Consider the following 57,671-nt stretch of genomic DNA (forward strand, 5'->3'; position numbering starts at 1 on the left):
TGTTTGTATAGACGCGAATTCATTCAGTTGTCACTTATTTAAAAAAAAATGGGATGCTCCCGATCGGGATGGAATCAGTGCGATCGCAACCTTATTAAATTCACTAGCCAGATCAAAGTGAGAGCGATCGCGCGCAGAGTGTTGCTTGCCCAACTATCGCCTGCACGAGTTCCCCCTCCACCAAGACAAATGTGGTGCGTAATGTTTCAGAGCGATCGCACTTTATCTCAAGTTGAGTTCAGTCAGGAGAGTGGAAGGACTCGCTCCACTGATAACCTGATTGAAAGCGCACTTCGCTTACATTATGAATTTAGAAGATCCCTCATCTAGAGCCTTACTAGCCTTCCTTGAATCGGAACTCTCTCAAAATCGCGCTCTCGGCGATTACCAAACGATGCTGAGAGCGCTATGGAATAAACGAGAAACTCCAACCTTATCTCAGATTCCAACCAAACTTCCACAGGGGTATCGAAGTCTTGCTGTACGGGAATACGTGCGCCAGAACTTCGGTGCTTTACTACCTTACTGGGGGCCGACTGCTATCCGGGGCGATCTAACCGAGAAGAAAGCCCATATTAGTACTTTTATTAGCCTTGTTAACGAGTTATCTAACAATGCTGCTGAAATCAATAGAGTATTCGAGCTAGCAGCAAAGATGGTGGCAGATCACATTAACGCCAAATCTCCCATTATCCAATTACCAATAGCTGGTAAACCACAACAGATATTGACCCAGTTGCTGGCTGTAAAAAGCAGAGGTAGAGTTCAACAGGGTCTTGTATATGCGCTCCTGAAAATTCTATACGAGGAAACTCCTAACATCACTGTGCGTACAAAAGCAGTATTCGCTGGCGACGCTCAAAGCGGACAAAGAGGTGATATTGATGTAAGTGAAAATAACGGGAAAATTCGGTCAGTATTCGAGGTTAAAGCTCAACAGCTTAATCTATCTATTTATGAAGATGTTGTCCGCACGCATACGGTTACTGGAGAGCGCAATTACCCAGTTTTTATCGTGGCTGAGAGCTTTCAAGCTCATTTGTTTAATGAGTACCAGGACGTGTTTATTATCAGGCTTAGAGATTTCTGCCTTACTATCCTAGCAGAGATTGTTTCTTCCAAAAATTTGTCCTCTGATGAGTCTATTCGTCGCGTTTTAGACGTTTACAACAGCGATTTCTGCGACCTCATTCAACAAGACCGAACGCTGCGAGTTGACTACTAAATGGCGCTTGATATCCGAACCAATCCAAGCAACAACAGGCACCGCAACCGCGTCCCCAAAAGCATAACGACCAACGCTTTGGTTCTCTGGAATCCAAAAGCTATCTTCAACTCCTTGAAGGCGTCCGTACTCCCGTGCAGTCATATATCGCATCTTAATTTGGTCAGGTGACACAACGATGAGGATTTGCCTACTGCTACCACCCGACCCAGTTCGCAAGCAACCAGAAATTCCATCATCTCGCGTCTCTAGGCAAACTAAACCTTTACGCATCCGACGATAAGCAGTCAAGTATACAGGTTCTCTAGTTGTTCTCGCTAATCGCTTTGCTTTCTCTAAGCGATGTTTGCTATTGTCTCTGATGTAGGACAACTCCCGTACCAAGGCACTATCGTTAAACCACTTCTGGTGGTCATTTGTATCTACTAAATCAGCTAGAACTGTTTTCCTCGTAGATAAGGGTGACAGTTTCAAAAAGTTCCAAAATAAATCTGAATTATTAATAATTAGCTTTTGCACAGCTAACGGACGGCAAGGATGCTGGAAATAAGTATTATTGTCTTTTATCGCCTGAGTTCCTCTTATAGGTTCAGATGTGTTCAAACCGATAATGAAAACACGGGGGCGGCTTTGCGGTATGAAGTAAGCAGCATTAATAACTAGAACATCACATGAATAACCTAACTGATTAAGTGATGATAGAATTTCCCGGATATCCTTGCCGTTACGTGAGTTCAAAAGACCAGTAACGTTCTCAATTAGTACCGCCTGTGGTAATCTTTTCTCAATAGCAAATTCATTGAGTATACGCATAAACTCAAAGAAGATGCCACTATGTTTCCCCCCTAGTCCCTGTCTATTACCAGCTAATGACAAATCTTGGCAAGGAAATGACGCTGTTACTAGCGTTACATCTGGAACGTTGTGGGCATGAAGATTAGCTATATCGTCAATCTGGAGTTGCTCATTACCGAAGTTTTTGGTGTAAATTTCACCTTTGGCTGGATCAATATCATTAGCAAAAACACACTCGAAGTTTACTTCTTCAAGTCCCTTCCGTACCAAACCTATACCTGCGAAAAACTCAGCAAATCGCAGAGAATTTTGATTAGCAACCAATTGCAACGTGTCAGTCACAATAAAATTTATAATTATTTGTATTGCCTATTAATGTATCACAATCTTCTGATAGATAAGCTAATTTTTACTTACCTTGTTAAGAGAAGATAGATTGATACGACGCCTGTCACGAGAACTTAGTAATAAGATTGGGGCTTTACTTTGCTCATTGCTGTTATTAAAGCTTTCAACCAGTTTAAAAAGTTCAACAATCGCGCAACTCCACCACTTGCACCAGTATGATTAAGGCACTATCTCATGATTTCATTTCAAACCACTCGGTTCTGGCGAATGCACTCTGCATACCAATTGAAGCTGGCTTTGGGAATGCGTTGTTGCGTCTTGTAATCGATATAGGTAATCCCAAAGCGGCGGCTATAACCGTAAGTCCACTCAAAGTTATCCATGAAACTCCAAAGGAAGTAACCTTTGAGGGGATATCCTTCACGAATGGCTCGATGAGCCGCCTTCAAATACTGGCGTAAATACATAATGCGGTCTGTATCAATTACCTCGCCTTGAGCGTTTAGTTCGTCATCGGCAGCGCAACCATTCTCGGTAATGAACACGGGCAAATCTTGTCGCCCAAGCGTGTCGCTAATATGGCGAATACCCCAATAGATGCTCTCAGGAACGATATGCAGCCAAGGCATATTCATTCGCGGGTAGCCTTTGGGGAAGTCAAGAAACTCGTAACCGTATTTATTGTCAGCCGCACGAACATAAGTGCCAGTGTAAATATTGATACCGAGTGCGTCGAGGGGCTGGTGAATGATTTCTAAATCGCCCGACTGAATATCTGGGGCATCGGCTCCCAACTTCTCAAACATTGCTGGACTATAGGCACCCGTCAGCGCTGGAAAAATAATCCCACCATTGAGCCAAGAAGTATGGAAAGCTTGCTGAGCCGCTGTTATATCAGCCGCTGATTCGGTGAGGGGAACGGTGACAGAAATATTGTCTACAAGTGCTACGGAACAGGTAACGGGCGAGGCGGCACGGATAGCTTGACAGCCCATTCCATGAGCGAGGAGGGCATGGTGAGAAGTCTGCCACACTTCTTTGCGAGTTTTGACGCGAGTGCCAGGGGCAAAGGGTGGGTCTTTATCCACATCGTAGGCAAAATCAGTGAAGCAGGGGATTTCGTTGATGGTCATCCAGTTGGTGATGCGATCGCCTAACCGACTGACAACGGCAGTAACATAGTCAGCAAAATCTGAAGCCATCTCCCGGCTGCGCCAAGAACCGTACAAATCCTCTAGTGCTTGAGGACTGTCCCAATGAAACAAGGTGGCGTGGGGTGTAATCCCGTGTTTGTGTAAGCAATCAACTAGGCGCTTGTAGAAATCGATTCCCTTCTCATTCACGTTTCCCCGACCATCAGGAATAATTCGGGGCCAAGCGATACTAAAGCGATAATGCTTGATGCCCAGTTTTGCCATCAGTTCTACGTCTGTTTCGTAGCGGTGGTAATGGTCGCACGCAACAGCACCCGTATCGCCATTCTCAACCCGTCCGGGGGTAGCACTGAAGGTATCCCAGACGCTGGGTTTGCGATCGCCTTCTGTTACCGCACCCTCTATCTGATAAGCGGAGGTAGCCGCGCCCCAGATGAAATTTTCTGGAAATTGGTCGTTGGCTTTCATCTGGGTTACGATTGTTGGTTTTCTTTATTGAGAGAAGATAGCTTCATGCGGCGATTTTCACGAGAAATTGGCACTAAGGCTGGGGCTTTGCTTTGAGTAGTGGTCTGCTGAAAACTAGCGATCGCTTTCGATAATTCTGCAATCGTCGGTGCCTCAAATACGCTACGCAAAGGTAACTCCACCCCGAATGCGTCGCGCACTCTTGAAACAAGTTGAGTCGCTAATAATGAATGTCCTCCTAATTCAAAGAAATTATCGTAAATACCTACTCGTTTAACTCCCAAAACCTCAGCAAAAATTTTCACTAACGCTTCCTCAACCGGAGTTTGAGGTGCAACATAACTTCCTGCCAACTCTAGTTTGACTGGTTCGGGTGTAGGTAAAGCACGGCGATCGACTTTGCCATTAGGTGTAAGCGGTAGAGATTCCAGCACCACAAAAGCCGATGGCACCATGTACTCAGGTAGCTTTTGGGTTAGATAAGTCTGCAATTGAGGGATTAACTTACGGGCTGCTTTTGCTTGCAGGGGATTATTCGCATAAGATTGTAGCGATCGCAATTTAGTGCTGAGTGGCGAAGTAGTTTTCTTGTCTATTCCTTTGCTTACAAACACTACATCGTAGCGTCCTTCAGTGCCGGAATCTGACCAGCTAATATCAACGTTGTAAGGGACATCTAGACTATGAAAATCTTCTGGATCTACTCCTAGATTTTGGAGCTTTTGCAAAGCTTCGCGCATCTGTCCCGCCGTTTTAAATTCTGCTGCGCCTGACAGCAATTCTGCTGTTTTAACTGCTGCTGTTACCCGCGCATTAGGCACATTGGTAATGCTTAATATTTCTGGTTGGTTATCAATTAATAGCTGATGTACATCGGAGACGGTTAAGTTATTTTCGTGCCAGTCTAGCGAGGAACCCCTCCCCAGCCCTCCCCGCAACAGGGAGGGAGCCGGAGTATTCTTACTTCCCGCCGCTTCGGGGGGATTGATGTAGGTGCTTTCAGAATCTATTTCAGCGCTAATATGCAGAATCGCGTTATAACGAAACTGCGTTAATTCATTGTGAGAACGACCCCGTATTAGTTGAATTTGTACGTCGCTAATCTGGGGAAATCGCTGCTTTAAAACCGTGAAGAAAGCTGGATCAATTACTAACTCAGTTTCTTGGAACATTTGCATTTCTACTCGTTGCTGCAACTGTTCGCGGGTGAGAGAGGGTTCGGCTTGAGCCAGTTGCACTGAGGCGTGGAAAGCTTGCAGCAGGGGAAGGCTACGCACATCGCCGATGAAGATGAAGCCACCGGGAGCGATCGCATTTATTGCACCCTCCAGTACGCGCACCAGATAATCAATACTGGGAAAATATTGCACAACCGAGTTGAGAATCACCATATCAAAGGCTTCTGACTCCACTCCCTCAAAGTCAGTCGCTAACTTCTGAAGCAATGTTACTTGAGGTAATTGTGCCAATTGCTGCTGGATATAGTTCAGTGAAGCCGAGGAAAAGTCTGTCCCACAATATTTATTGCAGTGAGGCGCAATTCTAAACAACAATAAACCTGTTCCACACCCTATTTCTAACACTCGACTCGGTTGCAAATCCAGAATTTCCGCGACTTGGTTATCTACCCATTCACGCATTTGTTCTGCTGGAATCGGTTGATTAGTATAACTGCTATTCCAACCCACAATATTGAATGTTGGATCGATATCAGCAGCAGATTGATTGTAAGTTTCGTTATAGAGCATTTGCCATTGCAAAATCTGCTCATCTTGCATCAGTGCTGAGTTTGAATCTTCATTCAATTGGAACTCAGTATTCAAAGCCACATAAGCTACCAAACGGTTTTCGCCTGCTGCATCCTCACGAGTCATTACTACCGTTTGCAACACTGCTGGATGCTGACTCAGGATCGCTTCAATTTCTCCTAACTCAATGCGGTAGCCGCGAATTTTTACCTGTTCGTCGAGGCGACCTAAAAATTCGATATTGCCATCTGGTTGATAACGAACTAAATCGCCTGTTTTATAAAGACGTGCTTCTGGCTGATTGCTAAAGGGATTAGAAATGAATTTTTCAGCAGTTAAATCGGGACGGTTTAAATAACCTCGCGCCAGTCCAGCACCGCCAATGTACAATTCACCAGCAACGCCAATCGGTACAGGTTGTAAATGACTATCCAGCACATAAACTTGAGTGTTAGCAATGGGACGACCAATTGCAGGCGCGATCGCATTTCCTAATACTGCTACATCTGTAATCCCTTCTTGCTCCCCTTTTAAAGCCCTATTGAAGGAATTTTCTTGCTCTCTAACAGCAACAATACCGGATGTTGTAACAACAGTATTCTCAGTTGGACCATAATTATTCACTACCTGGAAAGGATATTCAGCCAAAGGATACTGATGTAATTTATCGCCTCCTGTTAATAAGACTCGCAATGCTATATCTTTAGACCAATCTAATAACAAAGCTTTCTCAGCTAAAGGGGTCGGCAAGAAGCTAATAGTTATCGATTTTGATACTAAAAAATCTCGCAGCTTTTCAGGCGATCGCCTAATTTCATCATCGGTCAAATAAATGCTAGCTCCTGCACTCAAATAAGGCAAAATTTCCCATGTGCAAGCATCAAATGCACATCCCGCAACCTGCGTTACCCGGTCAAGCGGTGAAACTGCAAACGCTTGTTGATGCCAAAATACTAGATTTAATAGTCCACCATGTTTAATTTGAACTCCTTTAGGCTTTCCAGTGGTGCCAGAGGTATAAATAACATAAGCAAGGTTTTCTGCGGTAACATTGCTGCTAGGATTGTCTTCACTCTCTTGGGAAATTCTTTCCCAATCCATGTCTAAAGAAATTATTTTTGGATTTTGATTATCAAGGCGTTCGATATACTGTTCGCGTGTTAATAAAACTGGCACTTGAGCATCTTTAAGCATAAAACTTAAACGCTCAGGAGGGTAGCTGGGGTCTAAAGGTAGGTAGGCTCCACCTGCTTTCAGGATGGCTAACATCCCGATTATCATATCAAGCGATCGCTCTACGCAAAGTCCTACTAAAATTTCCGCACCGATACCCAATTTTTGCAAATAACGTGCAAGTTTGTTGCTGCGTATATTTAACTCTTGGTAGGTGAGTTCTTTATCTTCAAATACTAGAGCAATCGCATCTTTATTCTGCTCTACCTGTGCTTCAAATAGCTGATGAACACACAAATCATTGGGATAATCTACTTTGGTATTATTCCATTGCACTAACAGTTGATGTAGTTCAGCTTCACTTAATATCGGTAATTCGGTAACTCGTTGCTCTGGATTCGCAACAATGCCCTCTAGCAATATTTGGAAATGTTCCAGCATTCGGTTAATCGTGGCTGCATCGAATAAATCGGTGCTGTATACGACAAAGCCGCTAATTCCTTCTGAGCTATCTACCCCTAACCCATTATTTTCCTTTTGCTCCCACAAGTGGAACTCTAAATCAAATCGCGTTGTTTCTGTATCAACAAATTGCAACGGGCTTAAGGTTAAACCTGGTAGTTCTAGCGCCGACATTGGCGCATTTTGTAATGCAAACACCACCTGGAATAGGGGATTTTGATTCAAATTGCGCTCTGGATGCAGTTCCTCCACCAACTTTTCAAAAGGCAAATCTTGGTGAGCATACGCTCCCAGAGATACTTCTCGCACTTGAATCAAAAGTGAGCGAAACGTTGGGTTTTCACCGAAGTTGATACGCAACACTAAACTATTAACAAAAAAACCAATCAACCCTTCTATTTCGCTGCGGTTGCGGTTGGCAATTGGCGAACCTACTGCAATATCTTCTTGCTGCGTGTAGCGGTACAGCAAGGTTTGAAATGCTGCAAGTAAAGTCATAAACAAAGTTACGCCTTCTTGCTGGCTTAAGGCTTCTAACGCCTTGCTTAGGCTTTTTGGTAGTTGCAAAAGTTGCGTTGCACCCCGGTAGCTTTGAACTGCTGGTCGAGGTCTGTCAGTAGGCAAATTTAAGATAGAAATACCCTCTAATTGCCGCCGCCAGTAAGCAAGTTGGGTTTCCAATACTTCCCCTTGCAACCACTCACGTTGCCAGTGGGCAAAGTCTGCATACTGAATAGGTAGTTCTGGTAAAGGTGTAGAGACGGAAAATTGATCGTCTTTACAAGAAGCAAAGGTGGTGTAAAGTGCCGCTAACTCGCGAATTAGTACCCCCATAGACCAGCCATCGGAGACAATATGATGCAGAACCAGCAGTAGCACATATTCTGACTCATCCAACCGCAGTAGCGTTACTCGCAGAAAAGGGTCTTTGGACAAATCGAAAGGGCGTTGAGCTTCTTGGGTGGTGATGCGTCGCGCTTCGGTTTCTAATTCTCCTAGCCCTTTCAGGGCGGCTTCGCCAACAGAGACGCATCGCGAACGCAAATCTATTACTGGTAGCGGTACAGTTAACGTGGATGCGATCGCTTGTACGGGTTGCCCTTCCACCGTTACAAAAGTGGTGCGTAAAGCTTCGTGACGGCGCACAATTTCGTTAAAAGTCTTCTCCAGGGCTGCTAAATTTAACGAACCGACCAGACGCACCGCTGCCGGAACATTATAGAAAGCATTGTTAGGGACTAATTGATCCAGAAACCACAGCCGCTGTTGTGCAAAGGATAGCGACAGATTTCTGTCCCGCAAAATGGGTGTAAGGCTTATCGGAGTAGCGTTTTTGGTAACGTTAGCTGTCCTTAGAAATGAGAGAATTTCAGCTTTGCGTTCAGCTATCTCTGCACGTAGTTCTGCGGTGAGGCTTCCTTCTGGGGCGTTACAGCGCAGGCGTTCTCCATCGACAAAAACCTGAATATCTAAGCTACGGAGGTAAGATAAAAACTCAACTGTTTTCAAAATTAAACCTCTTCTAGGACACTACCCGCTAGAGGAGTGTACTTGCTATTGACCCGACTGTGGTCTAACCTCGGTATGACGTTGGAAGACAACGCAGTCAACATCCTACCCTAAAGGTTTCTGCTCATGGTGTTCATGCCCCTCAATTTCCTACTCGTATGGCTGGTTGGATTGCTGTCCATCGGGATACTGGGCGGAGGGATTTACATTCTGTATGAGTGGTATGAAGGGGAACTGGTGGGGACATCCTACTTGATAGGCGGACTGGCGATGGTTTTGTGGTCTCTTGGCGGTCGTTTTATCAGCTTGCCGCTGCTGCGTCGCCAAGGTGCTGACGAACCTAAATTGATGCGTACTGGAACTGTACAGCGCTTGCCACGACCGGATGGTAGCGTCCTGCACGTAGAGTTCTATGGGCCTGAAGATGGTCAACCGATTATCTTTTCACACGGTTGGGGACCAAACAGTGCGGTATGGTACTATGCCAAGCGACAACTGAGCGATCGCTTCCGAGTAATAGTATGGGATTTGCCAGGACTCGGAAAATCCACTAGACCCAAAAATAACGACTACTCCGTAGAAAAATATGCCCGTGACCTCGAAGCCGTTGTTGCGATCGCGGGAGACAAGCCGGTTATCCTGCTCGGACACAGCATGGGTGGCATGATTAACCTAACATTCTGTCGGCTGTTTCCAGAACATCTAGGGCGTCGCGTAGCAGGCTTAATCCTCGCAGATACAACCTACACCAATCCGCTGAAAACTTCTATCTTGAGCAGTGTGTTACCCAAATTGCAGAAACCGCTACTCGAACCACTGCTGTACCTCACCATGCTGCTGTCACCTCTCTTTTGGCTGATGACTTGGCTAAGCTATCTCAACGGTTCGCTACACATCAGCGTAGAGATTTCTGGATTTAAGGGGACTGAAACCCGCGGTCAACTAGATTTCGCCGCTTTTTTATCGGCTTTAGGTTCGCCTGGTGTTCTCGCTCGCGGTACATTGGCAATGTTCAATTTCGAGGAAACAACAACACTCCCAACGATTAACGTTCCGGTGTTGGTTGTTTGCGGTGCAACAGATATCGCAACTAAACCTGTTGCAAGCGATCGCATGAAAGCGGAATTGCCTCAAGCTGAACTCGTCACCATTAAGCCGGGTGGACACATGGTATTGATGGAGAAGAATCAGCTCTTTTCCGAAGTTGTCAGTGCGTTTTGTGCTAAATGCGGGTAACGCTCAGAACATTTTAGATCGCTTGCGCTTGCTGACTCTTGAGTATTTGCAAATGAGATTGTAGAAAGACTTAAAATTCTATTTCTTCTCGCTCATTTTCCGTAGAATTCGTGTTATCCAAACCTTTAGCTGCCCAACACATCGTTTCAATGTGCCTAGCTAAACTAGCTACCGTTGGAGATTCAAACAAGTTGCGTACAGACAACTCTATTTGGAAAGCATCGCGGATGCGGGAAGTTAGCTGAGTTGCGAGTAGAGAATGACCGCCCAATTCAAAGAAATTGTCGTGGACACTTACCTGCTCTTTTCCCAAAACTTTAGCCCAAATTTCGGCTAGCGCTTCCTCAACGCGATCGCGCGGTGCGACATAATTTTCTTTAATCTCAAAACTGAGCGTATCAACCGCAGGTAAGGCACGGCGATCTACTTTTCCATTCGGTGTCAGCGGTAGGAATTCTAGCATGACATAAGCTGAAGGCACCATGTATTCAGGTAACTTTTCTTTTAGGAATTGCCGCAGATTGATGCTTGCTGGTGCCTGTTTTTGGTTAGGAACAATATAAGCAACCAAGTGCTTATCACCAGGGATTTCTTCCCTAACAATTACCGCTGTCTCGCTCACTACTGGATGCTGATTGAGCGCCGCTTCAATTTCGCCTAATTCGATGCGGAAGCCGCGAATTTTTACCTGATTATCAATGCGACCTAAAAACTCAATATTGCCGTCTGGTAGATAGCGGGCTAAGTCACCCGTTTTATAAAGTCGTGCTTCTGTTTTCTTACTAAAAGGATTAGAAATAAAGCGTTCAGCAGTTAATTCAGGGCGATTCAGATATTCTCGCGCCAATCCATCACCGCCAATGTACAATTCGCCGACAACACCAATCGGTACAGGTTGTAAATGAGCATCCAGCAAATAAATCTGCGTATTCGTAATCGGGCGACCAATGGGGATAGAGGCTGCTGATTCTGTTAATTTCTCCACGCAGTAATAAGAAGAAAATGTCGTACTCTCCGTTGGCCCATAGACATGAATGAATTGCTTTGGCGCTCCTTGTTTAAGAACCTTCCTGACCCACCGAATATCAACAGTCTCACCTCCAAATAGCAAATAGCGCAAGTCTGCGAAAGCTTGCGGAACCTCTCTAGCAATCTGTTGAAATAAAGCGGTGGTCAAAAATAAAATGCTGATGTCTTTTTGTTGGAGTTGTAATGCAAACTCGTGGGGCGAAAGGGTGACATCTCTGCTAATTCCCACAAGTTGAGCGCCATTGAGTAACGCGCCCCAAATCTCGAATGTTGCTGCGTCGAAGGAAGTGTTTGAGGCTTGGGCAACTTTATCATTAGGTGACAATTTTACATAATTTGTGTTGCATACCAGCCGATTGACAGCTTTGTGAGTAACCGCAACTCCCTTGGGATTTCCTGTAGAACCAGAAGTGTAGATTACATAAGCTAAGTTATTGCTGGTTACGCTGCTATTCGGGTTTTCTTTACTTTCTTGGGAAATGATTTCCCAATCTTTATCGAGGGCCACAACTGGGTGCGGTAAATCCCCAAAATTCTCAACAAATTTTTCCTGTGTCAGCAATAGTATGGGCGAAGCATTCGTGGCAGTAATTTCTGGCTCGGAGCCAAGTTTTTTCTTGACAAATGCTTCGCCTCTACAAGCATCATCAAGCATGAACTTCAAACGCTCTTGAGGATAACTCGGATCTAAAGGCATATAAGCTCCCCCGGCTTTCAGAATGCCTAGTAATCCCACAATTAGGTCTACAGAACGCTCCATGCAGATGCCGACTAAAACTTCCGAACCTACCCCCATTTTTTGTAAATAATGTGCTAATTGGTTGCTGCGTATGTTCAACTCCCGGTAGGTTAGAGACTCGATAACCCTTGTCTCTAAATTCTCAAACATTACTGCTATAGAATTAGGATTTTGCTTTACCTGATTTTCAAATAACTGATGGATACACTGATTTTCAGGATAATCTGCCCCGGTGTCGTTTATTTGTATTAATAACTGCTGTCGTTCAGCTTCACCCAATAGCGGTAAATTTGCAACTCGTTCTTCGGGATGATTAACAATCCCTTCAAGCAATGTTTTAAAATGTCCCAGCATTCTGGTAATTGTGGCTTCATCGAATAAATCCGTGTTGTAAACCACTACGCCTCTAATCCCCTCCGAATTCTCCCATTTACCGCCCCATAAGCTCCGGAAATCTTCGGAACACTTCCACAAATGCAACTCCAAATCGAATCGGGTTGTTTTAAAGTCAACATCCATAAAGCTAGGCACTAATCCAGGCAGTTCTAACGCTGACATTGGCGCATTCTCAAAGCCAAATACTACTTGGAATAGCGGATGAATATTTAAGTTGCGCTCTGGATGTAGCTCCTCAACAAGTTTCTCAAAAGGCAAATCTTGATGGCTGTATGCGCCTAGTGTTACCTGCCGAACTCTGCTTAAGAGTTCGCGGAAAGTTGGGTTTCCAGATAAGTCGGTGCGTAATACCAAACTGTTGACAAAAAAGCCAATTAATCCTTCAATTTCGCTACGGTTGCGGTTAGCAATAGGCGAACCCACCGCGATGTCTTCTTGATGCGTGTAGCGGTAGAGTAAGGTCTGAAATGCTGCTAGCAAAGTCATAAATAGGGTGACACCTTCTTGCTGCGAAAGCGTCTGGAGCGCATCACTGAGCTTTTTCGGTAACTCTAAAGATTGCGTTGCTCCTCGATAGCTTGCAACCGCTGGTTTCGGTCGGTCAACGGGCAAATTTAGCACGGAAATACCGTTTAATTGTTGCCGCCAGTAAGCTAACTGGGTTTCCAGCACTTCTCCTTGCAGCCACTCGCGCTGCCAATGGGCAAAGTCAGCGTATTGCAGGGGCAGTTCCGGCAGCGTAGAGACGGGATGCATCGCGTCTTTACAAGTAAAGGCTGTGTAGAGGGTTCCCAGTTCCCGAATCAGCACTCCAATCGACCAATCGTCGCAGATAATGTGGTGCATATTCAGCAATAGAATATGTTCTGTTTCGGAAAGCTGTAGCAGCTTCACTCGCAGCAATGGGATAGAAGACAAATCAAAAGGACGCTCGATTTCTCCTGCTACCAATTGTTGTGCTTGGAGTTCGCGATCGCATTCTGGGAATTGCCGCAGGTCTACTACGGACAGAGGGATGGTTAAACTGGAAGCATTAGCGCAGCTTTCCGCAGGAATCACTTGTACAGGTTGTCCCTCTAGCACCTTAAATGTAGTCCGTAAGGCTTCGTGGCGACGCACAATCTCATTAAACGTCTGCTCTAATGCCGCTAAATTGAGCGAACCTGTTAAGCGAATGGCGGTCGGCACGTTATAGATAGTATTGCCAGGTATCAACTGGTCAAGAAACCATAGCCGCTGTTGGGCAAAGGATGCAGGAAAGACAAAAAACTCTTGTTCAGACATATCGATCCTTTCTTGTGCAGCTATCGGGGCGTTGTCGGCAAGATCCGGCGTCATCTATCTTTGCTTTCACCACAAGGGATAATAGCCTGTCAAGGTTGATTTAATGGGAAGGCGCGATCGCGTAAAGTCAATGCGATTTTTGGTGTAGGTATCAAGGGACAAAAGCTAACACGGATACAGGTGTCCCAGAACCACCCCGTAGACGTAAAATCCCAATGACTAATGTGGTGCCAGTGGGCGATAACCGATCGAGATTTGTCAGATTTTCCAATACAATTCCAGCCTTTTTTAGTACCAGGCGGTTGGTGCTAAAGGTTTCATCTTGCCCTGGATCAACGCCATGAGTATCAATTCCCACACCAGCGATCGCGCGTTGTTCGACTAAGAATCGGCTAGTTTCAGCGCCAAACCCCGGAAAGTGAAATTTGCCCTTCTCGTCCTGATTTAAAAAGGCTTTTTTATCGCTCCACTTTTCTTGCCAACCCGTGTATAGAAGTACAACAGTGTTAGGGAAGATAGGATGGTGTTGCTGTTCCCAGTCGAAGACATCGGCTGTTGTTAAAGCATAGTCAAAATTAGCAATAGCTTTGTCGCGGATATCGATAACAATTGCTGGTACAACGAGCGACTGAGCTGGATAACTCTCAATCCCAACCCCATCTTCATAAAAGCTACTAGGTGCGTTGATATGAGTGCCGCTGTGTTCTCCCATCGAGAATCTTCGTAGATAGTAACCATCTTTTTCTAGCTCAGCGACTGGCTCAAATTCAACGAGTGGATCGTTTGGCCAAATAGGTATATTTGGCTCGATGACATGACTCAGGTCTACAATTTGGGTATAGGTAATCGTCTTAGGATTATTTGTGTTAGGGTTCATGGGATCTGTTTAACAAACCTATCCGACGCCTCAAGGAATATCTATAGCAATCCTACTTTAGTGGGGAGCCAGTGGTTTAAATATCCGACTTTTCTAAGTAGTTGGCTATCTCGCCTTCACGAATCATTTGGACTGCTATAGACAAACAAACTTGCCTGTTTAGATAGCGCCTAATTTTATTTCAAGCTACCTTTGTCTATCCCAGCAATTCTTGATAATATTGTTCTGTCTCATCGGGAATAAAAACGGTCGTTCGCATCGCCTTATTTTTGATTTTAAAGGCTTTGGTTATCTGAATGCGACTGAGAAAATCTAGGTCATGAGAAATTACCAAGATAGCACCTTGATACTCCTCTAACGCTTCCACAATTTGAGTAACGGTTTCCAAATCCAAATTGTTCGTTGGTTCATCCAATACCAGCAACTCAATTTCCGATACGCTAATCGTCGCCAGAGCAAGTCTTGCTAGCTCCCCTCCACTTAATATCTCAGCTTTTTTATTTACTTCATCATTGAAGAATAAAAAGTGTCCTAGCTGTTGTCTGATAAGTTGATACTCAAGATTGGGATTCGCTGCTTGCAAATTTTCTAAAATGGTTTTTCCTCTATCTACTAACTCGTAAGTTTGGTCAAGATATACAACTTTTAACTTCGGAGCAACTGAAACTTTTCCCGATTCAAGAATTGCTGGAGAATTTTCTCGATGAATGCCCAAGACTGCCCTAATTAAGCTTGATTTTCCCGATCCATTAGCCCCAGAAATAGCAACTCGCTCACCGGATGCTATGTGCATCTGTATATTCTTGATGAGAAACTGACTTCCAATCTTCAGATTTGCTCCTTGAATGTCAATTAAGCTTCTCCCCTTTTTACTCCTTTCTTCTTCAAGGCGAACAATGGCAACTGGATTTGTCCTAATTTTGGCAGATTCCAAATTTTGTGTAGCTTTAGCGATAGCCACCTCATGTTTTTTTGAGGCGCTTCCAGCACTTGCTGATGCTCGATTCTCGAAGAATCTTCTTGCAGATTTTCCCATACTTCTATCGTGAGCTTGTTTACGTCCTTCTCTGCGGGATTTCCCCGCCCGTTTTTCTTCTTGCAAAGACGCATCAGTTGCCTGCTTAAGCTCTTTTTTGGCTATTTCTCGCGTCCTCAAAGCTACCTGAAATTCAATTTCTTTTTGTTCCTTGTAGCTGGAAAAGTTACCGCCATAAACCTTCACTCCTAATGGTGTTAACTCCCAGATGGTGTTGACGACTTGATCTAGGAAAAAAGGTTTGTGAGAGACAAGGACAAAAGGTTGTTTCAATTCTTGGAGGAAATGCTTTAGATTCTCCAAAGCTAAGAAATCAAGATGATTCGTGGGTTCATCTAGGAGTAGCACGCTTGGGTTTCTGTATAAACCAATTGCCAGAAGCAGTTTAGTAAGCTCACCGCCACTCAAACTGCTAACTGGTAGCGAAATATCTACTGAAGTTTTTAACTTCGCTTCTAACAGGTTACTAATTTTCCACCAATCCTCTGAAAAATAACTTAAAAACTCAAAAACGGTCGCGCCTTGGGTTGACTGGATAACGGTGCTAATTTGTGGAAGGTAATAAACAGTACCCTCACGACTCACAGAACCGGAACTAGGCTGAATTTCACCTGCTAAAATTTTGAGTAAGGTTGATTTTCCGACCCCATTAGTACCGACAAGAGCAATTTTATCTCCCTCATTCACTGTGGCTTGAACATTGGTAAATAAGGTTTGGTCGGAAGCGAGTTCGTAGCTAATTTGTTCGGCGGTTAGAAATGATTTTTTTTGCATATATGCTGAATCCTGGGTAATTAGAGTACAGATGATGATTTTTTGTTAGGTTCTTCATGGCTATTTCCAAAATACTGAGTGTTGATAAAAAACGCTGGCAAGTCAACTCACGGCTACACGAATTCAACTGCCTATGCAGAATTGAGGCCTTGAAACTTCCAAGTTAAACTTGGAAGTTTCGAGACTCCACTTCCCAATCCTTACTGGCTGCTCCTAGAAGTTAACGCTTTTTTGCTGGCTAAGATAATGACTTAGCTGCTTAGCGTTTTGGATTGTTTCTTAGAGCTTTATGGATTTTTTTCCATTTTTCCTTCTCGGCTAAAGACGCTTTTTGATCTTGTTTCCGGTGATTGTATTCAAGCTCTTGTTGAAGTTTTCGGTAGTTCCGGAAACGTTGCTTATCTAGAATGCCATCAAGCAAAGCTTGTTGCACTGCACAACCGGGTTCTGCTTCATGTTGGCAATCGCGAAAGCGACACTCTGTAGCAAGCGTATTGATATCAGTAAAGGTTTCCTGAAAGCCTTCACTTCCATTCCACATCTGAATTTCTCGCATTCCCGGAGTGTCCATCAGCAAACCCCCAGAAGGCAAAATAATTAACTCTCGATGTGTTGTGGTGTGGCGGCCTCGATTATCTCCTTTGCGTACTGATTGAACTGCTTGAATGTCCTTTTTAGCTAATTGATTGGTAATCGTCGATTTCCCGACTCCCGAAGAACCAATTAGTGCTACGGTTTGCCCCGTACCGAGATAGGGACTCAAGGCATCGAGTCCTTGGTTCTCAATTGCACTCAAGCTAATAATGGGTACGCTAGGAGCGATCGCTTCTACTTCCGTTTTTCGTTGCTCAACTTCATCGCACAAGTCGGCTTTATTCAGAATGATGACTGGATTCGCTCCACTTTCCCAAACCAAAATTAGATACCGTTCGATTCTTCTAAGATTGAAGTCTAGATCCAATCCCGAAACCAAAAACACCGTATCAATGTTGGTGGCAATTATTTGCTCATCTGTTTGTGCGCCTACAGCTTTTCGAGAAAATTTGCTTTTTCTGGGCAAAATTTCATGGATTTTTGCTTTTTCTTCATCGTCAATAATGCTAACGACTACCCAATCTCCGACCGCTGGAAAATCTGTTCGGGTGTCGGCTTGGTAACGCATTTTCCCCGTTACTTCTGCCGACAATTCTCCTAACTCGGTGTAGAGAAGGTAGGTATTTTTTTGCTCAAGAGCAACTCGACCAACAGTATACCCTTGTTGAAAATAGCTGTCAAAGTTTTTCTCAAAAAAACGATTCCAGCCCAACAACTCTAAATTCATTGAAGTTTCCTCTATGGGTGCGGTTATAGACCGCCAAACTCACAGAGGAATCGCGTAAATTATTCGCGTACATCAGAATAATTAAATGAAAAGCTCTGTGAGGATGGGGTGTTGCGTCTGAATGGTTGTGGCGGTCTTAACGGCTACACGCTCTAACATCACTCTTCCTCCTGAGATACTTTTCAATAATTTCCCGGTCAAGGGAACTGTAGTATGATACTACAACCAGTTGCAATTGGCTGAAGGTAGTTTACAAAACTTACCAACGCACGCCAAACTGTTGTATTCCATCGCGTTGTTCGCTGAGCTTATCTTATTCGCGCTTGTTGTCCTGGGAAATCACCCGATCGGGTGAGTCGGGAGGATGATGATCCTGTTGAGATTTTAGTTCTGCCCTGAAATAAATTACCCTACCCTACCCTTAGGAAAGGCTAACGCAAACGGGAACGCTTACGGCGAACGGGCTAATCGCTAAAGGCTTAAATTTTCTACATATTTTATACATGATGATGAGAGTAGAAATTCTTGAAACGCTGATTAATACCTTACAGCCAATTGATTTTGTTTTTGCTTTCTGGCAAGGAGGTTCGGCTGCACATGGCTATACAGATGAGTGGTCTGACCTCGACATTCAGGTAACTGTTGAAGATGAGCGCGTTGAAGAAACGTTTTCTATTGTAGAAACTGCTCTAGAAACTATTTCTAAAATTCGATTTAAGTTACGAGTTCCCGAACCGACTTGGCATGGTCACTCACAATGCTTTTACCAATTAGAATCAGCAAGTCCGTTCTTAATGATTGATTTTGTGCTAATGAAGCGGAGTAATCCCAATCATTTCCTAGCGTTGGAGCGGCATGGAAATCTAGTCGTTGCATTTGATAAAGCTAATCTTCTTGTTCAGACGAATTTGAATCAAAGCGAACATTTAGAGGAAATGAAAGCAAGATTAGAGATTCTAAGAAGTAAATTTGATTTTCTGCAAGTTTTTGTAAAGAAAGAGATTAATCGTGAGCGGTTTGTGGAAGCGATCGCTAATTATCACAACTACACAATGCAACCTTTAATGGAAGTTTTGGGAATGGTATATCGACCGAACCGATACGATTTTAAAACAAAATACTTTAGCCGAGACTTTCCGCCAGATGTAATCGCTAACGTGTCATCCCTTTATGGCATAGAAAATCTTGCTGACCTTGCTGAAAAACAACAACTTGCCGAGAAGCTTTTTGCTGAAGCTACGCAGCAGGCTGAAACAAAATTATTCGCTCCGCTTTAACAAATGCAAGCTTAGCTGCTAACCGGATAGATGGGACATTCACAGAATTACTCCGCCTCAACCCCCAAATGATTCGTGAAGGTAAGATCCTTGACTTCTCTACGTCGGGGATCTCAAGCGCTGGTTATAACTCAAATAGGATTGCTATATCAGAGCGATTGCTCTCCTTGTGATGAAATTCGTTCGTGATAGAGAAAGCATCATGGAGAGGCTCCGGAAGCGATCGCCTTTGCCAACGCCTAGAAAAGGCGAAAAAGACTTCACTATTTCCGCAAGGGATCGGCCAATTCTGCAACTGACCCCTTCTCAAGGCGCAGCGGCTACGAGAAAACTAGGTTTACAGCCACCAAGCAGGCGTACTTTTCAAAAACTGGTAAGCGATCGCTCCCCGTAAATCTGGATTCCCATAAAACTAAGGGTAATCGAGAACTTCACCCCCCAGGCATCTACCAATGATGGAAATCCTAGCTTACCTCCACACTGCGCTCGCCTACGAAACTGCAACCCGCAGACCCCTCAACCGCTTGGAACGCTACGAACCACTTCCTTTGCCTTTAGGGACAAGCGCGAGATCCAGTGATGTAGCAGCGAATGAGCAGTACGAAATGCAAGCGATAACGGTGCTTCCTTTTTAGATATAGCCATTAATTTTTCGACTCCTACACATAAGCTTCTTCTTAGCCCTCCTTTTTTAAGGGGGTTGGGGGGATCTGATGTGTAGCTTCACAAAAGCGAAATGGAATTAGCGATCGCGTCTTTATCATCACACGCTTACTCATGCCCTCAATAACATGAACAACTTAAATACAATCGAACACTTCCAACGCGATCGCCAAAAATATTCATCCTTGATTCTGCAATCTCTTCCCATTTCTCTGGTCATTATCCGCCTCTGCCTAAGCCCTTTGCTATTATGGGATGCCCTTGACGGTACAACCAGTTACTGGTTCATTTTTAGTTTTGTACTTGCCTTTCTTTCAGATATTTTTGATGGCGCGATCGCCCGTCGAATCGGTGTCAGTACCGCTGCTTTGCGACAAGCCGATAGTTTAGCTGATGTTTGTCTTTATCTATGTATCGGAATTAGTGCATGGTTAGTGCATCCTGATGTAGTTACTAAATTCTCGATACCATTGAGCCTCATAATCTTGATGCAATTAATCTGGTTGGTAGTAAACTTAGCGAAATATGGAAAACCTGCCAGCTATCACACTTATTCAGCCAAAGCTTGGGGAATAACGCTATTCATCACCACAATTGCCCTATTCGTTTTTAATTATGCTGGAGTTACGCTATTGATGATGATTGCTGTAGGTTGCATTTACACGCTAGAAGAAATTGCCATGACACTAATTCTTCCGGATTGGACACACGATGTCTTGAGTATTGTTCATGCGCGAAAGATAGTTTCTTATAAAAAACAGTGCTTTCAACTTAATAAGATAGGTAGTTGATAAGACTTTTAGAATCCCTGTAGGCGGGTTTCCTGAATATAGCTGCGACTTTAGCCGCCTAGATAATATCAGTGGTTTCAGTTTTTGAAACCACCACTTTAGATGCCCTAATCACAATGTTATAAAAATAGTAGCAAATCTCCCGACAGTATTAAAAGTTGCGGTTATGGCAATCTGATTTTAGTTTTATTTTTATAAAGTGCTTTGAGTGCGTTCAAAATCTAGAAATGCACTCAAAGCCTTGTGCTAACGTGCCTGTAAAACCTAGAAAAAATTTAGTTTGGAACATAGGTTTTTCAGCCACGTCTCAAATGATGGTATGAACTTCAAGCAAACATCAAACTTCTAAACTTTAATTCGAGTGGCTTTGGAGTAGCCTTAATTGTGGAAAGAATGACTCAAACTAAAAATCCTAAAAAATGGCTAGTTGCTACTTTAATTTTGTTAACTAGCAGCTTGTCTTTATCTTTATGTACTGCTTTAACCTTAAAAGAAGCTGCTGTTGCCGATCCCGTCAAACAAGTATCTAAGAAAGAAAAGTTACCGTCTTCCGTTGCCAATGCCATTTTGCGAATAGCATCTCAACGCACGGGATTACAAGCGTCGCAACTACGCATCATTAAGTATGAACAGATTTACACCAACGGTTGTTTAAATCTGCCGCGTCCGGCTGAAGGCTGCACCAAAATTAATATGCCTGCGTGGGAAGTCACTGTAAAAGCTAGGCAACAAAGCTTAGTTTATCGAAGCGATCGCAACGGCTCCCGGATCAGATTAAATGAAGCTGCTAGCAGCATCGTTGATGCCAAATTGCCTAAATCTGTTGTCAGTGCCGTTTTGCAAGATGCCACCCAAAACTGGGGACTCCCGGCGAACACCGGACGCATTGTGAATGCGAAGCAGACAGGGTGGGCGTATGGTTGCGAAGTTTCGACTTTTCCCCATCCCTGCGATCCAGTTGTCGTGGAGGGCTGGCAAGTCACCGTAGAAAGCGGGCAAAAACGCTGGATTTATAATACTGACAAAGTGGGTTCCCAGGTTCAGCTTTATCAAAGGGAGAGCCAGCCAAACGAGGCGAAAAAATTACCTCCTGCGGTTGCTGAGCAAGTTTTAAAGTTAGCATCCGAGCATTTAACCTTACCAATCTCCCAACTTTTGATTACACAAACTCAACAGCAAACTTGGTCTAATGGCTGTTTAGATATTCCAAGTCCTGTAGAGCGGTGCATGAGCGCTCAGACACCAGGTTGGCAGGTAACGGTGGAAGGCAAACCGAAGCAATATCAGGTCTATCGTACTGATAAATCTGCTGAGCAAATTAGGACGGAAGCAATAGGCGATATGCCCCCACGCAAAGACTCTTTACCGAATTCCATTGCCAAGGTGGTATTGCAGGATGCTAGTAAGCAATTAAAAGTACCAACTTCTCAGTTATACATCCTCGAAGGTCGAAGTCAGATGTGGTCAAATACCTGTTTTGATTTGCCTGGTACGGAAAATAGCTGCGCTCAAGCAATGGTCGCAGGTTGGCGAGTCGCTGTGGATGGCAACGGGAAAACCTTAGTTTATCGCCTCGATCGATCGGGTTCTCGGTTCAAAGTCGAGTGATTTTGTCGTTGATTTGGGGATTAGGTGGATGCCTAAACCAGGTAGTTAGCTTGATAGTAGGTGCAGGAGCGGATTGTCCTTCAAGGATGGAGACTTGCTGGACACTGACCATATCATCCCTAAAAACAGAGGGAGTAACGATACCCCTGAGAATCTACAGCTACTTCACCGACATTGCCATGATGTGAAAACAGCCCTTCGACGATTGGGATCTTCGGCTAGTAGTGTGCATGATCAGCCGAAGATCCCGTGAGGAGCCGGAGGAAGCGAAAGTTTAATACTCAACACGTCCTGCTACGCTAACAAGCCTCACTTTCACGCCCTGGCTGCCTGACAAATCATTCCGGGTAGGTTGGGTTGAACAGAGTGAAACCCAACAGCAGCCTGTATTTCGTTTAGTTTTGCTCCCGCCTCAAGCCAACCGATGACTCTTCTAAGGGTTTCAAGAGCTTTGGAGAACCTTGCAGGTTTCACACCATAGTTAGATATTTCAAAAAAAACTAAAGCGTTGTCCCTTCCGCACTAGACTTTTGATCCGTATCAGATTAAATTGAAACTACGGTAACTCTAGCGGGATAGTGGATTTTGCATGGACAACGCTAAAAGACCCAGTAGTGAGCTGACCCTCGCAGGGCAAGTAACTCCTGAGCATTTGCAACCAGCGGCTCAACAAAGTTTCCAGGAAGGTTGGTTCAAAAAGCTCAGAGGCGGATTCCTTCTGGTCATTGGATATATGCTGTCACCACTATGTTGGTGGAATGACCTGTTTTTCAATCTGCCAATTGCTTATTTTTTTGGGTATATCTGTAGTTGGCTTTCCCCAGATTTACTTCTGCCTTGCTCAATCGTCGGGTACTGGCTCTCTAATATTGCGGGAATTCTCTTGATGCAAGTAGGGGCTGTCGATGTTTTTAGTAAGGAACCCGCTGAGCGTAACTGGAAAAAAGAGTTATTGACAGGTGTAGTCTCCTCAACCGCATACACTCTGGTCATTCTGGCATTGATACAGTTTAAGATTCTTGATGCTCCTGTCTTATTCCCCGGTGGCTAATGGGGATTTATAGGCGGCGAATGTTGCTTAATCGCCGCTAGCACTAAGGTCAAAGTTTACCTCTAGTTAGAGATTCAGCATTTTAACCACCTGTGCAAGGACAGCAGTATGGACTATCTATTACTACCGTTCCTCAGTTTTGTCGTGGGTATCATTGTTGGTTTAACGGGAATCGGTGGAGCATCTCTGATCACTCCGATGTTGATTTTTGTGTTCCACGTTCCACCTGCGATCGCAGTCAGTTCCGATGTAGTAGCTGCCACCTTGATGAAGGTGATCGGCGGCTTTAAACACTGGAAACAGCAAACGCTTGACCTGCAAGTTGTCAAATGGTTGGCTTGGGGAAGTGTTCCTGGCTCACTAATCGGAGTAGGTATTTTATACCTGATTAAGCTTGATGCAACCTTAGACCTAGATTACATTCTGCTACGTGCGATCGGGTTCATGATCCTGCTTGTCACTTTGTTGGGACTCGCACAATTGTCGCTGAAAACTTTTTTCCCGAAGTTGCAGTTACCTGAGCCGCCTAAGTTTGATTTAAACACTCAGATGGGTCGAATTTCGACCCTCAGTGTAGGAGCAATTTTAGGCTGTCTGGTAGGATTAACTAGCGTGTCTTCTGGTGCGATGTTTGCAATTGTGTTGATTACCTTTTTCCGCCTCGACGCGCGTAAATTGGTAGGCACAGATATTTCACAGGCAGCGATTTTATTGGTGTTTACTTCCCTTGGACACCTCTGCCTTGGGACAGTGAATTGGAGTTTAGTATTGCCAATTTGGCTGGGAACAGTACCGGGAGTTTTGCTAGGTGCTAAACTCTGCAAGGTTACTCCTCAAGGCGCGCTCCGGCTGGTAATTTATGTGATTTTAGCAGGAGTAAGTTGGAAGTTAGTTTATCAAGCGTGAGCTGAGTTTGATTTAATATCTGATAGTAAAAAGATTTCCCCATCAGGGTGCTACTATCTCAAAAAAAAATAATAAAGAATTTCGGTTTGTACACATTTTCAGCATTTTTTGGTGAATGTTTAGTTCTAATTTTTGGAAGCTGTCTTCATCTTTCCTAAGTTTTCTCGAAAAGCTGCTCGTTGCTTATTGGCGTTCTTTGCTACTCCTATTGATAGGGGTCTGTTTACCAATGCTGGTTTTTGAAGAACTTGCATTAGTAGTATTGCAGAATCAAGGCGGTCTCCCCTGGGATGAAACTCTCCTGCTAGCAGTTCACAAGATAGCACAGCCACAACTAGACGTTTTTGCGGCAACTTTAACCAAGTTCGGAGTATTTTGGGGCGTATTTCCAGTTGCTACTGTAATCTCGTTAGTGTTGCTGCGCCTTAAAAAGTGGCGATCGCTCGCCTATTTACTGACCACGTTACTAGGGAGCATTTTGATTAATCGCACTGCAAAGCTGTTGCTGCATCGAGTGCGTCCCAACCTCTGGGAGTCAATTTCCCCAGAGTTTGATTATGCATTTCCCAGCGGTCACGCGATGTCCAGTATGACCTTGATAGCTGCTTTAGTCATTTTGACCTGGAATAGTAATTGGTGCTGGTTGGTGCTGGCTGTGGGGAGCGTATTCGTATTAGCGATCGGTTGGACGCGAATATATTTAGGGGTTCATTTTCCCAGCGATATTTTAGCAGGATGGATGGTTTCAATTGCTTGGACAATTGGTGTTAGTCTGCTCATCCAACCACATTTAACTAAACCGAGTAATATTCCTGAGGATGAGCTAACTGTGGATGAAGAGGAATCAATAGCCCAAGGTTAACAAGCCCAAGGTTAACACCATCGCAAAGAAATTATGGCATTGCTGATTTGGGTGATATCGTTTTAAGCTGATCTGCTGCGCCATCTTGATTTTTTGTAGAACGGCCTTCTAGATAGCAAATGAAAGACACCAAAGCTGGAAGACACAGATTAATCGTCATTAGCCGAACTAGATGACCTGCGGTTACAATCTCAACATTGTGATGCAAAGCTAGAGAGATTAATATCATTTCTGGAGATCCGCCTGGAGATGTCACCAGCAAACACGTTAGCCAGTCCCAGGGCGTGATCAACGTAGCAATTCCTGCTGAGATGAATCCTGCCAAAAAGGTCATGGCTACAGGAACCGAGGCATACGCTACTGTAAGCTTTCCCAGCTTTGGGTTCATTCCCCAATATTCACCGATTGTAATTCCCAGTAGAATTTGACCAATTAAATTAAATAAAGGGGGTAGATTAAAATCGATATGAGATAAAAATGGCAGTGAATCTAGCAACGAATCAAAAGCAACCCCGACTATTATTGAACACAAGAAACCAGCAACAGGGATTTTCAAATAACTGCCTATTTTAACTGTCAATAATGTTACAGATAGTAACAAAAATAGTAAAAATAAGTAGTTGAAATTTATGACAAATAAATTTTCAGTAACGGAATGAATTATCGCGTTGATGTCATGTGCGTTAGAAACATTAGCAATAAGCGGTATAACAATAATAATTGCCGTAAAGCGTATTAACTGAACGAGAGAAACAAGTGAAATATTTCTACCATAGTCTGCTGCTATACTTGCCATGATTCCTATATTTCCGGGAACCGTAGCAAGCATGGCAGTTAGCAAATCTGTTTTTTCAATGCGTGAATATATATAACCAATAATTCCACCACAAAACAGTAAAAATAATGCTAAAAATAGAAAGATATGTAATTGGGAATAAATAGTTATTAGATTACTTTGCTTAAGAGAAAATCCTACAGTAAGACCAACAATAATTTGTCCAAATTTCCTTGAGTTGCGATTAGGTTTAGCTTGATTGTTATATCGACGATAGAAATAAAAGACCAAGGCACCAGCAGCAATACCCCCAAGTATCCAAGACCCTCCACCTGCCCCAAGTGCAATAAAAGTTAGACCACTTAGTAAACCAATAATTATTTCTATACCAACAATTAAACAAGTGGTTGTCAATTTACTATTACTAAGTGTAGATTTATCCAAACTTATTTTCCTCACAAAATATCCAATCTTTAATCATTACTTTCTTATGCGTTGAAGTGCAAAGATTATCCAAAAATGCTTATAAAAAGCGCATTACTTACACCTTGCAGCCTATCTTAAAAATAACTGACGGTGCAACATATATGCGTAGCCTGTAGCCAGGTCTAACGCATTACTTCTGAGTTTATATGCGTTATAAAAACTCTAAAAATGACTTTTAAAGGTAGGCTCTCTTCAGGGTTACTTAAATAAAATCTCAGTTAATCAAGGATGACACCATTTAATGATTCAACTGGAACTGTGAAGACGTAGTAGATAACCCCAGCTCCCAAGGTGAGTACGGCAAGGCTAAATAAAATCACCCAGCGATCCGCAGGTTCGTATGTATCCTCGTCAATGTCATGACGAACCGCGAAGTAGTGCTGGGTTGACAGCAATACCGTTACCAAACCAACTAAGGAGAACACTAATCCTAACTTCCACCCATTACCAGGAGGTTGAGGCGCAAGGGGTGGACGGAGGAGACGAAGGCGCACGATCAAAACACCAAATCCCATCAGCGCGATCGCACTCCGCATCCATGCTAAGTAGGTGCGTTCGTTTGCCAAATGATCTCGCACTCGCTCAGAAGTCCGTCGTTTCGGCGTCTCTAATTTTTCTGTACTCCCATTTATTGGCTTAAACATAAACAATAGCTGCACAAAATACTACCCTTAATTATCAGTTTAGATGTACAAACAAAACAAGCTTTCTCCCTTCAGAAGCACTTTGATCCGAAACCCGATATTCCGAAAAATTTTATGAAGTCTATTAGCCAGAGTATGATAGCTGTTCAACCGTTTACTTTTGGTAGCTTTTCATACCCTGGCTGTCATCCTGCTACTCTTTAGAGGAAAAACACCTAAAGTGCTTTCGCAGGCGTGAAAAATTTAATCCTCGATTGGTGCGTTAGGAGTTTGCGCTTCCACATCTGCTGACGACAAGTTAGGAACAGACCATGTACCCTCACCTGCTTTGAAAACTTTCGCAGCAGGAACGTTGAATTCAACTGCACCAGTTTCTGGATTGGTTTTAGCGACTAATTGGGTTCCAGCCACTATTTTGAGAGCTACAGGCTCCCCTAAATCTTGCCCTTGGGTGTCACCAGGAGTTAAGCCAGCTACTTTGACACCACTTGGCAAGTAAACGCCATCACAGTTCCAATCATCGTCCGTGACTTTACCATTTCCCAAGTAGTAGAGAGTACTTGCTGCGGAAAAGTTAGATTTATTGGCTTTATGAGCATAGACCGCCAACGTTTTTCCAGTTTCATTACGGCACTGCCCCCAGTCTGCTGCTGTCTCTAAGATATATTTTTGCAGTTGCAACTCACCGAGCTTCTGCTGAATTTCCTCAGGTGTATAATCGGATTGATTTGGTGCGTCTTTTGCTTTTAAGAGGCTGTCAAGAGATTGAGTTACCTCTGTGTAGTCAGGACTCTGGGTAAGTTTCGGTCTGTCTGCCAAAGAAGGTTGAGCGATCGCTAAATTGACCAGAAATACGAATGCTACCAGAGCGATTTTGAACAGTTTCATGAACTTTCTCCTTGCGAGATTCCGAGTTTTTCCAACTCGATGTTTGGGTTTATGGTTGGAAAATTTTTAAGGGTAGACCTTTAGCAAAAAAGGTTTTTATTAAATTGCAGACACTGGTAAATGGTCTGCCAAGCTAAAACTGACACTTATTAGAACGACGGTAAGAGTTGATAGCTACCGCTTTCAACCAGAATAAAAATTCCTAAGCCAATTAACACAAATGGGACGATTCTCTTACCGTAACGAGTGAAAAGGTGAGCAACAACCGAATGGCGGGTTAATTGGTAGGCGACATAACACCAAACTCCAACCAACACAAAAAATACGCTTAAAATTACTCCCAAACTAGCCAGATTGCTACTAGCGAACAACGGTACATATATCCCGATATTGTCACCCCCATTAGCAAATGTAACAGCTGCGACGTGATAAGTCTGAGGAGTAAGAAAACTAGCGAGAGTTGACATCACTGAGGAACTAGCTTTTGAGCTATTAAATTCATCTGATACTGTCTGGACTTCGTTTTCATCTTTTTCCCAATTGACTAATTGATTCACTCCAATAACAATGGGAACCAGACCTAGTAAGCCAATCCAAGCTTTTGGCAGAATTAAGCCACCAAAGAAACCCGGAAGACTGGCGGCAATTAATACAGTGAATCCAAGATACTTACCTACAACAATATGTCTGGTGCGGAAGGTAGAATTTACCTGGGCGAAGAATAGCATCAAGATCACAATGTCATCAATGTTAGTTGCCACAAAGGATGTGACCCCGGCAATTATTGCTTGTGCAAACCAACTCATGACACAGCGATCGCAACCTCCTCAATTTTTCTCTATTTCAGGCGTTGAGCAGATTTCCGCCTCAGATACCTGCTCATTACTTCTGCCGAGAGTCAGCAAACAGAGACAACTGGTTACTAAAGTCAGGACGAGCAAGCCCCGATTTTCCAGCGTGTGACTGTCTACTAAAATTAAAACACCTAACCCAATTAAGACAAAGGGAACGAGTTGATTGCCGTACCGAGTTAGGGTCTGAGCGATCGCAGGTAAACGGGTTAATTGGTAAGCGGTGTAGCACCAAACTCCCACCAGCGAGAAGAATACCCCCAGAATCGCCAGAAGACCCTCCCAGGTACTACTCGCAAACAACGGCACATAGATACCGATGTTGTCACCCCCATTCGCAAATGTAACGGCTGCCACGCTATAAGTTTGTGGAGATAAAAAACTCGTAAACCAAGATTTCTCAGGTGGTTCTACTTTTTCCTCGCCTTCCGATTCATCCGTGTCTTGATTGAGTAAGCGACTGATTCCAATTGCAATCGGGAGAATGCCTAACAAACCAATCCAAGGGCGCGGCAATATTAGGGTACCAAAAAAACTGGGAAGGCTAGCGAGGACTAATGCACCAAAACCCAGATACTGACCAGCCACAATATGGCGACGTCGGAATACCGCATTCACTTGCGAGAAAAACAGCAACAAAATCACGATGTCATCAAGGTTGGTGGCTGTGAAGGCAGTGAATCCAAGGGGGATTGCCGTGATTATTTCGCTCATTTTTGCGTGTCCTTAAGGTTTGTAGATGCGTTGTCCAAACTAGCTTCAAAATTCATCATCTGCGATCGCCTCTGGTATCACCACCGAACTAGGGGTCGCAAACTTGGCATGAATCTCTTCAATCCCCCGCTCCATTGAACTGACAATTTCTGGAGAGCGGAATCTTTGGATGACAAACCATCCGCAAGTAACCATCAGGTACATCAAAAACAGGTAAGGAAACGCATCGTAAGGCGCTTCTGGAACTGGGAAAAGATTGCTACCTGGAATCCCCACGCTTCCAAGAACGGGAATCATCATAAACCCAACTGCCAGAACTGAGAACACTACATGGTGTAGGCGGAGTTTTCTAATCTTGTGCAGGTAAACGGGTGCAGCGATCGAAATCAAGGTATAAACCGTTAAAAACCCGTAGCTACAGATCGCGCCCAAGTAACCCATGCTGTCAAACAGCTTCACATGAAACAGGGACATGGAAGCAGGCACCAGAAATACAATCAGCGAACACAGCGTAACGGCAATGTGCGGTGTCCGGTTCGATGAGTGAGATAAACCCAACGAAGAGGGGAATAAGCCGTGACGAGCCATCGTAAAGAAGACTCTGGCTGCTGGATTAATACTACCAAGGACACAGGCAAAGAAGCTAAACAGGGCACTGAAGGCGACCAAGGTTCCTAAAAAACCAACTCCCGCTTGTTGCGCTAGAAAACCCAGCGGTTCTTCCGTAGTAGTAATGGAAACTCCAGTTCCGCTAAAACCCAGCACTTCAATGTAAGTCATCGAAATGAAGAATAAACCTGCCAGGGTAGTACTCCCCAAAACTGCTCTGGGGATCGTTTTTAAGGGGTCTTTTGCTTCATCACCCAGAGATGTAGCACTTTCAAAGCCAGAGAAACTAAACATTACTAGGACAAGCCCCATTGCGACGCTACCTGGAGTTACGCCTTGCAAGGTTAATTGGGACATATCTAATGCAAAGCCTTTGTGTGCCCAAATGATTATCCCTAAGACGCCAATCAGGGCAAGGGAAGCTCCCTCCATCCACAGCATCGCCATTGCTGATAGCTGGATATCTTTATATGCTGCATACCAGGCAACCCCTGCACCGAGTGCCAGCAGCGTAATCGTCGAGGGATGAATACCCAAGTGACCAATCAAGATACTGCTAAAGTTGGCAAAGCCGCACAAAACTGACATTCCTGTAAACAAGTAAGCCAGAACCAAACTCCAACCGCAAATTACACCTGCTGTCGGGCCTAATCCTTTGACGATGTACGAGTAGAGCGAACCGGGAGAAGCCGAGCGGCTAGCAAATTGATTGATGTTAATACTAACAAGCACTAACCCAATCATGCCGATGAGAAAGCTTAGCCAGGTGCCATTGCCGGAAAGTACGACGATCAATCCGATATTTGAGGCGGGTATTGTCGTGGGTGCAATGACCGCAAAGGATTGAGCAAGAACTTCTCCAAAGGGAAGACAGTTTGGCTTTAAGCCGCGATCGCTCTGATTTAGTCGTCTTTCACTTGTCATTTAGAGGCTCCCTTCATACAGATTTGCCAATTCGGTGCGGCTAGCCGAATCTAACCGCTAGGCTTTGTCTGGGTAAGGCTTGATTGCAATAAACTATGCTTTCAATCTATGCAGCCAAATTAATAAAATCAAATACTTTTTTTTGTTGAAAGGATAACTTAAAGTGATTGATAGCTTGATATAGACAGCTAGAGGTGCTTAAGGAGCCTTAAAGAGTAGAGATGACATTTGAACAATTACGAATTTTTTTAGCGGTGGCAGAACATCTGCACTTTACCCGTGCGGCGGAGGAACTATATATTACCCAACCTGCGGTTAGTGCCGCGATCCAAAGCTTGGAACAGCAATACAGCGTGAAACTGTTCCATCGCGTTGGTCGCCACATTGAGATCGCGGAGGCGGGGAAACTCCTACAGGTGGAAGCGCAGAAGATTCTCGATCAGGTTGCTTTGACTGAGCGAGGTTTGCGGGAATTAAACAATTTACAACGGGGTGAGTTGAAATTGGGCGCAAGTCTCACGATTGGCAACTACTGGCTACCCAGCAAAATTAGTCAATTTAAAACCCAGTATTCTGGCATTTTTGTTAACTGTACTTTGGGTAATGCAGAAGAAATTTGTGAAGGAACAGCAACAGGACTCTTTGATTTAGGTTTAATCACAGGAGAAGTCAAACCATCGCTACAGAGTTGTTTAGCGCAAGAGGTAGTGGGGAGCGATCGCTTACAAATTGTCGTGGGAAAGTCTCACCCCTGGTTTGGGCTTGCTGAGATTTCTCTAACAGAACTTTCTACAACCAGTTGGGTAATGCGAGAGGCAGGCTCCGGAGCGCAGCAAATGTTTGAGCAAGCCTTACAAAATTGGGGAATCGCTCCTACCCGGTTCAATGTAGTTTTAGTATTGAACAGTAGCGAGATGGTGAAGGCAGTGGTAGAAGGCGGCGTCGGTGCAGCCGCCATTCCAGAATTAATGGTGCAAAAAGAACTACAACTCTCTACACTGCACGCAGTTAACGTTGTAGATGATAGAAAAAGAGCGAAAACGAAACTGGAAATTGCCCAGCCTGTCTTGAAACTGAAGCATCAACAACGGTTTCAGACTCAAGTTTCAATTGCTTTTGAAAAAATGTTAATATCCACAACACTATCTACAATATTTTAACCAATTTTAGTTAGGTTTTACAAATTTACTTAAATCCAACAATTTTGTAGAGTCTTCGACAATTAGCGGCAGCTTTCCATCCCATTTCTCTATTGCTTGCCTTTGCAATAATTCTGGAGTTAAATTTTCACGTAACACCCTATCCGCTTCTGCTTCTCCTCTGGCTAAATTAACCTGTGCTTCTGCCTGCTGCAATGTTTTTAAAGTTATAAAGCCTGCACGTTTTGCATCCTGTTCGGCAATCTGTTTCGCCTCCACAGCATCGCTAAATCGCTTGGAAAAGTGGACATGGACTAGGGAGATATCATCAACTCCAATGTGATAACTAGCCAGTCGTGTAGTTAATGAATCGTCTACGCCCGCTTTTACTTCTCCTCGCTTTGTAATAATTTCTTCAGCAGTGTACTGTGCCATTACTGCTTTTAATACTTCTTCTACTGCTGGATTTATAATTTTTTCGATAACTAGGTTCTCGTTCCCAATTTGTTGATAAATAGCATTTGCTTCCTCTGGAATAATGTGCCAGTTGAGAGCTACATCCGTGAAAACATCCTGAAGATCCTTCGAGGAAGCTTCAGCAGAACTTTCCTGTTTTTGTACTCGAACGCTCAATTTCTGGACGGTATTAACGATAGGAATAATGAAGTGTATTCCTTCGTCTAATACTCTCGGCTGCACTTTACCAAACTGCATTAATACACCCCGTTCTCCAGCATCTACAATCACAACAGGAGTAAGGGAAATCACGACTAATAATAAAAATAAAATTAGTTTACCGCCATTGGGAAGAGCTTTAAATTTTTTCATGGTCGAGGGGTAAATGGCAACTTTACTAAACTATCAGCGAACTTTCGTAGATGTACTCAATCTCAAATAATCTCACTTTATATCGAGTCAGCAGGTCTAACATTTGACAAATCTGCCATTAGCGAGGTGTCGGTTCTGATAACTCGGCAACTTGAACCCCTCGCCATTTGCTAGTTCCCCAATCTTTAATATTTTTGTACTCAGATGATTAAGCGGAGTGCCAAACTACGGTAATGGAATCGATAAACCGTAGTTTATATCGAAAGGGACACTTGCCGTGAGAATTGTTGTTGAAAACGTATCCAAGCAGTTCGGCAGTTTCAAAGCGGTTAACGAAGTTAGCTGACAAGTGTCCAAGATGGCGGGTCGGGTTTGTGTTGCAGCACTATACTCGCTCTCACGCACTTGAGCGTGAGAGCGAGAGCCTTTGGTCTACAAATTCGCAATGCACTGAAAGCGAGAACCCAAACGCGAGTAGAACAACTACTAGAGTTGGTGCAATTGAACGGAATGGGCGATCGCTATCCCTTTCAACTCTCTGGAGGTCAGCGCCAACGAGTAGCACTGGCACCCCAGCAAAGATTACAGATTTGACTCAATACATTTCGGTTCAGGTTTTGACCGATTGCAACCCAAGCGACCAGAAATTCTTAGTAATCTAAGTATTGGAACGGAAGTCCTTACTTAGTTGATTCGACCAAATCTTTATAATCATTTTTAGTCTGTGCCTTTCGTAAAACAATCCGGGAGCAGATTATGAGACTAGATGAATTTACACAGTTGATCGAACAGGAAAGATGTCCTGAGTCTCTACCTCAAGCATTGCAGGCACTGTGGTACGACAAAAAAGGAGATTGGGACAAAGCTCATCAAATTGTGCAAAATGCCAGTGATGCTGACAGCGCTTGGGTTCACGCCTACCTACATCGAAAAGAAGGCGACAAAAGTAATGCCCTTTACTGGTATCGGCGCACCGGACGACCAGAGTTTAAAGAAGACCTAAACCAAGAGTGGCAGCAGATCGCTGAAGATGTGCTAGAGCGTTGCAAACCGCAATGATTTGATGGGATGGGCAACAGGAGCGCGATCGCCCCTAGAGGTTTCGGGATCTCATTACTTCACTCCAAAAGAAGCATTCGTTCAACCGGCAACGCCTGCTAGGGTAGTGATAATGAGCGATCTAGATCGATACTACAAAGTGCTGGGATTAGAGCCTGGAGCCTCACTTGATGAAGTGAACCAGGCTTATAGGGATTTGGCTTTTATTTGGCACCCCGATCGCATCCCAAAAGATAATCCTCGGTTACAGCAAAAAGCTCAAGAAAAGCTGAAAGAGATTAATCAGGCACGCGATCGCTTGCGCTCAGTTCGACCCGGCGAAAAGAACCGAAATCCCGAACCTCCGGCACGCGATCGCGCTCATCCACCGAGTTCTTATTATCAATCTAGTTACTCCTATCAATCACCGCCTCAATCACCGCCTCAATCTCACCCTCAATCTCACCCTCAGGCTCCTAAGCAGCAGTCCGACTTGAGCGGAGCCAACTTGAGCGGAGCTAATCTCAAAGAAAAGGACTTGTCTGGAAGAAATTTGAGCAATGCCAACCTCAGCAACGCCAACTTAAGCGATGCCTTCCTGCATAAAGTGAATCTTCAGGGAGCCAACCTGGAAAAAGCGAATCTTTTTAGAGCCAACCTGTTGCAAGCGAAGCTAAACAACGCTAACTTGCGAGAAGCTAACTTAATTGGAGCCGACCTCAGTGGAGCCGATTTGAGGGGAGCCGATTTGAGGGGAGCTAAGGTTGGGTCGCAAGACCGAGTCCTGGTTAAGTTGACTGGAGCGAACTTAGCAGGAGCCATCCTACCCGATGGCAGCATCCACGGTTAGGAAGCAGCGATACATCCTATTTGACCTTACCCCGTAAGCAGGGAGAGGAGAAGCTAGCCCCGTTTAGCTCAACGTTTAGCTCAACAACAAAAAGGCAAAGAAATAGCCGCCTCTCCGTGAAGATCGAGGGGGTTGGGGGGTGAGGTTCCGGCTAACCCTACCTCCTTCCCGCTCTTCAGGGGATGCCAAAATCTTTACAATATGAAATAAGGTTAAAACGTTTATCAGAAAACAGAGTCAGAATCAATGGCGCTATTCGGATTTGGTAAAAAGCAAAGTCTGCCCACGATCGAGCAAGCATTGCCGGGACGGGCAGAACCCATGCAAGTCCCCGCTACTCACTACGTAAACGGTAATCCGCTGAAACCTCCTTTTCCCGATGGGATGGAGATGGCGATGTTTGGCTTGGGGTGTTTCTGGGGAGCAGAGCGCATATTCTGGAAGCAACCTGGAGTTTTCACCACCGCAGTTGGCTATGCAGCAGGAGTCACGCCAAACCCTACTTATCATGAGGTTTGTACGGGCATGACGGGACACAATGAAGTAGTTTTCGTTGTGTTTGACCCGAAAGAAATTAGTTACGAAACACTCCTGAAACTCTTCTGGGAAAGCCACAATCCTACCCAAGGAATGCGTCAAGGCAATGATGTCGGCACCCAATACCGTTCCGGAATTTATGCATATTCAGACAGCCAGAAGAAGCTGGCTGAAGCATCCAGAGATGCTTATCAGCAAGCCCTGAAAGCCTCCGGGTATGGGGAGATTTCCACTGAGATTCTGGATGCTCCTGAGTTCTATTACGCAGAAGCCTATCATCAGCAGTACCTCGCCAAAAACCCAAATGGGTATTGTGGACTAGGCGGGACGAACGTTACTTGTCCTGTAATGACGAACGCTTGAAATAGAAATTCTGTCTTTTAGCGATCGCTAGCAGAAATCACTATCTTTACCCGGTATGCTCTTAAGCGGGTTGGTGCGTTCGTGGCACTGGTTCCTTAAAGCGTGATGAACTTGTCTAACCTAGATTTGGCAATGGTTTGACCAGTTCTCACTCTTTAGCAAACCAGTGCCACAATTTTTTATTTTGAATTGTCAAACAAAGCCTTAAAAAAGAGGCGGTAACAATATGAAATCTGTCAATCAGCGCTTCGACTCAGATTTCCTCCGGTCAGTTGCGAATTTCATCGCTATTCTTGCCGCATTTGCGATTAATGTCTATGCAAATGTGGCTCCTCCCAATGGATTGACAATTGGGGAAATTTCTAATCGGTTCTTTAGTGATGTCCCCATTATCCCCGCTAACTATGCTTTTGCGATTTGGGGAGTTATTTATTTAGGTTTGATTAGTTTTGGAGTCTATCAAGTTCTACCCGCTCAAAGACAAAATCCCTATCTGCGTCGGGAAGGGTATTTTTTGGTATTAGCGAGTATTGCACAAATCGCCTGGGTGTTTCTTTTCGAGTACCAACTGTTTACACTCTCAGTTGTGGCAATGCTGTTCATTTTAGTGCCCCTGATTGGGATTTATCTGCGTTTGGGAATTAGTTTAGAACGAGTTTCAAGGGTAAAAAAATGGTTAGTTCAAATTCCCTTGAGCATCTATCTAGGCTGGATTAGTGTTGCGACAATTGTGAATGTGGCGAGTACGCTTGACTATTTGGGTTGGAACGGTGGGGGCATCAGTCCTGAAATATGGACGGTAATTCTGCTGGTTGTCGCCGCAGCGATCGCTGCTACGATTACCCTAAAACGGGCGGATGTTGCCTATCCCTCCGTCATTATCTGGGCATTCGTAGCGATCGCGGTTCGTCAAGCCAATCAACCTTTGATTGCTGTGACCGCGGTTGTACTCGCGATCGCATTAGGGTTGTTAATTTTATGGCGTCAACTGCGGCGTCCTAAGGTGGCGATTTAATCGATAAAATCCCAAAGAACCTCACCCCTACCCCTCTCCGTTAACGGAGAGGGGAAAATGCTAAAGGTTTTACGGCTTGCCGTTCCTTTGAAGGAGAGGAGTTGGGGGGGTAAGGTTTTTATTGTGAAATACAATGTATTGCATTAGATACTAAAACTGACGCGACCACGTTTTAGGCCAGCGTTCTACTACAACTTTTGTTTGGGTAAAGAACGCCACAGCGTCTTTCCCTTGACCGTGTAAATCGCCGTAGAAGCTATCTTTCCAACCACTAAACGGAAAGAACGCCATCGGTGCAGCGACTCCTATATTGATGCCAATATTGCCAGCTTCTGCTTCATACCGAAACTGCCGCGCTGCGGCACCACTGCTAGTAAATAAACAAGCCATATTTCCCCATTGACCGCTATTGACTAAAGCGATCGCGTCCTCAATCGTTTCCAAGTGCATTAACCCTAACACTGGGCCAAAGATTTCTGTTCTCGCTAATTCGCTTCTTGGGTTGACATTTTGCAAAATTGTCGGTCGGACAAAGTTTCCCTGTTCGTAACCGGGAATCTTAGCGCTGCGTCCGTCTACTAATACCGTCGCACCTTCGTTAGCTCCTTGTTGAATTAATTGCTCAATTCGCGCTTGGCTTTGACGGGTAATTACCGGACCCATTTGGACTTTCTCATCCAAGCCATAGCCGACGACTCGTGTTTTTGCCGCATTTGCGATCGCTTCGGTAAAAGTGTGCCGTGCTTCTCCCACCGTCACAGCCACAGAAGCCGCTAAACAGCGCTGTCCAGCACAGCCAAAAGCACTATCGGCGGTAATTCGAGTCGTCATTTCCATATCCGCATCTGGCAGGACAATGATGGGATTTTTCGCGCCTCCCTGACATTGCACTCGTTTCCCAAAGACGGCGGCTTTACTGTAGACATATTGGGCAACGGGTGAAGAACCGACAAAACTAATGGCGCGGATTGTAGAGTGTTCTAAAATTGCATCGACCACTTCTTTGGCACCATTGACCAAATTGACGACGCCTTTAGGCAATCCAGTTTTTTCTAGTAATTCAAAGACCTTCTGCATCGTCAAAGGGACTTTTTCAGAAGGCTTAAGAATGGTTGTATTGCCACAAGCGATCGCGTAGGGCAAAAACCAGAAGGGAATCATTCCAGGAAAATTAAACGGAGCGATGATTGCGGTCACTCCCACGGGTTGACGAATCATCATTTCGTCAATCCCACGGGCAACATTTTCCAGATTGTAACCCTGCATCAACATGGGAATCCCACAAGCAACTTCTACATTCTCAATTGCACGTTGTAATTCTGCTTTTGACTCAGCAAACGTCTTCCCACATTCCAGCGTCACGATGCGAGATAACTCATCTAAATGTTCTTCTAATAGAAATTTCAATTTAAATAGATATTGCACTCGTTCCGTTGCCGGGATGCGTCGCCAGTTCGGATAGGCAGCCGCAGCCGCAACAGCAGCAGCCTCTACATCGCTTGCAAGTGACAAGGGAACCTGGGTTAAGACTTCGGCAGTAGCGGGATTCACCACATCCAGGTATTCGGTGGTGCGGGAAGCACACCACTCGCCGTTAATGTAGTTGGGTAAGGGGTTTCTGAAGGACACAGAGATTTCTCCTTCCAAAGGTTTTTTCTGCATCCTACTCCCAAAAAGACCGGAACCGAAGCTTTACCGGGGAGGGTAATTTAACCTAAGTTTGGGTTAAGCAGCTTGGGGCAAAGCAAAGTCCAGATCCGACGGTTTCTTGGGCTGATGGCATTCTTGCAATCAACCCACACATCTGGTTCACCATGAGGGACAAGTGGTAATTGTTGATAACGCGACGTTCCATCATGGCGGACGCATTGCACCACTACTTGATTAGGCTGGCTTGAGGCTGTTGTATCTGCCCCTCTATTCTCTTAACCTCAATCGAATTGAGAAGTGTTGGGCTTGGCTCAAAACTCGCATTCGCCAATGCTTCTCTCACTCCAGTTCCCTCCGACACGCGAGCGAGTCTGTTCTTAGGGATGCTGTGTTCTCACACTCCTGCCGATAGGGATATATAGAAAGTTTCTGAATAATTAAGTAAGTTGTACTTTTAGCTTATTTGTTACATACGTAACATTTTAGGGAATCCTAGGAATAAAGTTAAAGCTCGCTTTTTAAACCTAATGACTCCTCTAGTACAGCAATTCCCAAAACTTTCTGGCTATACCTTGGTTGAGCAACTGTATCTAGGTTCTAGGACAGCTGTCTATCGAGGAGTGCAAAGGTTACAGCAATGTCCGGTGGTGATTAAGACACTGCGGCACGAATATCCCAGCTTCAGCGAATTAGTGCAGTTTCGCAATCAGTATGCGATCGCAAAAAATCTCGACATTCCAGGCATTGTCCAACCGATGAGTCTAGAACCCTATGCTCATGGCTATGCCTTGGTGATGGAAGACATTGGTGGCATTTCCCTACGTCATTACATCCAGACTTCCCCGCTGACGGTGGAACAATTCTGGCCAATTGCTCTGCAAATTGTGGATGTCCTCCACCAGCTCTATCAGCAACGAATTATTCACAAAGACATTAAACCCGCCAACATTCTGATTCAACCCGAAACTGGGCAGATTAAGCTAATTGACTTTAGCATTGCTTCCCTGTTACCCCGCGAAACCCAAGAGATTCAAAATCCCAACATTCTAGAAGGCACCCTAGCCTATATCTCACCAGAACAAACCGGGCGGATGAACCGGGGGATTGACTATCGCAGCGATTTCTATTCTTTGGGAATTACCTTTTTTGAACTGCTCACGGGACAGTTACCATTCCCAGCTGACGAGCCAATGGAAATGGTTCATGCCCATATAGCGAAGCAACCCCTCTCTGTCTGCGATCTCAACCCAGATTTGCCCATCCTGCTCGGTGAAATCCTTCGCAAACTGATGGCTAAGAATGCGGAAGAGCGCTATCAAAGTGCCCTCGGTCTTAAGCACGATCTAATGAGATGCCAGCAAGAGTATGGTGTTGCGAACAAACACGCCTGGTTTAACTTAGGTGAACGGGATATCAGCGATCGCTTTTTGATCCCTGAAAAACTTTACGGACGAGAACAAGAAGTTCAAACCTTGCTCGAAGCTTTTGGTCGAGTTGCCAACGGAGCCTCCGAACTGATGCTGGTAGCCGGTTTTTCCGGCATTGGCAAAACCGCCGTCGTCAATGAAGTGCATAAGCCGATTGTGCGTTGGCATGGCTATTTCATCAAAGGTAAATACGACCAATTCAACCGCAATCTTCCCTTTAGCGCCTTTGTCCAAGCCTTCCGCGACCTGATGGGTCAACTGCTCAGTAGTGATGACGTGCAGTTGCAAGAGTGGAAAGCGAAGATCCTGGCGGCAGTGGGTGGCAACGGTCAGGTGTTGATCGAGGTAATTCCTGAACTCGAACAGGTTATCGGCCCACAACCCCCGGTACCAGAACTCTCCGGTAGCGCCGCTCAGAACCGTTTCAATCTGCTGTTCCAGAAGTTCATCACCGTGTTCACCACCCCAGAGCATCCCCTGGTGATTTTCCTGGATGACTTGCAGTGGGCTGATTCCGCTTCTTTGAACTTGCTAAAGCTACTGCTGACAGAGCGCGATGCCTACGGCGGCAAGCAACGCGGTTATCTGTTCATCATCGGAGCCTATCGGGATAACGAAGTGTTCCCGACGCATCCGTTAATGCTGATGCTCGACGAGGTTAAAAAAGCGGAAACTCTGATCCATACCCTCACCCTGGAACCCCTGAGCCAAGCGGTTGTGAATCAGTTAACGGCAGATACCCTGAGTTGCTCTCTGGAACTGGCTCAACCGCTGACGGAGTTGGTCTGTCAAAAAACCAAGGGAAATCCCTTCTTCCTCACCCAATTTCTCAAAGCCCTGCATGAGGACGGCTATATTTCGTTTGATTCCCAGGCAGGACATTGGCAGTGCGACTTAGCAACGGTGAAGTTACTCGCGCTCACGGATGATGTCGTTGAGTTCATGGCACTCCAGTTGCAAAAATTACCTGCTGCAACCCAGACTGCTTTGAAACTGGCAGCTTGCATTGGCGCTCAGTTCGATTTGGCGACCCTGGCGATTGTCAATGAGCGATCGCCCGAAGATACCGCCATCAACCTCTGGAAAGCCTTGCAAGAAGGCGTGATTTTACCGATCGCCGAGGTCTATAAGTTTTATCAGCCGCTGCCACTTCAGGTGGCAGAAGTCAACCAGGCAGAAACCTTTAACTGTTCCTATCGCTTTCTCCACGACCGCGTTCAGCAAGCCGCCTATTCTCTCATCCCTAACGAGCAAAAACAGACGACTCATTACCAGATCGGGCAACTGTTGCTGCAACAAGTTTCCCCTGCCGCCAGAGAAGAGCGCATTTTTGAAATCGTCAATCAGTTGAACTATGGAACCACGCTGGTTGAGGAACAACAGGAACGGGACGAACTTGCCCAACTCAACCTCACGGCTTGCCGCAAAGCCAGACTGGCAACTGCCTATCAAGCTGCCCGTGAATATGCCACCGTGGCGCTGAAACTGCTGGGAACAGACGCTTGGCACCGGCAGTACGACATGACTCTAGCTCTACACGACTTAGCTGCCGAGGTCGCTTTCTTGGTGGGCGATTTTGAGCAGATGGATCGGTGGATTGAAGCGGTAATTCATCATGCGAAAACGCCTTTAGAACAGGTGCAAGTCTATCAAGTCCGAATTCAGGCGTTAGTCGCCCGCAATCAATTTGTAGAAGCGATCGCGATCGGTCAATCGGTCTTCCGAATGTTGGGCGTGAACCTGCCAGACGAAACAACGCTAGAGGATATTCGGCTCCTGAAGCAGGAAATTGATGCCTTAATTGGCGATCGCGCCATTGAGTCATTTCTTCATCTGCCCCCCATGAGCGATCCTCAGCAGCTCGCGATTATGCAAAATGCAGCGCGACTGACCCCCGTCTGCTATATGTCCGGCACAAAGCTTTATTTTCTGGTCGTAGCCCTCCAGGTTAAATTATCAATTCAGTTTGGCAATAGTCCGGTTTCCCCTTACTGCTACGCGGGTTACGCCTTTCAACTGAGGATATTGTGGGGAGACATGACCAAGGTGCCTCAGTTTGGGCAATTAGGATACCAACTCGCCTCAGAGCCAGATGCCAAAAATATTCGAGCCGCAACAGCCCTGTTAATGGGGGGATATGTGGGTCACTGGACGATCCATCTGCGAGAAACGTTGGCTATTCTGCTGGAAGGCTATCAAGCTGGATTGGAAACTGGCAATCTAGAATTTATGGGCTATGATGCCCAGTTGTACTGCTTCAATGCTTATTGGTGCGGTCAACCGCTCGCTGAACTCGAACCCCAAATTTGCGCCTATTACCAACAGTTGTGCGACCTCCACCAAGTCACGGCAGCAAACTGTGTTTTGGCTTACTGGCAAGCGGCTCAAATTCTTTTGGGTGAGTCAGAGGAAGAGATTCTCCTACGCCAGGATGCCTATGAAGAACAAGTCCTGGATGAGGCAAAAGTCGATTTTTACCGACTATCTTTCTTTTACCTGTATCGATTCACATTGAATTACTGGCTGGAAGACTTTGCCAAGGCGGAATACGATGCCACTCAAACCCGACAGTATTTAGCCGGAGGGATGGGAAGTACCGTTGAACCGATCTTATATTTCTATGATTCTCTGACCGTGCTGGCAACTCCCCCGGAATCGATGTTGGAGTCAGAACCTAGATGGCAGCGAATGCAAGAAAATCAAGCCAAGCTAAAAGAGTGGGCAGATTATGGCCCCATGAATTACTTGCACAAATATCATCTAGTAGAAGCTGAGAAACATCGCGTTCTCGATCGCAAAACGGAAGCAATAGAACTGTATGACCTAGCGATCGCCGATGCCAAAGCCAATGGCTACCCTCAGGAAGCAGCCCTTGCCAATGAACTGGCGGCAAAATTCTACTTGGCTTGGAACAAAGAGCGGATCGCCCAAGCTTATATGATTGAAGCCTATTATGGCTATGCTCGCTGGGGGGCGAAAGCCAAACTCGCCGACTTAGAAACTCGCTATCCTCAACTACTGGCTCCCATCCTCCAACAAACGCAGACACCATTCTCTGTTGACGAAACCGTATTTGCCACTGGAACTGTCACCGCTACGAATACTTCCTCCACCAGTATTTCTGATTCCCTGGATCTGCTTGCCATCCTCAAAGCTTCCCAAACTCTTTCTAGTGAAATTGAGCTTGAGCAGTTAATTGGCACTCTCTTACTTACGGTAATACAAACCTCAGGGGCGACGCAGTGCGCTTTGATGTTGAGTGAGGAACAAAATCTCACGGTTCAGGCTAAGGCAGAGCTTACGGAATCCGGTCAAATCGCAACGCAGATTCTGCATCCGGCGCAGTCGCTTGTCGATAGCGGTATAGTCCCTATCAGTCTGGTCACAAAAGTCAAACGCAACTTGCAGTCTGCCGTGATTCCCAACGCCGTGCAAGAGCCGCTATTGATCGGTGATGTGTATATCCAAAACCAACAGCCCAAGAGTCTGCTGTGCAGCCCCATTCTGCACCAAGGCAAGTTGCTGGGTATGGTCTATCTGGAAAATAATCTGGCAACAGGAGCCTTTACCCGCGATCGCGTTAAGTTGCTGAATTTGCTCTGTGCCCAAGCTGCGATTTCCCTGGAGAATGCTCGCCTCTATCGGCAAGCCCAAGCCTATGCTCAACAGCTTGAAGAATCTCAGCTTCAGATTGTGCAAAACGAAAAAATGGCGACTTTGGGTAACTTGGTGGCAGGAGTTGCTCACGAAATTAATAACCCCGTCGGCTTCCTCAACGGCAGTATTAATAATGCCAAAGATTATGTAAAAGACCTGCGTGAGTATTTAGACACCTACCAGCAGCACCAGCCGCCTACTGGTTCGGTAGCCGAATTGGCCCAAGAAATTGACCTAGAGTTTCTATTGGAGGATTTACCCAAGTTAATTGACTCGATGCAAGGAGCGACCGATCGCATCAAAGGCATCAGCACCAGTCTGCGTACCTTCTCTCGTGCCGATACGGAACACAAAGTTAGCGCCAAGCTGCACGAAGGGTTAGATAGTACGCTGTTAATTCTCAAGTATCGACTCAACGCGAATGAAAATCGGCCTGCCATTAAAGTTATCCGAAACTACGGTGAAATCCCTGAAATTGATTGCTTCCCCGGTCAGCTTAACCAGGTGTTTATGAACATTTTGGCTAATGCGATTGATATGTTCGATGAAATGGCACAGCAAACAACCTTTGAAAAATTCGAATATCATCCCCAACAGATCGCGATTCAAACTGCATTATTACCAGAACAAAATACGGTTGAAATTCGCATTAATGATAATGGTAAAGGCATGAATGAGGAAGTTAGAACTAAGATTTTCGATCATTTGTTTACCACTAAAGAGGTTGGCAAGGGAACGGGGTTAGGCTTAGCGATCGCCCGTCAGATTGTGCTAGAGAAACATGATGGTCGGCTGGAAGTCCAGTCGGAGTTGGGGCAAGGCTCTGAGTTTTCCATCTTCCTCCCGGTTCGGGGTTAAGTCATCCATCCTGCTTGAAACGCTGTAAATCAACCACCGCTGTGGCGCAGTACAACCACTCTGTTGCAGCGAACAGTTTAGATATCTTGGTGTAGATGCAAAGGCGATCTGCTGCCGCTGAGCACGACCGTTGTACAGCTTAAATTCTGGGTTTTGGCTGCTGAAGCCGGGACTTTCGCCACTAGGGTTCAAAGTGGCAGCACAAATCGTCAATGTGCCAGAAAAGTTCTTCTGGCACTAGATATGGAAGGAACTGGCTGAATTATAGATTTAACTCATTTCAGCTTACAGGTCTCCTTCTTTTCTTATCCCAAACTCAGATTAATTTAAACTCCAACATTCGCCAAATCAAAGCGATTAAAAACAAAAAACCCCAGTACCCATCTGGGGTGTACTGAGGAGCGAGTTCTTTCGAGTCCGATTATTTTTTATCTAGAGTCCCGTTGGCTTTGTTCTCTACATTACAGCCGAAATTTGCTCCACTAACGAAAGCCGTCCTTTACACGCGGCGCGAAGGAGACGGTCGATGACATCTCTCTCTTCTTCACCCAGCGAATCATCGAGTAGCGCTGCCATAAGTCCGTAGCGGTCAGCAAGGGTCAGAGAACCAGAATAAGTAACTTGAGCGAATAACTCAGAGAGGGCGGTGGGGAGAAGTTGGATAGAAGGCATCGTTTGGGACTTGAACTCGATATCTATAATATCGGTGAATTTCCGGTTGTCATTGGTGATGCGATGGGATAGCAAAAAGTGATTCTTTTAGCCGCCTCTTGTGATTCAAATCACAAGAAATGGCGAACTCAATCGCAGCACGAGTACGATCTGGGTCACTTTATGGCTTCCTGGCGAAAGCTTTACGTTTGTGCTGAATCGAGACTCCCAGAGGCTTCCGTCCTAGGAGTGTCAATTTAAGTCAACAGCAAGGCAAAAAGACCGCATAAAGCAATGCCATCAAAGACTCCGGCTCCGCCGATACTTAGCACTCCTGGTGTCATTGCTTGAATTTCCTTCAGATGCAGCAAATCCGCACCAATCAACGTTCCCAATACGCCCCCAGCAAACGCAACAGGAGCAGCATGAACCCCTGCAATCACAATGGCAGACAGCGCAGCGGTTAGGGGAGCCAATAATGGACTCATTTGAATACCAATTCCCGGCACCACTTTCGCCCCGTAGTAGCTAACAAGCGAGACAATTACAGTCACTAGGACAATGAAGAGCGGATCTGCACGGGTAAATTGGTACAGCGCCACAACTAGCGGAATTAATCCACCCCCCACATTTAAAGCTACGACAGTTGAACGCTGCACTTTCCTCAGAGGAATCCCCCAGAATTGCCTTAACCAGAAGGAGGTAAAGTCATCGATCAAGTCAGCTTGGGATTCCACTCGATAGAGGGGGATATTGATAGTGCTGCCCAGAATAACTGCTGTTAGTAATAAAACAGCCATACCGGAAGAAAATCCTAGCTTGGCTACCGCAATTTGCACCACATCCACCGCTAAAGCAAACCAAAGAAAAGGTAGTAGCAGCAGGAACAGGATAAATAGAAGTAGGGAGACTGGAAGATAAATCATAAACATCTGGGGGAAGGATTCCTCGTTAGAGTCCTTCACGCTGTCGCTATTGTATAAATTTAGAGAAAATCCAGTAAGACGGTGTTGACCACCTTAATCATTGGTTATTGCCGTACACGAGCAGGAAAGGTTCGCGGTTTTGCGGCCCTACAATATGGGTGGAAAGCATTACTTACTAGGTAGGGTTTTCCCTAATGACAAAAGTTTTTGGATAGAACAATATTAGATTAAGGCAAGTAAATAAGTCTTGTAACTAAAAGCTGCTTTGTCAAAGTAATTAGCGGTGCAGCCAGTTACTGAAAAAGACTATTTTCTTGCCTCAGGTAAAGCAGCTTCTCCATATTAAGTAATCGCAATCAAAGAAGCTGTGCGCGAGCCTATCAAACGATAACGTTGAGTGAGTTAAGTCTATAACGGAGGTAACTGAACGTATGGCACTAATACGTTGGCAACCATTCCGCGAAATAGAAACCTTACGCCGTCAATTTGACGAACTGTTTGAGGAACTTGCAAGAGGCAACCGCGAGTCTGAGATGACTTGGACGCCTTTGGTTGAACTTCAAGATATGGATGACAACCTCATTCTCAGGGCACAACTTCCCGGATTAGAAGCTAAGGATCTCGATGTCCAAGTGACTCGTGATGCAGTTTCAATTTCGGGGGAACACCGCTCTGAAAACAAGGTTGAAGAGAAAGGATATTTCCGCTCAGAATTTCGCTACGGTAAATTCCAACGGATGATTCCTTTGCCGGTTCATATCCAAAACGAGCGGGTACAAGCTGACTTCCAGAATGGCGTTTTAACGCTGACGCTGCCTAAGGTGGAAGAAGCGCAACGCCGAGTGGTCAGACTCAACTTGGGTGAAAGCCAAGGCGTGGGCAGCGTTAGCGTAGCCATGCGCGATAGCGCTATAGCGATGCCAAAGGAAATCGCTGGGGCAAATGCTTCCACAAATGCTTCCACGACGGTAGAAGCGAACAGCGAACAAGGTAACGGTCATAACGACCAGGCTCAAGCTGAATCTGCGATCGCTTCCTAATTAACGCGCTTCGCATCCTCCATTCCTCCTGAGAGACATGGCAGCAGACGGGAGCAATTCCGTCTGTTGCTGAAACGACAACTAACCGCGATCGCAATCACTGCAAGTGCGATCGCGGTTAATTTTTCACATAACAGCTTTGTGCATTCCCACAAGTTAAAGGATTATTCCAATTTCTCTGTTGAGTGCTGCTTCAATTGCCGCATCAGTGGCTTGAACTGAGATTTTAAAATACACACCCACAGCAGCCTTCAATCTCCAGCAGTGTTGCAGCTGCTCATCAAAGCGTGGTGCGGTTGCATCTCCCTAAATCCAGGTTAAGCCTGGTTCTTTACGAAGACGAAAATTCAGGGAATAATTAGAGAAATACAGATGAGGAAAATTTTTAGTTCGGTAGAAATACTATGCTGAGAATTGCGATCGTAGCTCTATTAACTTTGGAGATAGTGTTATTGTCTGCGTTAGCGCTATCTCCAGCTAACGCGACTAGCAGTGACTTTGAAAATTACATCTGGAGCTTTGCGGATGTAGGCAGCCATCAAGTTGTTTGTAAGAAGATTGTGATGCATCCGGAGAAACAGTTGCAGTCCGGAGAATCTGGCAGACAAGTTGTCAAAATGTCTTCTACCTCTATAGTCGTGAGTGATAGTTATTGTGCTGCCTCAACAAAACCTGCTGTGGGAAGCTAATCGGTTACTTTAATACTGATCTGAGTGGGAGGTAGCTGGAACGCACCTTACCTCTTAGTTATGTTTTGCCCGATTGCTTCCGGAAAGATATAGCAGTCCTAAATGATGCTTGAAAGCGAGATTACCGACTTCCTTAAAGAAGTCGGTAATCTGTTCTGCTGATTCACAATTCCAATAGGGTTGTTATAGTGCCAGATAAAAAGAGATTATTACGCGTAAAACTCTCACAATACAAGTATTTTAAGTCTCAAAACTATATCTCAAACTTTATATTCTTTGGTTCGGATATCTCTACATTCTTGATTCCAAGTTTCCGTCCAAAGTAGCATTTACAAAACTAAATAAACTTGATTAAATTTTTGTGAAGTAATTTCCTCTGTTTACGAAATCCTTCACAAGGAATCAGACATCTATAGAACAGAGCCTCTTCTAATCTAAATTAGACCTTACTACAATTAGGAGGTTAGTGATGAGAATTGCACAGGTGGCCCCTTTATGGGAGCGTGTTCCACCTCCAGCCTATGGCGGCATCGAATTAGTTGTCGGGTTACTTTGCGATGAATTAGTCCGGCGCGGTCATGAGGTCACTTTGTTTGCATCTGGTGATTCCATCAGTCTCGCTGAATTAGAATCTGTTCATCCACAGGCACTCCGTTTAGACTCCTCAGTGAAGGAATATAGCATTTACGAAATGCTGCAATTGAGTCGAGTCTACGAGCAAGCAGATAAGTTTGATATCATTCACTCTCACATGGGCTGCGCTGCCTTGCCTTATGCGAATCTGGTAAAAACGCCTACTGTTCACACTCTGCATGGCATTTTTACCCCAGACAATGAAAAGCTGTTTATGCACGCCCGTCGTCAACCTTTCATTAGTATCTCCAATGACCAGCGGGAACCCAGACTAAATCTGAACTGCGTCGCTACGGTTTACAACGGCATCAATCCAACGATTTATGAGTTTTACCCCCAGCCGGATAACCCCCCTTACTTGGCTTTTCTAGGTCGAATCTCACCGGAAAAAGGGCCGCATTTGGCAATAGAAATTGCTAAGCGTTCTGGCTGGCACTTAAAGATGGCAGGGAAAGTAGATGTCGTTGATGTGGAATATTTTGAGCAAGAAATCAAGCCTCACATCGATGGCAAGCAGATTGAATATTTGGGTGAAGCAAACCATGTTCAAAAGAATGCATTGATGGGAGGGGCTGTTGCAACTTTGTTCCCAATTACCTGGCGCGAACCGTTTGGGTTAGTCATGATTGAATCGATGGCATCAGGAACGCCAGTTATTGCCATGAAGATGGGTTCTACGCCAGAAGTGATTGCTCACGGAAAGACAGGCTTTTTAACCCAAAACGTTGAAGAAGCGATCGCTGCAATTGATAAAGCCGCCCAATTAAACCGCTACGCTTGTCGAGAACACGTGCAAACCCACTTCAGCGTCCAACAGATGACTGATGGTTACGAAGCAGTTTATCAACAAATCTTGGCAGAGCGCTTTTCGCAAAATGGTCACGTCCGCAGTCAATCTAGATTGCGTAGCACGCATTAATCCCTAATCGTTTTGAGGAATCTTACAGGGAGGAGGAAGCTTGTGCCATCCAAACTGTAAGTTTTAATTCCTCAATTCAGTTCAGTTAAGAGCAAATTGCAGTTTAAGAATTTTAATTGCCCTAAAATTTAGTATAATTTCGCCCGGTTGCTATTAGGTGAGCCGACTTAAAAATCATTTCGCTAAATTAAGTTGTATGCAATTTCGAGTCTCTACAAAGCCTGAGATTTATCTCAAGGCTCTTATGTCAGTGCCCTTCGACTTAGCAATGGTGCAAGCTATGAGCTTTGCCACTAACCGGAATGCTTGATAATTGAGCAAATTTTTACATAACTGTGGCTCAGATAAAGATATAGATAAGGGAGCAAGCCATCTACCAATCGGCAAGAGGACTTCCCAATGCACTACCGTCTTAGATACCTCAGCTTTACTACTGCGACTCTACTGCTTTCGGTAACATTTCCCCTTTTACCGCTTACCTCAAACTTTGAGCCGCTGGTAGTTCAGGCGCAAACGACCCAAGATAGAACAGCGGAGGCGAAACGGCTAAACCAAGAGGGACTTCAGCAATTAGACAGGGGACAATTTCGAGAAGGCTTAGAGAAATTCCAGCAGGCTTTAGCGATTAATCAAGAAATTGGCGATCGCAAAGGCGAGGGCGTCATTCTCAACAACATTGGGAGAGTTTACGACAGTCTGGGACAGTACCCGAAAGCATTAGAGTTCTATCAGCAAGCTTTAGCCATTCGCAAAGAAGTGGGCGACAAGGCGGGGGAAGGGACGACTCTCAACAATATTGGGGCAGTTTACAACTACCTGGGACAATACCCGAAAGCCTTGGAGTTTTATCAGCAAGCTTTAGCCATTCGCAAAGAAGTTGGCGACAGGGGAGGGGAAGGGACGACTCTCAGCAATATTGGGACAGTTTACAACTACCTAGGACAGTATCCCAAAGCCTTGGAGTTCTATCAGCAAGCTTTAGCCATTAGTAAAGACATTGGCGACAAACCGGGGGAAGGAACGATTCTCAACAATATTGGGTTAGTTTACAAAAACCTGGGACAGTACCCGAAAGCCTTGGAGTTCTATCAGCAAGCTTTAGCCATTCGCAAAGACACTGGCGGCAAGGCGGGGGAAGGGACGACTCTCAACAATATTGGGCAAGTTTACGACAGCCTAGGACAGTACCCGAAAGCCTTGGAGTTTTATCAGCAAGCTTTAGCCATTAGTAAAGATATTGGTGACAAGGCAGGGGAAGGAAATACCCTCAACAGCATTGGGACAGTTTACAACTACCTAGGACAGTATCCCAAAGCCCTGGAGTTCTATCAGCAAGCTTTAGCCATTAGTAAAGACATTGGCGACAAGGCAGGGGAAGGAGATACCTTCAACAATATTGGTGCAGTTTACAACTACCTGGGACAGTATCCCAAAGCCTTGGAGTTCTATCAGCAAGCTTTAGCCATTCGCTCTCGAATTGGCGACAAGGCGGGGGAAGGGACAACCCTCAACAACATTGGGGCAGTTTACGTCGAGCTAGGGCAGTATTTAAAAGCGTTGGAGTTCTATCAGCAAGCTTTAGCCATTCGCGGAGACGTTGGCGACAAACCGGGGGAAGGAACGACTCTCAACAATATTGGGTTAGTTTACAAAAACCTGGGACAGTACCCGAAAGCCCTAGAGTTCTATCAGCAAGCTTTAGCCATTAGTAAAGACATTGGCGACAAGGCGGGGGAAGGGACGACTCTCAGCAATATTGGGCAAGTTTACAAAAACCTGGGACAGTACCCGAAAGCCCTAGAGTTCTATCAGCAAGCTTTAGCCATTAGTAAAGACATTGGCGACAAGGCGGGGGAAGGGACGACTCTCAACAATATTGGATCAGTTTACGACAGCCTGGGACAGTATCCCAAAGCCTTGGAGTTTTATCAGGAAGCTTTAGCCATTAGTAAAGACATTGGCGATAAGGCGGGGGAAGGGAGGACTCTAAATAATATTGGGGCATTTTACCACTACCTGGGACAGTACCCGAAAGCTTTAGAGTTATATCAACAAGCTTTAGCCATTCGGTCTCGAATTGGCGACAAGGGAGGGGAAGGGACAACCCTCAACAACATTGGGGCAGTTTACAAGTACCTGGGACAATACCCAAAAGCCTTGGAATTTTATCAACAAGCTTTAGCGATTGTTAAAGAAATTGGCGATAAGCCAGGGGAAGGTGTAACCCTCAACAACATTGGTTTCCTGTTAGAGGAACAGAAGCAGCCGCAATTAGCGATCGCTTTCTTGAAACAATCCGTCAATGTCACGGAAGCCATTCGCAAAGATTTAAGAAGCCTGCCAAAAGAGCAACAGCAGTCTTACACCGAAACCGTTGCAGCCACCTATCGTCGTCTCGCTGACCTTTTGCTCAAAGAAAACAGGGTACTCGAAGCGCAACGAGTCCTCGACTTGCTCAAAGTTCAAGAACTCGACGATTACCTCCGCACCGTACAAGGGAACGAAAATACAAAACCGGGGGTGGAATATTTACCCTTAGAAGAGCGACTTTTGGGCGAGTACAATACTGAACTCGCTTCCGTTGTCCAAATTGGTAAAGAACTACAGAAACTCCAGAAGATTCCCGCAAGCGATCGCACTCCACAGCAGGAACAGCGCCGACGGCAGATTGAAACCGCTCAGCGGGAATCAACTCGAAAATTTCTCGATTTCATCGGTTCTCCCCAAATTGTCACTCTTGTCGGGCAACTGAACCAAACTACAGGCAGCGAAAACCTCAGCCCGCAAATGCTTGTAGGTTTACAGGACAACCTCAAGAAACTGGCACAAGATGCCGTTCTTCTCTATCCGCTGATTCTCGAAGACCGCCTGGAACTGGTACTCATTACCCCCTACGCGCCTCCGATTCATCAAACTGTCCCCGTCAAAAGAGAAGAACTCAACCGCACCATTGTCGATTTTCGCTCAGCTTTGAAAAATCCGAACGCGAATGCGAAAGAACCTGCCCAAAAACTCTACAATTGGCTCATTCAACCGATAGAAGCTGCCCTTAAAGAAGCGAACGCCCAGACGATTATCTATGCCCCAGACGGGCAACTGCGTTACATTCCCCTGGCGGCTTTGTATGACGGCAATCAGTGGTTGGTGCAGAAGTACCGCGTCAATAATATCACTGCCTTGAGTCTGATCGAGTGGGACAAGAAACCCCAAGCGCCTAAGATTTTAGCGGGTGCGTTCAGTCAGGGAAATTACAGCTTTCAAGTCGGCGATCGCAACTTCAACTTTGGAGGATTGCGCTTTGCAGGAAAGGAAGTCGAAAACTTGGCGGCGATGCTTCCTAACACGACAGGTTTACTCAACCGGGACTTTAGCGAAAAGGAAATATTAGCCCGGATCAGCGATTATTCTATCCTCCACTTCGCGACTCATGCCGCCTTTGTCACGGGGAAACCTGAAGATTCGTTTATTTTATTTGGTAATGGCGATCGCGCAAATTTCCGCGATGTCGAAACTTGGCCTTTGAAAAACACCGATCTGGTCGTCCTTTCTGCCTGTGAAACCGGAGTCGGCGGTCAATTAGGTGATGGGAAAGAGATTTTAGGCTTTGGGTACCTGATGCAAAAGGCGGGTGCGAGGGCGGCGATCGCATCTTTGTGGACGGTCGATGATGGCGGTACCCAAGCACTGATGAATGCTTTCTATACCGCCCTAGAAAATGGCAATACCCCAAAAGCTGAATCCCTCCGCCAAGCACAAATCGCCTTGATTACCGGCGACTATACAGCTTTGGGTCAAGAACGGGGCATTTTTGTCGTCGAACGGATTCGCGATATACCCGGTAATGTTAGCGATCGCCTTAGCCACCCTTATTATTGGGCACCCTTCATCTTAATTGGCAATGGTCTATAAATGCCGATTACTGCTGTTCTTGCCCCGATCCGCCTTGATTCGGTCGTTGAGTCGCGGCGGCATTCTCCGGACTTTCTTCTTCGGCTCTTCTCGCATCAACACCTTCATCCAGAAGATCGGCTGGTTCTACTGAGAGGTCGGCAGCAGTATCAATCCGACCATTCGCATTGGTGTTGGGTTTGGGTGAAGTGCTTTTATGACTGGCGTGACCACCTGGCATGATTTTTTCCTCAATTTGAATTAATCTATCTATTTGAGCTTAGTCTCGTTGGTTGAGAGAAATACCCTATCTTGAGGCTTAGATTTCACTAATAAAGTTCAATACTTTTAGCTAGTTTTTGTCTAAGCATTTTCTTTTAATTTGGATTTAATAAGTATAGATAGAGACGCAAGAATCCTTGTAATTACTGGGTTCTGAAGGGAATGCTGTTTCAGCAGGCTTTCAGAACTAGCTTTGCTAGAATTTGCTTTGTAAATCGGCAGAAATTTTTGAAATCAACCAACTTTTCTATTGGATTCAAAAAATCATACTTAGGATTGATGAATCACTCGCGATGAATTTGGTTTTCTCTTGAAGAGTTGCTTGATTAAAAAGATTTTTAAATCGGTTGAAAATCTAAGCTTTCTTGTCGCATAAATTACGATGAGTCTCTTCAAAGAAATATCGCTAAAGATACGTTTTGTTCTAGGATCGCTGCTCTATGTGAGTTATATGCCGCAGGCATGGGTCTATTCTCGCCAACGCGATCGCATTGAACAGGAGTTTCCCAATCCGCCAGCCGATGAGGCTTTTGACAACCCCGGAAAATTACTGCGGGGCGAGCCAAGCAATCGAGGTGCTAATTTTTACTTCGAGCAAGCAGAGTTAGAAATTTGTTTTCTGACTAGCGATTTAGTCCGAGTGGATTGGAAGCCGGGGATACCGCCGATTCCGTATGCGATCGCTCGTCAGGAGTGGTCGGAAGTCGAGACGACGCTGGAAGAAACGGCGGAGGGTTGGACGGTTTCGAGCCACAATCTCACCGTTATCGTCGGAATCGATGGCAGCCTGAAATTCTGCGACGCCTCTGGACAAACCTTACGGGAAGAACTCCCGCCGCAACGAAAAGACGGGGGATGGATTCACAAAGCCCAACTGCGAGAAGAAGAACGCATTTATGGCTTGGGAGAACGTGCTTCCTCCCTCAACCTGCGTGCAGCGAGGCAGGTGACCAAGAAAGGAGAAGTTACCCAGCAACCTAAAACTTATCGGATGTGGAACTATGACGCAGCGGGGATGTATGCCCCCGGTTCAGATCCGATGTATATCTGCATTCCGGTTTATTGGGGGCTTCACTCCGCTGGCAGTTATTTGGTTTTCTATGAAAATTCTTTTAACGCCAATTTTACGTTTGCGGATGTCGCCACAGCCGACTTCGATGGAGGATCGCTGCGTTACTACTTCACCTCCGGCTCCCCTGCGGAACTACTAGAGCGTTACACGGAGCTGACGGGACGTTCTCCCCTGCCTCCCCGCTGGGCTTTGGGATATCATCAGTCGAAGTGGGGATATGGTACCGAAGAAGCAGTCCGAAAAGAAGCGAAGACATTTCAGGCTCATAATTTGCCGCTGAGTGCAATTCACCTAGATATTGACTGTCAGGTGGGATACCGAGCCTTCACAATTGACCCGGAACGCTTTCCCAACTTAGGAAGTTTTACGCAAGAACTGGCTGAGTTGGGGGTGCAGTTTATCGCCATCCTCAACCCAGGAATTAAGTACAGCCGCCAGAGCAACTTATTCTTAGAGGGTCAGATTCTCGATGCGTTTTGCAAACACCCCAACGGCAAGCTTGTTGTTGCCCCGGTCTGGCCCGGTTGGTCAGTTTTCCCCGATTATACGAATCCAACGGTACGCAAGTGGTGGAGTCGGCAGTATGCATACTTGCTCGATGTCGGCGTGGCGGGATTTTGGCACGACATGAACGAACCCGCTGCTTTTATTCTTTGGGGCGATCGCTCTCTTCCCAAACCGACGCGGCATTTCCTGGAAGGGAGAGGTGGCGACCACCGCGAGGCTCATAATATCTACGGATTGCTGCAAGCGGAGGCGGGATACGAAAGTCTGCGGGAACATCGACCCCATCAACGCCCGTTCATTGTTTCGCGTTCGGGTTGGGCAGGACTCCAGCGCTATGCTTGGACTTGGACGGGCGATATTGAGTGTACTTGGGCGGCGTTGCGGCAGACGGTGGCGACAGTGGTGGGGTTAGGACTATCGGGAGTTCCTTATAGTGGCCCGGATATCGGCGGTTTTCAGGGAAATCCGAGTGCTGAACTTTACCTGCGCTGGTTCCAGATGGCAAGTTTTCTGACTTTTTGCCGCACCCATTCTTCTAATAACGTTGAACACCGCACGCCCTGGACGTATGGCGAACCTTACCTGAGTATTATTCGGCAATTCTTGCAATTACGCTACCGACTGCTGCCCTACTTCTATACATTGGCTTGGGAAGCAAGCCAGAAGGGTTATTCTCCAGTTCGTCCGCTTTTCTGGGCTGACAGCGATGAATCTGCACTTTGGGATGTAGAAGATGCTTTCTTGTTGGGCGATGCACTGCTGATTTGTCCGATTGTCGAGGATAAAGCGCGATCGCGTGAAGTCCTGTTACCCAAGGGTCGTTGGTATCGTTTCTGGGATGATGCCGTACTGGAAGGTTCGCAGCTGGTGAATCTGGATGCACCGCTAGAGCAGATTCCGGTGCTGGTGAGGGCGGGGAGTATTCTCCCAATGGAGGAAGATCGGCAACTGATTCTCCACCTCTATCTACCCGTGCAAGGAACCGGCGAAGCTCATCTTTACAGCGACGCCGGAGATGGATATGGAGAATCGCGGCTCGATCGGTTCCGGATGGTGCGGGACGAGAACGGTTTAGAACTGACCTGGGAAGAACAACACGGGGATTATGCTTTCCCTTACGCCAGTGTCCAAGTGCAACTTCACGGGATGGAAGTGCAGCAAGCTTGGCTAGATGGGGCAGAAGTGACTTGTCAGGGGAATCGTTTGCAATGCGTTAGCGCAGCGGGAGGCGGTAGCATCCATCGCTTCCAGCAAATTCGTTTGAAAGGAGCGTTTTTTTAATCCCAATTGCCTGTTTTCAGCTTGATTGCAGAATGGCTACGTCAGTCCTGTCGATGATAGTTTCATGCGTACAAACAATGCCGGTGCCAGGAAAACGATCCACAGTGCCGCGATCGCAAATGTCACCACCTCAAGCGCCACCCCGTAAATGCCGATGAGGCGAGGCACCAGTACGAGCATGGCAAGTCCTCCCAAACCGACCGCCAGCTTCAACATTTGCTTTTGGAAGGGAAGTATATCTGGGGAGTAATGAACGTACCAATATTCCAGGGGCATTCCAATTCCCATACCTAGTGCAGCACCAAAAATTTCCCAAGCTTGGGGCAAAAAGCCGGTGAAAGGAAACACTGCAACGGGTGCGGAAAGACCGAGGATTAAGAAAAATCGAAAGGGGCGTCCGGAGAACCAATGCAAAAGCACGAACCACAAACGCTGATAAGTCAGCACCAGGATCAGCCCGATCGACACACCACCGAGTAAGTCTACCGGATAGTGTACGCCGAGATATAGGCGACTCAGCATCACCCCCGCAACAATACCCCCCGCAACCACGATCGGGATACGATCGAACGCAGCCAACGTTCCCCACAGGGTAGTTGCAGTAACGGTGTGTCCGCTGGGAAAGGACGGTACTGTTTGTTTTTCCCGGATCTCGATCTGCGGGTCGTGCGGACGCGCCACAGGGAAAAGTGTCCAAATCAGGACGTTTGTAAAGGTTGCCCAGAGGATAATACCCAGCAAGCCGTAGGCAAGCTCTCGCCCCCAGATCCACAACACCACAGCAAAGACCACCGCGATCGCTGGAACTGTCCCCAGTATGGTGAGGGTCTTAAAGAACCAACTCCAGCTAGCCCCAAAAAAGCGCTGAACTCCAATAATCGACTCAGCACTCCACAGTAGCTCAATCCCCATACCGCAATTTTTTCCAAAAAACCTAACTAAATATATTACGTTTTAGCTAAGTCGCCGTGCTGGAGGAGAATTCCACGCTTAGAATGCGGTACCAAAGTCTTAGGGAGAAGCCGTCCCTGTTCGCTGGGAAAAAGCCGATTCATAAATCTACGGTGGGGTCTAATAACTGGCTGTTTCCTCCATCTCCTCTTTCCTCGCCTTCTCTCCGAGACGCTACACGAACGGCATGGGTCATAGGAGTATCGTCAACAGGCGGGGTTTCATCCCGCGGGGTTTCATCCCGCTCCCCCTCGATCCGGTAGAGCATGGGACTTCCTGCGAGGCGAGTTAAAAACCAGAGGGAAATGTCTCTGGCACTTCGTCTGTCTCCCATCCGGCACGCTCTAGTGGCTGCACTGCTTGGGTTTCGTCGAAGTGGATGATGGCGTCAAATTGGTCGGCTAGCCGTGCGTGGAAGTAATGGCTGCTCCGCTCGGTTTCGGGTCGATAGATGACACCGATCGCCCGTTCCAATCGAGGCTCCCGCAATCCTTTGATTGATGAGCCACTGTCGCGTAAGGCGAGCAGGAAGCGCGGCAAACCCGTATCGTGAAACAGCCCTTCATAACTGTCTGGGACTGCCGGACGGATGCGCTTGCGTTCGGCAGGTGCGTCCCAATTTGAGGCGGCGGTGACGGTTCCCGTGTAGGTGCTGAAGCCGACGAGTACCGCGTCGCGACCGTACTGTTCGCGCACCAGTTGACCGACATTCAGTTCGCCGTGTGCGCTCATGTCGGTTGCGCGGGCGTCGCCGAGATGGGAGTTGTGCGCCCACAGGACGACCTTGGTGCGATCGCTTTGTTTGTCCAAATGAGCGACGAGGTGTTGCAGCGTTTCTGCCATGTGG

The 57,671-nt window shown here is 45.7% G+C and carries 43 protein-coding genes and 2 pseudogenes (1 of these 45 only partly in view); 24 read left to right on the forward strand and 21 right to left on the reverse strand.

Going from position 1 to position 57,671, the window contains the following annotated elements; translation table 11 throughout:
• The first annotated feature begins 304 nt into the window (after positions 1–304).
• A complete protein-coding gene (locus tag NC996_RS09480; RefSeq protein ID WP_190428341.1) occupies positions 305–1,225 on the forward strand; it encodes a hypothetical protein in 921 nt (306 codons plus the stop codon).
• Here NC996_RS09480 and dcm read toward each other — a convergent pair.
• The 3 genes from dcm to NC996_RS09495 form a co-directional block, all read right to left on the reverse strand.
• Positions 1,157–2,362 (reverse strand): DNA (cytosine-5-)-methyltransferase, encoded by a 1,206-nt coding sequence (gene dcm / locus NC996_RS09485; protein ID WP_190428342.1) that lies wholly within the window; start codon positions 2,360–2,362, stop codon positions 1,157–1,159. The two genes, NC996_RS09480 and dcm, sit on opposite strands and share 69 nt — an antisense overlap.
• A 251-nt stretch (positions 2,363–2,613) precedes the next feature.
• The gene (locus NC996_RS09490; protein ID WP_190689801.1) at positions 2,614–3,990 is read right to left on the reverse strand and encodes a GH1 family beta-glucosidase; all 1,377 of its coding nucleotides are present in this window, start codon (positions 3,988–3,990) and stop codon (positions 2,614–2,616) included.
• A gap of 5 nt (positions 3,991–3,995) precedes the next feature.
• Positions 3,996–8,882: a non-ribosomal peptide synthetase gene (locus NC996_RS09495; protein ID WP_190689803.1), complete on the reverse strand. Its 4,887-nt coding sequence runs from the start codon at positions 8,880–8,882 to the stop codon at positions 3,996–3,998.
• A gap of 126 nt (positions 8,883–9,008) precedes the next feature.
• On the opposite strand from NC996_RS09495, the gene NC996_RS09500 reads away from it, so the two are divergent.
• Positions 9,009–10,118, forward strand: a complete 1,110-nt coding sequence (locus tag NC996_RS09500) for an alpha/beta hydrolase (RefSeq protein ID WP_190412273.1) — start codon at positions 9,009–9,011, stop codon at positions 10,116–10,118.
• Between the two features lie 70 nt (positions 10,119–10,188).
• Here the strand turns inward: NC996_RS09500 and NC996_RS09505 are convergent, their stop codons facing one another.
• The 4 genes from NC996_RS09505 to rsgA form a co-directional block, all read right to left on the reverse strand.
• Positions 10,189–13,566, reverse strand: a complete 3,378-nt coding sequence (locus NC996_RS09505; RefSeq protein ID WP_190689886.1) for a non-ribosomal peptide synthetase — start codon at positions 13,564–13,566, stop codon at positions 10,189–10,191.
• A gap of 151 nt (positions 13,567–13,717) precedes the next feature.
• Complete coding sequence (locus NC996_RS09510; protein ID WP_190689805.1) at positions 13,718–14,443, reverse strand: cyclase family protein; 726 nt, start codon at positions 14,441–14,443, stop codon at positions 13,718–13,720.
• Between the two features lie 196 nt (positions 14,444–14,639).
• Positions 14,640–16,253 (reverse strand): ribosomal protection-like ABC-F family protein, encoded by a 1,614-nt coding sequence (gene abc-f / locus NC996_RS09515; protein ID WP_190689807.1) that lies wholly within the window; start codon positions 16,251–16,253, stop codon positions 14,640–14,642.
• 259 nt (positions 16,254–16,512) lie between these two features.
• Positions 16,513–17,574 (reverse strand): ribosome small subunit-dependent GTPase A, encoded by a 1,062-nt coding sequence (rsgA, locus tag NC996_RS09520; protein WP_190689808.1) that lies wholly within the window; start codon positions 17,572–17,574, stop codon positions 16,513–16,515.
• A 503-nt stretch (positions 17,575–18,077) separates the two neighbouring features.
• On the opposite strand from rsgA, the gene NC996_RS09525 reads away from it, so the two are divergent.
• The 9 genes from NC996_RS09525 (at position 18,078) to NC996_RS09565 (ending at position 24,732) form a co-directional block, all read left to right on the forward strand.
• Entirely contained in the window at positions 18,078–18,851 is a 774-nt protein-coding gene (locus tag NC996_RS09525; RefSeq protein WP_242037705.1) for a nucleotidyltransferase domain-containing protein, read from the forward strand.
• Between the two features lie 172 nt (positions 18,852–19,023).
• Positions 19,024–19,245: a hypothetical protein gene (locus NC996_RS09530; protein WP_348259987.1), complete on the forward strand. Its 222-nt coding sequence runs from the start codon at positions 19,024–19,026 to the stop codon at positions 19,243–19,245.
• A gap of 58 nt (positions 19,246–19,303) precedes the next feature.
• Complete coding sequence (locus NC996_RS09535) at positions 19,304–19,486, forward strand: hypothetical protein (protein WP_190412268.1); 183 nt, start codon at positions 19,304–19,306, stop codon at positions 19,484–19,486.
• A 156-nt stretch (positions 19,487–19,642) separates the two neighbouring features.
• On the forward strand, positions 19,643–20,305 hold the full coding sequence (locus NC996_RS09540) for a CDP-alcohol phosphatidyltransferase family protein (protein WP_199303351.1): 663 nt from the start codon (positions 19,643–19,645) through the stop codon (positions 20,303–20,305).
• Positions 20,306–20,698: 393 nt separating this feature from the next.
• Positions 20,699–21,913: a hypothetical protein gene (locus NC996_RS09545; protein ID WP_190689812.1), complete on the forward strand. Its 1,215-nt coding sequence runs from the start codon at positions 20,699–20,701 to the stop codon at positions 21,911–21,913.
• Positions 21,914–21,986: 73 nt separating this feature from the next.
• Positions 21,987–22,166 (forward strand): HNH endonuclease signature motif containing protein, encoded by a 180-nt coding sequence (locus NC996_RS09550; RefSeq protein WP_190412266.1) that lies wholly within the window; start codon positions 21,987–21,989, stop codon positions 22,164–22,166.
• A gap of 336 nt (positions 22,167–22,502) precedes the next feature.
• Positions 22,503–22,964: a hypothetical protein gene (locus NC996_RS09555; protein WP_190412265.1), complete on the forward strand. Its 462-nt coding sequence runs from the start codon at positions 22,503–22,505 to the stop codon at positions 22,962–22,964.
• 108 nt (positions 22,965–23,072) lie between these two features.
• On the forward strand, positions 23,073–23,870 hold the full coding sequence (locus NC996_RS09560) for a sulfite exporter TauE/SafE family protein (RefSeq protein ID WP_190689814.1): 798 nt from the start codon (positions 23,073–23,075) through the stop codon (positions 23,868–23,870).
• A 115-nt stretch (positions 23,871–23,985) separates the two neighbouring features.
• A complete protein-coding gene (locus tag NC996_RS09565; protein ID WP_190689815.1) occupies positions 23,986–24,732 on the forward strand; it encodes a phosphatase PAP2 family protein in 747 nt (248 codons plus the stop codon).
• A 31-nt stretch (positions 24,733–24,763) separates the two neighbouring features.
• Here NC996_RS09565 and NC996_RS09570 read toward each other — a convergent pair whose 3' ends face one another.
• From NC996_RS09570 to NC996_RS09595, 6 genes are all read right to left on the reverse strand, one after another.
• A complete protein-coding gene (locus tag NC996_RS09570; protein WP_190689817.1) occupies positions 24,764–25,951 on the reverse strand; it encodes an AbrB family transcriptional regulator in 1,188 nt (395 codons plus the stop codon).
• 260 nt (positions 25,952–26,211) lie between these two features.
• Complete coding sequence (locus NC996_RS09575) at positions 26,212–26,637, reverse strand: DUF202 domain-containing protein (protein ID WP_190412261.1); 426 nt, start codon at positions 26,635–26,637, stop codon at positions 26,212–26,214.
• Positions 26,638–26,880: 243 nt separating this feature from the next.
• Positions 26,881–27,525, reverse strand: coding sequence for a hypothetical protein (locus NC996_RS09580; RefSeq protein WP_190689819.1), 645 nt, complete (start codon positions 27,523–27,525; stop codon positions 26,881–26,883).
• A 149-nt stretch (positions 27,526–27,674) separates the two neighbouring features.
• The gene (locus NC996_RS09585) at positions 27,675–28,331 is read right to left on the reverse strand and encodes a cadmium resistance transporter (RefSeq protein ID WP_190689821.1); all 657 of its coding nucleotides are present in this window, start codon (positions 28,329–28,331) and stop codon (positions 27,675–27,677) included.
• 21 nt (positions 28,332–28,352) lie between these two features.
• Positions 28,353–29,090: a cadmium resistance transporter gene (locus NC996_RS09590; protein ID WP_190689823.1), complete on the reverse strand. Its 738-nt coding sequence runs from the start codon at positions 29,088–29,090 to the stop codon at positions 28,353–28,355.
• Between the two features lie 45 nt (positions 29,091–29,135).
• On the reverse strand, positions 29,136–30,623 hold the full coding sequence (locus tag NC996_RS09595) for an APC family permease (protein ID WP_190536148.1): 1,488 nt from the start codon (positions 30,621–30,623) through the stop codon (positions 29,136–29,138).
• 221 nt (positions 30,624–30,844) lie between these two features.
• Here NC996_RS09595 and NC996_RS09600 point away from each other — a divergent pair, with 221 nt between their 5' ends.
• Positions 30,845–31,783, forward strand: a complete 939-nt coding sequence (locus NC996_RS09600) for a LysR substrate-binding domain-containing protein (protein WP_190689826.1) — start codon at positions 30,845–30,847, stop codon at positions 31,781–31,783.
• A gap of 6 nt (positions 31,784–31,789) precedes the next feature.
• Here the strand turns inward: NC996_RS09600 and NC996_RS09605 are convergent, their stop codons facing one another.
• Complete coding sequence (locus tag NC996_RS09605) at positions 31,790–32,590, reverse strand: prohibitin family protein (protein ID WP_190536150.1); 801 nt, start codon at positions 32,588–32,590, stop codon at positions 31,790–31,792.
• Between the two features lie 277 nt (positions 32,591–32,867).
• On the opposite strand from NC996_RS09605, the pseudogene NC996_RS09610 reads away from it, so the two are divergent.
• The 5 genes and pseudogenes from NC996_RS09610 to NC996_RS09630 form a co-directional block, all read left to right on the forward strand.
• Positions 32,868–33,160: pseudogene (locus NC996_RS09610) on the forward strand (sulfate ABC transporter ATP-binding protein); the annotation flags it as partial.
• A 186-nt stretch (positions 33,161–33,346) separates the two neighbouring features.
• Positions 33,347–33,649, forward strand: coding sequence for a hypothetical protein (locus NC996_RS09615; protein WP_190689830.1), 303 nt, complete (start codon positions 33,347–33,349; stop codon positions 33,647–33,649).
• A 112-nt stretch (positions 33,650–33,761) separates the two neighbouring features.
• Positions 33,762–34,478: a pentapeptide repeat-containing protein gene (locus NC996_RS09620; RefSeq protein WP_190689896.1), complete on the forward strand. Its 717-nt coding sequence runs from the start codon at positions 33,762–33,764 to the stop codon at positions 34,476–34,478.
• 246 nt (positions 34,479–34,724) lie between these two features.
• Positions 34,725–35,378, forward strand: coding sequence for a peptide-methionine (S)-S-oxide reductase MsrA (gene msrA / locus NC996_RS09625; protein ID WP_190412252.1), 654 nt, complete (start codon positions 34,725–34,727; stop codon positions 35,376–35,378).
• A gap of 226 nt (positions 35,379–35,604) precedes the next feature.
• Positions 35,605–36,393: a tryptophan-rich sensory protein gene (locus tag NC996_RS09630; protein ID WP_190689833.1), complete on the forward strand. Its 789-nt coding sequence runs from the start codon at positions 35,605–35,607 to the stop codon at positions 36,391–36,393.
• Positions 36,394–36,543: 150 nt separating this feature from the next.
• On the opposite strand, the gene NC996_RS09635 is transcribed toward NC996_RS09630, so the two are convergent.
• Positions 36,544–38,055: a CoA-acylating methylmalonate-semialdehyde dehydrogenase gene (locus NC996_RS09635; protein WP_190689837.1), complete on the reverse strand. Its 1,512-nt coding sequence runs from the start codon at positions 38,053–38,055 to the stop codon at positions 36,544–36,546.
• Between the two features lie 157 nt (positions 38,056–38,212).
• Between NC996_RS09635 and NC996_RS09640 the strand changes: the two are divergent.
• Both NC996_RS09640 and NC996_RS09645 read left to right on the forward strand, forming a co-directional pair.
• Positions 38,213–38,455 (forward strand): annotated as a pseudogene (locus NC996_RS09640) (transposase); the annotation flags it as partial.
• A 115-nt stretch (positions 38,456–38,570) separates the two neighbouring features.
• Positions 38,571–43,985: an ATP-binding sensor histidine kinase gene (locus NC996_RS09645; protein WP_190689843.1), complete on the forward strand. Its 5,415-nt coding sequence runs from the start codon at positions 38,571–38,573 to the stop codon at positions 43,983–43,985.
• A gap of 456 nt (positions 43,986–44,441) precedes the next feature.
• On the opposite strand, the gene NC996_RS09650 is transcribed toward NC996_RS09645, so the two are convergent.
• Both NC996_RS09650 and NC996_RS09655 read right to left on the reverse strand, forming a co-directional pair.
• Positions 44,442–44,732 carry a hypothetical protein gene (locus tag NC996_RS09650; RefSeq protein WP_339380513.1) on the reverse strand — a complete coding sequence of 97 codons (291 nt, stop codon included), beginning with the start codon at positions 44,730–44,732 and terminating at the stop codon, positions 44,442–44,444.
• 161 nt (positions 44,733–44,893) lie between these two features.
• The gene (locus NC996_RS09655; RefSeq protein WP_190689899.1) at positions 44,894–45,562 is read right to left on the reverse strand and encodes a DUF1614 domain-containing protein; all 669 of its coding nucleotides are present in this window, start codon (positions 45,560–45,562) and stop codon (positions 44,894–44,896) included.
• Between the two features lie 431 nt (positions 45,563–45,993).
• On the opposite strand from NC996_RS09655, the gene NC996_RS09660 reads away from it, so the two are divergent.
• The 4 genes from NC996_RS09660 (at position 45,994) to NC996_RS09675 (ending at position 52,752) form a co-directional block, all read left to right on the forward strand.
• A complete protein-coding gene (locus tag NC996_RS09660; protein ID WP_190689846.1) occupies positions 45,994–46,602 on the forward strand; it encodes an Hsp20/alpha crystallin family protein in 609 nt (202 codons plus the stop codon).
• A gap of 404 nt (positions 46,603–47,006) precedes the next feature.
• A complete protein-coding gene (locus tag NC996_RS09665; RefSeq protein WP_190689849.1) occupies positions 47,007–47,291 on the forward strand; it encodes a hypothetical protein in 285 nt (94 codons plus the stop codon).
• Between the two features lie 469 nt (positions 47,292–47,760).
• The gene (locus NC996_RS09670; protein ID WP_190689852.1) at positions 47,761–48,843 is read left to right on the forward strand and encodes a glycosyltransferase family 4 protein; all 1,083 of its coding nucleotides are present in this window, start codon (positions 47,761–47,763) and stop codon (positions 48,841–48,843) included.
• Positions 48,844–49,242: 399 nt separating this feature from the next.
• Positions 49,243–52,752, forward strand: a complete 3,510-nt coding sequence (locus NC996_RS09675) for a tetratricopeptide repeat protein (protein WP_190689855.1) — start codon at positions 49,243–49,245, stop codon at positions 52,750–52,752.
• Between the two features lie 7 nt (positions 52,753–52,759).
• Here NC996_RS09675 and NC996_RS09680 read toward each other — a convergent pair whose 3' ends face one another.
• Positions 52,760–52,972 carry a hypothetical protein gene (locus NC996_RS09680; protein ID WP_190412242.1) on the reverse strand — a complete coding sequence of 71 codons (213 nt, stop codon included), beginning with the start codon at positions 52,970–52,972 and terminating at the stop codon, positions 52,760–52,762.
• Positions 52,973–53,395: 423 nt separating this feature from the next.
• Between NC996_RS09680 and NC996_RS09685 the strand changes: the two genes are divergently transcribed.
• A complete protein-coding gene (locus NC996_RS09685; RefSeq protein WP_190689858.1) occupies positions 53,396–55,873 on the forward strand; it encodes a glycoside hydrolase family 31 protein in 2,478 nt (825 codons plus the stop codon).
• 36 nt (positions 55,874–55,909) lie between these two features.
• On the opposite strand, the gene NC996_RS09690 is transcribed toward NC996_RS09685, so the two are convergent.
• The 3 genes from NC996_RS09690 to NC996_RS09700 form a co-directional block, all read right to left on the reverse strand.
• Entirely contained in the window at positions 55,910–56,785 is an 876-nt protein-coding gene (locus tag NC996_RS09690) for a phosphatase PAP2 family protein (RefSeq protein ID WP_190689863.1), read from the reverse strand.
• Positions 56,786–56,924: 139 nt separating this feature from the next.
• Entirely contained in the window at positions 56,925–57,092 is a 168-nt protein-coding gene (locus NC996_RS09695; protein ID WP_190689866.1) for a hypothetical protein, read from the reverse strand.
• Positions 57,093–57,112: 20 nt separating this feature from the next.
• Positions 57,113–57,671 carry the 3' end of an erythromycin esterase family protein gene (locus NC996_RS09700; protein WP_190689902.1) on the reverse strand. It continues 800 nt past the right edge of the window, so 559 of the gene's 1,359 nt are visible here — the last part of the coding sequence; its start codon lies beyond the right edge, outside the window — the gene reads right to left on this strand; the stop codon is at positions 57,113–57,115.

This window comes from Trichocoleus sp. ST-U2 (genome assembly GCF_039961875.1).
Lineage (GTDB): Bacteria > Cyanobacteriota > Cyanobacteriia > Cyanobacteriales > FACHB-T130 > FACHB-T130.

Excerpts from the sequence above, each read along its gene's own strand:
- NC996_RS09675 (WP_190689855.1), top strand. The coding sequence starts at position 49,243 with ATGCACTACCGTCTTAGATACCTCAGCTTTACTACTGCGACTCTACTG.
- NC996_RS09615 (WP_190689830.1), top strand. The coding sequence starts at position 33,347 with ATGAGACTAGATGAATTTACACAGTTGATCGAACAGGAAAGATGTCCT.
- NC996_RS09605 (WP_190536150.1), bottom strand. The coding sequence starts at position 32,590 with ATGAAAAAATTTAAAGCTCTTCCCAATGGCGGTAAACTAATTTTATTT.
- NC996_RS09500 (WP_190412273.1), top strand. The coding sequence starts at position 9,009 with ATGGTGTTCATGCCCCTCAATTTCCTACTCGTATGGCTGGTTGGATTG.
- NC996_RS09635 (WP_190689837.1), bottom strand. The coding sequence starts at position 38,055 with ATGCAGAAAAAACCTTTGGAAGGAGAAATCTCTGTGTCCTTCAGAAAC.
- abc-f (WP_190689807.1), bottom strand. The coding sequence starts at position 16,253 with ATGCAAAAAAAATCATTTCTAACCGCCGAACAAATTAGCTACGAACTC.
- NC996_RS09545 (WP_190689812.1), top strand. The coding sequence starts at position 20,699 with ATGACTCAAACTAAAAATCCTAAAAAATGGCTAGTTGCTACTTTAATT.
- NC996_RS09525 (WP_242037705.1), top strand. The coding sequence starts at position 18,078 with ATGATGATGAGAGTAGAAATTCTTGAAACGCTGATTAATACCTTACAG.
- NC996_RS09540 (WP_199303351.1), top strand. The coding sequence starts at position 19,643 with ATGAACAACTTAAATACAATCGAACACTTCCAACGCGATCGCCAAAAA.
- NC996_RS09580 (WP_190689819.1), bottom strand. The coding sequence starts at position 27,525 with ATGAAACTGTTCAAAATCGCTCTGGTAGCATTCGTATTTCTGGTCAAT.
- NC996_RS09685 (WP_190689858.1), top strand. The coding sequence starts at position 53,396 with ATGAGTCTCTTCAAAGAAATATCGCTAAAGATACGTTTTGTTCTAGGA.
- NC996_RS09655 (WP_190689899.1), bottom strand. The coding sequence starts at position 45,562 with ATGATTTATCTTCCAGTCTCCCTACTTCTATTTATCCTGTTCCTGCTG.
- NC996_RS09505 (WP_190689886.1), bottom strand. The coding sequence starts at position 13,566 with ATGTCTGAACAAGAGTTTTTTGTCTTTCCTGCATCCTTTGCCCAACAG.
- NC996_RS09590 (WP_190689823.1), bottom strand. The coding sequence starts at position 29,090 with ATGAGCGAAATAATCACGGCAATCCCCCTTGGATTCACTGCCTTCACA.
- NC996_RS09490 (WP_190689801.1), bottom strand. The coding sequence starts at position 3,990 with ATGAAAGCCAACGACCAATTTCCAGAAAATTTCATCTGGGGCGCGGCT.
- NC996_RS09510 (WP_190689805.1), bottom strand. The coding sequence starts at position 14,443 with ATGAACCCTAACACAAATAATCCTAAGACGATTACCTATACCCAAATT.
- NC996_RS09535 (WP_190412268.1), top strand. The coding sequence starts at position 19,304 with ATGATGGAAATCCTAGCTTACCTCCACACTGCGCTCGCCTACGAAACT.
- NC996_RS09630 (WP_190689833.1), top strand. The coding sequence starts at position 35,605 with ATGAAATCTGTCAATCAGCGCTTCGACTCAGATTTCCTCCGGTCAGTT.
- NC996_RS09670 (WP_190689852.1), top strand. The coding sequence starts at position 47,761 with ATGAGAATTGCACAGGTGGCCCCTTTATGGGAGCGTGTTCCACCTCCA.
- NC996_RS09665 (WP_190689849.1), top strand. The coding sequence starts at position 47,007 with ATGCTGAGAATTGCGATCGTAGCTCTATTAACTTTGGAGATAGTGTTA.
- NC996_RS09585 (WP_190689821.1), bottom strand. The coding sequence starts at position 28,331 with ATGAGTTGGTTTGCACAAGCAATAATTGCCGGGGTCACATCCTTTGTG.
- msrA (WP_190412252.1), top strand. The coding sequence starts at position 34,725 with ATGGCGCTATTCGGATTTGGTAAAAAGCAAAGTCTGCCCACGATCGAG.
- NC996_RS09645 (WP_190689843.1), top strand. The coding sequence starts at position 38,571 with ATGACTCCTCTAGTACAGCAATTCCCAAAACTTTCTGGCTATACCTTG.
- NC996_RS09560 (WP_190689814.1), top strand. The coding sequence starts at position 23,073 with ATGGACTATCTATTACTACCGTTCCTCAGTTTTGTCGTGGGTATCATT.
- NC996_RS09480 (WP_190428341.1), top strand. The coding sequence starts at position 305 with ATGAATTTAGAAGATCCCTCATCTAGAGCCTTACTAGCCTTCCTTGAA.
- NC996_RS09555 (WP_190412265.1), top strand. The coding sequence starts at position 22,503 with ATGGACAACGCTAAAAGACCCAGTAGTGAGCTGACCCTCGCAGGGCAA.
- rsgA (WP_190689808.1), bottom strand. The coding sequence starts at position 17,574 with ATGAATTTAGAGTTGTTGGGCTGGAATCGTTTTTTTGAGAAAAACTTT.
- NC996_RS09690 (WP_190689863.1), bottom strand. The coding sequence starts at position 56,785 with ATGGGGATTGAGCTACTGTGGAGTGCTGAGTCGATTATTGGAGTTCAG.
- NC996_RS09575 (WP_190412261.1), bottom strand. The coding sequence starts at position 26,637 with ATGTTTAAGCCAATAAATGGGAGTACAGAAAAATTAGAGACGCCGAAA.
- NC996_RS09695 (WP_190689866.1), bottom strand. The coding sequence starts at position 57,092 with ATGCTCTACCGGATCGAGGGGGAGCGGGATGAAACCCCGCGGGATGAA.
- NC996_RS09530 (WP_348259987.1), top strand. The coding sequence starts at position 19,024 with ATGAAATTCGTTCGTGATAGAGAAAGCATCATGGAGAGGCTCCGGAAG.
- NC996_RS09595 (WP_190536148.1), bottom strand. The coding sequence starts at position 30,623 with ATGACAAGTGAAAGACGACTAAATCAGAGCGATCGCGGCTTAAAGCCA.
- NC996_RS09565 (WP_190689815.1), top strand. The coding sequence starts at position 23,986 with ATGTTTAGTTCTAATTTTTGGAAGCTGTCTTCATCTTTCCTAAGTTTT.
- NC996_RS09620 (WP_190689896.1), top strand. The coding sequence starts at position 33,762 with ATGAGCGATCTAGATCGATACTACAAAGTGCTGGGATTAGAGCCTGGA.
- NC996_RS09680 (WP_190412242.1), bottom strand. The coding sequence starts at position 52,972 with ATGCCAGGTGGTCACGCCAGTCATAAAAGCACTTCACCCAAACCCAAC.
- NC996_RS09600 (WP_190689826.1), top strand. The coding sequence starts at position 30,845 with ATGACATTTGAACAATTACGAATTTTTTTAGCGGTGGCAGAACATCTG.
- NC996_RS09660 (WP_190689846.1), top strand. The coding sequence starts at position 45,994 with ATGGCACTAATACGTTGGCAACCATTCCGCGAAATAGAAACCTTACGC.